This is a genomic window from Lactococcus hircilactis, from assembly GCF_009601015.1.
GTDB lineage: Bacteria > Bacillota > Bacilli > Lactobacillales > Streptococcaceae > Lactococcus > Lactococcus hircilactis.
The window spans coordinates 57,672-115,342 of record NZ_WITJ01000008.1; the positions used below are offsets into that span (position 1 = coordinate 57,672).

The 57,671-nt window shown below is 38.1% G+C and carries 52 protein-coding genes, 8 tRNA genes, 1 rRNA gene and 1 other RNA gene (2 of these 62 cut by a window edge); 18 read left to right on the forward strand and 44 right to left on the reverse strand.

Going from position 1 to position 57,671, the window contains the following annotated elements; all coding sequences use genetic code 11:
• Nucleotides 1–1,998 carry the 3' portion of a CoA-disulfide reductase gene (locus tag GHI93_RS06760; RefSeq protein ID WP_153496301.1) on the forward strand. Its footprint begins 477 nt before the window's first position, so only the last 1,998 of its 2,475 coding nucleotides appear in the window; its start codon lies off the left edge, out of view; the stop codon is at nt 1,996–1,998.
• Between the two features lie 90 nt (nt 1,999–2,088).
• Here the strand turns inward: GHI93_RS06760 and GHI93_RS06765 are convergent, their stop codons facing one another.
• The 5 genes from GHI93_RS06765 to folE form a co-directional block, all read right to left on the reverse strand.
• Nucleotides 2,089–2,799, reverse strand: coding sequence for a glucosamine-6-phosphate deaminase (locus tag GHI93_RS06765; protein ID WP_153496302.1), 711 nt, complete (start codon nt 2,797–2,799; stop codon nt 2,089–2,091).
• An 18-nt stretch (nt 2,800–2,817) separates the two neighbouring features.
• Complete coding sequence (locus GHI93_RS06770; RefSeq protein ID WP_153496303.1) at nt 2,818–4,674, reverse strand: glucose PTS transporter subunit IIA; 1,857 nt, start codon at nt 4,672–4,674, stop codon at nt 2,818–2,820.
• Nucleotides 4,675–4,948: 274 nt separating this feature from the next.
• Nucleotides 4,949–5,677: a MurR/RpiR family transcriptional regulator gene (locus tag GHI93_RS06775; protein ID WP_153496304.1), complete on the reverse strand. Its 729-nt coding sequence runs from the start codon at nt 5,675–5,677 to the stop codon at nt 4,949–4,951.
• A 22-nt stretch (nt 5,678–5,699) separates the two neighbouring features.
• On the reverse strand, nt 5,700–6,215 hold the full coding sequence (locus GHI93_RS06780; protein WP_153496305.1) for a dihydrofolate reductase family protein: 516 nt from the start codon (nt 6,213–6,215) through the stop codon (nt 5,700–5,702).
• An 11-nt stretch (nt 6,216–6,226) separates the two neighbouring features.
• Nucleotides 6,227–6,811, reverse strand: coding sequence for a GTP cyclohydrolase I FolE (gene folE, locus GHI93_RS06785; protein WP_153496306.1), 585 nt, complete (start codon nt 6,809–6,811; stop codon nt 6,227–6,229).
• 596 nt (nt 6,812–7,407) lie between these two features.
• Between folE and GHI93_RS06790 the strand changes: the two genes are divergently transcribed.
• From GHI93_RS06790 to plsX, 5 genes are all read left to right on the forward strand, one after another.
• Nucleotides 7,408–9,033: an ABC-F family ATP-binding cassette domain-containing protein gene (locus GHI93_RS06790; protein WP_153496307.1), complete on the forward strand. Its 1,626-nt coding sequence runs from the start codon at nt 7,408–7,410 to the stop codon at nt 9,031–9,033.
• 124 nt (nt 9,034–9,157) lie between these two features.
• Nucleotides 9,158–9,697 carry an NUDIX hydrolase gene (locus GHI93_RS06795; RefSeq protein WP_343030336.1) on the forward strand — a complete coding sequence of 180 codons (540 nt, stop codon included), beginning with the start codon at nt 9,158–9,160 and terminating at the stop codon, nt 9,695–9,697.
• Nucleotides 9,690–10,295 carry an HAD family hydrolase gene (locus GHI93_RS06800; RefSeq protein ID WP_153496308.1) on the forward strand — a complete coding sequence of 202 codons (606 nt, stop codon included), beginning with the start codon at nt 9,690–9,692 and terminating at the stop codon, nt 10,293–10,295. The genes GHI93_RS06795 and GHI93_RS06800 overlap by 8 nt, the downstream gene beginning before the upstream one ends.
• 99 nt (nt 10,296–10,394) lie before the next feature.
• The gene (locus GHI93_RS06805) at nt 10,395–11,474 is read left to right on the forward strand and encodes a Cof-type HAD-IIB family hydrolase (protein ID WP_170272410.1); all 1,080 of its coding nucleotides are present in this window, start codon (nt 10,395–10,397) and stop codon (nt 11,472–11,474) included.
• Between the two features lie 58 nt (nt 11,475–11,532).
• Complete coding sequence (gene plsX, locus GHI93_RS06810) at nt 11,533–12,531, forward strand: phosphate acyltransferase PlsX (protein ID WP_153496309.1); 999 nt, start codon at nt 11,533–11,535, stop codon at nt 12,529–12,531.
• Nucleotides 12,532–12,555: 24 nt separating this feature from the next.
• On the opposite strand, the gene mgtA is transcribed toward plsX, so the two are convergent.
• The 4 genes from mgtA to GHI93_RS06830 form a co-directional block, all read right to left on the reverse strand.
• Nucleotides 12,556–15,159 (reverse strand): magnesium-translocating P-type ATPase, encoded by a 2,604-nt coding sequence (mgtA, locus tag GHI93_RS06815; RefSeq protein WP_153496310.1) that lies wholly within the window; start codon nt 15,157–15,159, stop codon nt 12,556–12,558.
• A gap of 221 nt (nt 15,160–15,380) precedes the next feature.
• Complete coding sequence (locus tag GHI93_RS06820) at nt 15,381–16,640, reverse strand: APC family permease (protein WP_153496311.1); 1,260 nt, start codon at nt 16,638–16,640, stop codon at nt 15,381–15,383.
• A gap of 174 nt (nt 16,641–16,814) precedes the next feature.
• Nucleotides 16,815–17,186: a VOC family protein gene (locus tag GHI93_RS06825; RefSeq protein WP_153496312.1), complete on the reverse strand. Its 372-nt coding sequence runs from the start codon at nt 17,184–17,186 to the stop codon at nt 16,815–16,817.
• 159 nt (nt 17,187–17,345) lie between these two features.
• Nucleotides 17,346–17,786, reverse strand: a complete 441-nt coding sequence (locus GHI93_RS06830; protein WP_153496313.1) for an OsmC family protein — start codon at nt 17,784–17,786, stop codon at nt 17,346–17,348.
• 472 nt (nt 17,787–18,258) lie between these two features.
• Between GHI93_RS06830 and trpS the strand changes: the two genes are divergently transcribed.
• Nucleotides 18,259–19,284, forward strand: a complete 1,026-nt coding sequence (gene trpS, locus GHI93_RS06835; protein ID WP_153496314.1) for a tryptophan--tRNA ligase — start codon at nt 18,259–18,261, stop codon at nt 19,282–19,284.
• A gap of 43 nt (nt 19,285–19,327) precedes the next feature.
• On the opposite strand, the gene GHI93_RS06840 is transcribed toward trpS, so the two are convergent.
• Nucleotides 19,328–19,852 (reverse strand): TetR/AcrR family transcriptional regulator, encoded by a 525-nt coding sequence (locus GHI93_RS06840; protein WP_153496315.1) that lies wholly within the window; start codon nt 19,850–19,852, stop codon nt 19,328–19,330.
• Nucleotides 19,853–19,990: 138 nt separating this feature from the next.
• Here GHI93_RS06840 and GHI93_RS06845 point away from each other — a divergent pair, with 138 nt between their 5' ends.
• From GHI93_RS06845 to lpdA, 8 genes are all read left to right on the forward strand, one after another.
• On the forward strand, nt 19,991–21,043 hold the full coding sequence (locus GHI93_RS06845; protein WP_153496316.1) for an NAD-dependent epimerase/dehydratase family protein: 1,053 nt from the start codon (nt 19,991–19,993) through the stop codon (nt 21,041–21,043).
• Nucleotides 21,044–21,160: 117 nt separating this feature from the next.
• Entirely contained in the window at nt 21,161–21,832 is a 672-nt protein-coding gene (locus GHI93_RS06850; protein ID WP_153496317.1) for an HD domain-containing protein, read from the forward strand.
• Between the two features lie 11 nt (nt 21,833–21,843).
• Nucleotides 21,844–22,695, forward strand: coding sequence for a glycerophosphodiester phosphodiesterase (locus tag GHI93_RS06855; RefSeq protein WP_246177054.1), 852 nt, complete (start codon nt 21,844–21,846; stop codon nt 22,693–22,695).
• A gap of 250 nt (nt 22,696–22,945) precedes the next feature.
• Nucleotides 22,946–23,944: a lipoate--protein ligase gene (lplA, locus tag GHI93_RS06860; protein ID WP_343030337.1), complete on the forward strand. Its 999-nt coding sequence runs from the start codon at nt 22,946–22,948 to the stop codon at nt 23,942–23,944.
• Between the two features lie 73 nt (nt 23,945–24,017).
• Entirely contained in the window at nt 24,018–25,142 is a 1,125-nt protein-coding gene (locus tag GHI93_RS06865; protein ID WP_153496318.1) for a thiamine pyrophosphate-dependent dehydrogenase E1 component subunit alpha, read from the forward strand.
• Between the two features lie 2 nt (nt 25,143–25,144).
• Nucleotides 25,145–26,125: an alpha-ketoacid dehydrogenase subunit beta gene (locus tag GHI93_RS06870; RefSeq protein ID WP_153496319.1), complete on the forward strand. Its 981-nt coding sequence runs from the start codon at nt 25,145–25,147 to the stop codon at nt 26,123–26,125.
• Nucleotides 26,118–27,713, forward strand: a complete 1,596-nt coding sequence (locus tag GHI93_RS06875; RefSeq protein WP_153496320.1) for a 2-oxo acid dehydrogenase subunit E2 — start codon at nt 26,118–26,120, stop codon at nt 27,711–27,713. The genes GHI93_RS06870 and GHI93_RS06875 overlap by 8 nt, the downstream gene beginning before the upstream one ends.
• A 146-nt stretch (nt 27,714–27,859) precedes the next feature.
• Entirely contained in the window at nt 27,860–29,281 is a 1,422-nt protein-coding gene (lpdA, locus tag GHI93_RS06880; protein WP_153496321.1) for a dihydrolipoyl dehydrogenase, read from the forward strand.
• Between the two features lie 82 nt (nt 29,282–29,363).
• Here the strand turns inward: lpdA and GHI93_RS06885 are convergent, their stop codons facing one another.
• From GHI93_RS06885 to GHI93_RS06915, 7 genes are all read right to left on the reverse strand, one after another.
• A complete protein-coding gene (locus GHI93_RS06885; RefSeq protein WP_153496322.1) occupies nt 29,364–30,926 on the reverse strand; it encodes an ATP-binding cassette domain-containing protein in 1,563 nt (520 codons plus the stop codon).
• Between the two features lie 45 nt (nt 30,927–30,971).
• Nucleotides 30,972–32,276: an MFS transporter gene (locus tag GHI93_RS06890; protein ID WP_246177055.1), complete on the reverse strand. Its 1,305-nt coding sequence runs from the start codon at nt 32,274–32,276 to the stop codon at nt 30,972–30,974.
• A gap of 35 nt (nt 32,277–32,311) precedes the next feature.
• The gene (locus GHI93_RS06895) at nt 32,312–33,193 is read right to left on the reverse strand and encodes an Rgg/GadR/MutR family transcriptional regulator (protein WP_153496323.1); all 882 of its coding nucleotides are present in this window, start codon (nt 33,191–33,193) and stop codon (nt 32,312–32,314) included.
• 112 nt (nt 33,194–33,305) lie between these two features.
• Complete coding sequence (recO, locus tag GHI93_RS06900; RefSeq protein WP_153496324.1) at nt 33,306–34,067, reverse strand: DNA repair protein RecO; 762 nt, start codon at nt 34,065–34,067, stop codon at nt 33,306–33,308.
• 216 nt (nt 34,068–34,283) lie between these two features.
• Nucleotides 34,284–34,655: an HIT family protein gene (locus tag GHI93_RS06905; RefSeq protein ID WP_153496325.1), complete on the reverse strand. Its 372-nt coding sequence runs from the start codon at nt 34,653–34,655 to the stop codon at nt 34,284–34,286.
• Nucleotides 34,652–35,830 (reverse strand): pyridoxal phosphate-dependent aminotransferase, encoded by a 1,179-nt coding sequence (locus tag GHI93_RS06910; RefSeq protein WP_153496326.1) that lies wholly within the window; start codon nt 35,828–35,830, stop codon nt 34,652–34,654. Before GHI93_RS06910 ends, GHI93_RS06905 begins: the two co-directional genes overlap by 4 nt.
• 150 nt (nt 35,831–35,980) lie before the next feature.
• A tRNA-Lys gene (locus GHI93_RS06915) sits at nt 35,981–36,053 on the reverse strand.
• Nucleotides 36,054–36,197: 144 nt separating this feature from the next.
• Here GHI93_RS06915 and GHI93_RS06920 point away from each other — a divergent pair.
• Nucleotides 36,198–36,920 (forward strand): epoxyqueuosine reductase QueH, encoded by a 723-nt coding sequence (locus GHI93_RS06920; RefSeq protein ID WP_153496327.1) that lies wholly within the window; start codon nt 36,198–36,200, stop codon nt 36,918–36,920.
• Nucleotides 36,921–36,938: 18 nt separating this feature from the next.
• On the opposite strand, the gene GHI93_RS06925 is transcribed toward GHI93_RS06920, so the two are convergent.
• Both GHI93_RS06925 and GHI93_RS06930 read right to left on the reverse strand, forming a co-directional pair.
• Nucleotides 36,939–37,448, reverse strand: a complete 510-nt coding sequence (locus tag GHI93_RS06925; RefSeq protein WP_246177056.1) for a GNAT family N-acetyltransferase — start codon at nt 37,446–37,448, stop codon at nt 36,939–36,941.
• Nucleotides 37,449–37,482: 34 nt separating this feature from the next.
• A complete protein-coding gene (locus GHI93_RS06930) occupies nt 37,483–37,821 on the reverse strand; it encodes a helix-turn-helix domain-containing protein (RefSeq protein ID WP_153496329.1) in 339 nt (112 codons plus the stop codon).
• 119 nt (nt 37,822–37,940) lie between these two features.
• On the opposite strand from GHI93_RS06930, the gene GHI93_RS06935 reads away from it, so the two are divergent.
• A complete protein-coding gene (locus GHI93_RS06935; RefSeq protein WP_343030338.1) occupies nt 37,941–38,411 on the forward strand; it encodes a DedA family protein in 471 nt (156 codons plus the stop codon).
• Between the two features lie 65 nt (nt 38,412–38,476).
• Here GHI93_RS06935 and GHI93_RS06940 read toward each other — a convergent pair whose 3' ends face one another.
• Both GHI93_RS06940 and GHI93_RS06945 read right to left on the reverse strand, forming a co-directional pair.
• Nucleotides 38,477–38,656: a bacteriocin gene (locus GHI93_RS06940; protein ID WP_153496330.1), complete on the reverse strand. Its 180-nt coding sequence runs from the start codon at nt 38,654–38,656 to the stop codon at nt 38,477–38,479.
• A gap of 105 nt (nt 38,657–38,761) precedes the next feature.
• Nucleotides 38,762–39,226: a hypothetical protein gene (locus tag GHI93_RS06945; protein WP_153496331.1), complete on the reverse strand. Its 465-nt coding sequence runs from the start codon at nt 39,224–39,226 to the stop codon at nt 38,762–38,764.
• 545 nt (nt 39,227–39,771) lie between these two features.
• On the opposite strand from GHI93_RS06945, the gene GHI93_RS06950 reads away from it, so the two are divergent.
• Nucleotides 39,772–40,584 (forward strand): alpha/beta hydrolase, encoded by an 813-nt coding sequence (locus GHI93_RS06950; RefSeq protein WP_153496332.1) that lies wholly within the window; start codon nt 39,772–39,774, stop codon nt 40,582–40,584.
• Between the two features lie 179 nt (nt 40,585–40,763).
• Here GHI93_RS06950 and ssrS read toward each other — a convergent pair.
• The 23 genes from ssrS to mfd all read right to left on the reverse strand — a co-directional run.
• Nucleotides 40,764–40,954: non-coding RNA, 6S RNA (ssrS, locus tag GHI93_RS06955), on the reverse strand.
• A 117-nt stretch (nt 40,955–41,071) separates the two neighbouring features.
• On the reverse strand, nt 41,072–42,226 hold the full coding sequence (locus GHI93_RS06960; RefSeq protein WP_153496333.1) for a mannitol-1-phosphate 5-dehydrogenase: 1,155 nt from the start codon (nt 42,224–42,226) through the stop codon (nt 41,072–41,074).
• A gap of 102 nt (nt 42,227–42,328) precedes the next feature.
• Complete coding sequence (locus tag GHI93_RS06965; protein WP_153496334.1) at nt 42,329–42,760, reverse strand: PTS mannitol transporter subunit IIA; 432 nt, start codon at nt 42,758–42,760, stop codon at nt 42,329–42,331.
• Between the two features lies 1 nt (nt 42,761).
• Nucleotides 42,762–44,687: a BglG family transcription antiterminator gene (locus GHI93_RS06970; protein ID WP_153496335.1), complete on the reverse strand. Its 1,926-nt coding sequence runs from the start codon at nt 44,685–44,687 to the stop codon at nt 42,762–42,764.
• Between the two features lie 85 nt (nt 44,688–44,772).
• The gene (locus tag GHI93_RS06975; protein WP_153496336.1) at nt 44,773–46,602 is read right to left on the reverse strand and encodes a PTS mannitol transporter subunit IIBC; all 1,830 of its coding nucleotides are present in this window, start codon (nt 46,600–46,602) and stop codon (nt 44,773–44,775) included.
• A gap of 114 nt (nt 46,603–46,716) precedes the next feature.
• Nucleotides 46,717–47,679 (reverse strand): polysaccharide deacetylase family protein, encoded by a 963-nt coding sequence (locus tag GHI93_RS06980; protein ID WP_153496337.1) that lies wholly within the window; start codon nt 47,677–47,679, stop codon nt 46,717–46,719.
• 81 nt (nt 47,680–47,760) lie between these two features.
• Nucleotides 47,761–47,834, reverse strand: a tRNA-Asn gene (locus GHI93_RS06985).
• A 5-nt stretch (nt 47,835–47,839) separates the two neighbouring features.
• Nucleotides 47,840–47,955: ribosomal RNA gene (gene rrf, locus GHI93_RS06990) — 5S ribosomal RNA — on the reverse strand.
• A 2-nt stretch (nt 47,956–47,957) separates the two neighbouring features.
• Nucleotides 47,958–48,031: transfer RNA gene (locus GHI93_RS06995), tRNA-Ile, on the reverse strand.
• A gap of 14 nt (nt 48,032–48,045) precedes the next feature.
• Nucleotides 48,046–48,116, reverse strand: a tRNA-Gly gene (locus tag GHI93_RS07000).
• A 35-nt stretch (nt 48,117–48,151) separates the two neighbouring features.
• Nucleotides 48,152–48,224: transfer RNA gene (locus GHI93_RS07005), tRNA-Phe, on the reverse strand.
• Nucleotides 48,225–48,243: 19 nt separating this feature from the next.
• Nucleotides 48,244–48,317, reverse strand: a tRNA-Met gene (locus tag GHI93_RS07010).
• A gap of 12 nt (nt 48,318–48,329) precedes the next feature.
• Nucleotides 48,330–48,419: transfer RNA gene (locus tag GHI93_RS07015), tRNA-Ser, on the reverse strand.
• Between the two features lie 26 nt (nt 48,420–48,445).
• Nucleotides 48,446–48,517, reverse strand: a tRNA-Glu gene (locus tag GHI93_RS07020).
• Between the two features lie 146 nt (nt 48,518–48,663).
• Entirely contained in the window at nt 48,664–50,748 is a 2,085-nt protein-coding gene (gene ftsH / locus GHI93_RS07025) for an ATP-dependent zinc metalloprotease FtsH (protein ID WP_153496338.1), read from the reverse strand.
• A gap of 165 nt (nt 50,749–50,913) precedes the next feature.
• Nucleotides 50,914–51,453, reverse strand: coding sequence for a hypoxanthine phosphoribosyltransferase (hpt, locus tag GHI93_RS07030; RefSeq protein ID WP_153496339.1), 540 nt, complete (start codon nt 51,451–51,453; stop codon nt 50,914–50,916).
• 2 nt (nt 51,454–51,455) lie between these two features.
• On the reverse strand, nt 51,456–52,733 hold the full coding sequence (gene tilS, locus GHI93_RS07035) for a tRNA lysidine(34) synthetase TilS (protein WP_153496340.1): 1,278 nt from the start codon (nt 52,731–52,733) through the stop codon (nt 51,456–51,458).
• A complete protein-coding gene (locus GHI93_RS07040; RefSeq protein ID WP_153496341.1) occupies nt 52,730–54,040 on the reverse strand; it encodes a serine hydrolase in 1,311 nt (436 codons plus the stop codon). Before GHI93_RS07040 ends, tilS begins: the two co-directional genes overlap by 4 nt.
• Nucleotides 54,021–55,460 (reverse strand): 4-hydroxyphenylacetate 3-hydroxylase N-terminal domain-containing protein, encoded by a 1,440-nt coding sequence (locus GHI93_RS07045; protein WP_153496342.1) that lies wholly within the window; start codon nt 55,458–55,460, stop codon nt 54,021–54,023. Before GHI93_RS07045 ends, GHI93_RS07040 begins: the two co-directional genes overlap by 20 nt.
• A complete protein-coding gene (locus tag GHI93_RS07050) occupies nt 55,457–55,747 on the reverse strand; it encodes a S1 domain-containing protein (RefSeq protein WP_153496343.1) in 291 nt (96 codons plus the stop codon). The genes GHI93_RS07045 and GHI93_RS07050 overlap by 4 nt, the downstream gene beginning before the upstream one ends.
• Nucleotides 55,744–56,109 (reverse strand): septum formation initiator family protein, encoded by a 366-nt coding sequence (locus tag GHI93_RS07055; RefSeq protein WP_153496344.1) that lies wholly within the window; start codon nt 56,107–56,109, stop codon nt 55,744–55,746. The genes GHI93_RS07050 and GHI93_RS07055 overlap by 4 nt, the downstream gene beginning before the upstream one ends.
• Nucleotides 56,102–56,377, reverse strand: coding sequence for an RNA-binding S4 domain-containing protein (locus GHI93_RS07060; protein ID WP_153496345.1), 276 nt, complete (start codon nt 56,375–56,377; stop codon nt 56,102–56,104). Before GHI93_RS07060 ends, GHI93_RS07055 begins: the two co-directional genes overlap by 8 nt.
• A 110-nt stretch (nt 56,378–56,487) precedes the next feature.
• On the reverse strand, nt 56,488–57,671 hold the final stretch of the coding sequence (mfd, locus tag GHI93_RS07065) for a transcription-repair coupling factor (RefSeq protein ID WP_153496346.1). 2,314 nt of this gene lie beyond the right edge of the window; 1,184 of the gene's 3,498 nt are visible here — the last part of the coding sequence; its start codon lies beyond the right edge, outside the window; it ends in the stop codon at nt 56,488–56,490.

The following is a 57,671-nucleotide window of genomic DNA, read 5'->3' on the forward strand; positions in this document are numbered from 1 at the left end:
GGTGCTGGTTTTATTGGACTTGAAATGACGGAAAATCTCATTCATCTCGGAATTAATGTTCAATTGGTTGAAATGGCATCACAAGTGATGTCAACCGTGGATTTCGAACTCGCTCAAATGCTTCATGCACAAATAGAAATGCACAATGTAAAACTTGTTTTAGGAGAAGGTTTAAAAGCCTTTCAAAATGAAGGACATCAAATTTTATTATCAAGTGGTGCTAAACTGAGTACGGATATGACGATTTTAACCATCGGAGTAACGCCTGAGAGCACTTTGGCAAAGAAAGCTGGGATTGAAATCGGATTTAAAGGTGGGATAAAAGTAAATGAAAAACTAGAAACAAGCGCCCATGATATCTATGCTATTGGTGACGTCATTGCAACCACAGACACTATTTTAAATCACGAAACAAATATCCCACTTGCAAGTCCAGCTAATCGACAAGGCCGTCTTGTGGCCGATATCATTAATGGTTATCCCATCACATATCCTGGTATTCAAGGAACGGCTGTAGCAAAAATATTTGAACTAACAGTTGCAAGTACTGGTTTAAATACTCAACGATTAGATCGTTTGCAGATAGAATATAATGTCATTCATATCCACCCTAATTCTCATGCTGGTTACTATCCAGGAGCTTCACCCATTTCGATGAAATTGATCTTTGCTCCTAATGGAAAAATCTTAGGAGCGCAAGCTGTCGGATCTGATGGCGTAGAAAAGCGCATTGATGTCATTGCAACGGCGATGAAATTAGGTGCAAAAGCACAAGATCTTGCTGAGCTTGAACTTTCTTATGCTCCACCGTTTTCATCTGCTAAAGATCCTGTCAATCTACTGGGATACACAGCAGATAATATGATTACAGGAAAAGTCAAAACTTTCCAATATTATGAAGTCCAAACACTTAAAAAAAATAACGCTTTTTTCTTAGATGTCCGTGAAGATTTTGAACTTGCTACTGGAAAAATTGAAGGAAGCTTTCAAATTCCACTCCATCAACTTCGCAATCGCTTAAAAGAACTACCAAGGGATAAAACAATCTATGTGTACTGTCAAGTGGGCCAACGCGGATATAATGCAGCTCGAATATTGATGCAAGCTGGCTATAACGTTTATAATCTTGATGGTGGATTTAAAACATACAAAATAGCAAATTATCAATCGCGTGTCATTGAATTTAAGAGTAAATCACCCATTCCAACCGATTTTCAACAATTTCAAGAGTTTCAAACTGAAATTATTGAAGTAGATGCTTGTGGTTTACAGTGTCCTGGTCCAATTCTTAAAGTAAAAGAAAACATTGATAAAATGAAGAATGGACAAAAATTGAAAATTGAAGCAAGTGATTTCGGATTTAGCACGGATATTGAAGCTTGGTGCAAAAATACCGGTAATACTTTAGTTGATAATGAAATTAAAGATAATAAAGTGTTTGCAACCATCCTGAAAGGAAATGAGCAGTCAAATCCATCTTCCACGAGCATTCCGACCAATATCGAATATAAAGAAGGAGTCCTTCAAGAGACAAAAGACGGGACAACGATGGTGCTATTTTCGGGAGATTTCGATAAAGCAATTGCTTCTATGATTATCGCAACTGGAGCTGCTTCATTTGGTAAAAACGTCACTATATTTTGTACTTTCTGGGGATTAAACTTGTTAAAAAAGCAAAAGAAAGTTAAAAAACATGGAATAGCTAAAATGTTCGATTTAATGCTACCAAAAAGTGCAAATGCCATGCCACTCTCTAAAATGAATATGGGAGGTTTAGGAACTAAGATGATTCAATCCATCATGAAAGAAAAAAACGTAGATGCACTCCCACTCATGATTGAGCGAGCTCACGAAATGGGAGTAAATTTCATTGCTTGCACCATGAGCATGGATCTGATGGGAATTGAGAAAGATGAACTTTTTGATTGGGTTGAATTTGGTGGAGTAGCAAGCTTTATTGGGGCAAGTGAAAATGCAAATATGCAGCTCTTTATTTAAATTTAAAACATTTACGTTTTTACATAGAAAATCAGAAATTAGAAAAACCGGTCTCTTGATCGGTTTTTCTAAGTAATGCTACTATTTATTTCACAGTAAACTTGCCGCTTCTTCATCTAAGATTAACGTTAAATTTGGATGTAATTTCAAAACAGAAGCAGGAAATTCATTACGGATTGTACCTGTTAAAAACTCCTTGACTGCTGGAGCCTTGCGTTTTCCATTTGCGATAATCACGAGTTCTTTTGTTTCCATAACGGCTTTTGGCCCCATTGTGAGATAGAAATCAAAGAGTTGCTCAGGACGGTCTAAATTTTTGATGAGCCGTTTCTCCATATCGGGTGTTGCGTATGATGATACCGTCACAATCTCATCTTCAAAATGCGTTGCCCCAGGTAGATTTCCGCAATAATGTCCATCAAATCCTAATCCCAAAAGCATGAAATCCAGTCCACCGACTGAGCGAATCCGCTCCATTTGTGTCGTGTAAGTCTGCTCATTGAGCGGGACAATCCGCTCACGACTGATGGCTGCTGGGGTAAAGTACATCGTATTTAAATCACGCATGGTAATGCCAACTTTCTCACCTTTGACAGGAATTTCATCAAAATTATAATAATAAACGTTATCCAGATAAGATTTATCTTTAACCTGTGGCGCCATGATCTCATAAACGCGTTTTGGTGTCGAACCAGCAGTGATGCTGATGTTGACGCGACGATTTTGATACATCCGTGCGAGTGTGAGCGTTGCTGCTGTTTGGCTCATTGCTTCGTAGTCTTTTTCGATAATTAATTTCATAATTCTATTTTTCCTTTTCTATTTTACTGCAGTCATTAGTTTTTCACCTGCAAAGATTTTTCCTGTTGGATATTCGATGCCGACGGAAGTATAATCATTCGTATTTGTCACGATGGTAAGAATGGTTGGGTCATAACCTACATCTTTGACAGCCTCGATATCGACTTTGACAAGTGCTGTCCCAACTTTGACGGTATCACCGACATGAACCAACCCTGTAAAATGTTGTCCCTTGAGATTCACCGTGTCCAGTCCGATATGGATAAGCACTTCCGCTCCTTCGGCGGACAAGATACCAACCGCATGATGTGTTGGGAAAACAGCGGTAATCTTACCTGCAACAGGAGAAAGGACATTCCCATCTGAAGGTAAAATCGCAACAGATTCTCCCATGAGTTTTTTGGCGAACGTTTCATCTTTCAGCCCTTCAACAGGGACAACCTCCCCATTGACAGGACTGTAAAGTGTCGCATTCGCTGCTTTACTCGTTGGCACTACATTATTTTCCTCATCATTTTCAATAATCTTAAAGAAAGACTTACCAAGAAAAAGCGTACTTACAAAAGTCAATCCAATCGTGACAATCATCCCAATCAAAAGCGGAGCAAGTCCACCACGTGCAAATACAGGTGAGGTCAGAATACTTGGGAGGACAAAAGCTGAGGCTTTTCCTCCTAGAGTCAGGTAAATCATACTTCCAATCCCACCACCGATACTGACACCAATCATGGGGGCGCGATATTTCATGATAATCCCATAAAGCCCTGGCTCAGTCACACCAAGAAATCCTGAAACGGTTGATGAAATCGCAATTTGCTTTTGCTTAGGATCTTTCACTAAGAAATATGTTGCAAAGAAGCTTGTCGCTTGTGCAAGAACAGAGATAAAAGACACGCCAATCACGTAAGAATAGCCATAAGTCGAGATTTCTTGTAAGACAAGCGGCGTCAAGGCATAGTGCATTCCCGTGAACACGAGATAAGGCCTTGCAGCACCAAGAAGTAGTCCAGCAAGCCATGGTGAAGTCGTCATCAACCAATGAACAGCTTGAGCAATATAATCCCCAGCGTACCAGCCAAGAGGTGCGATGACAATAAGGACAATAGGAATCATAATAATCAAAGTCAATAATGGTGCAAAGACCACTGTAATCAATGCTGGCAATTTTTCTGAGAAAAATCGATAAACATAACTCAGAATCCAAACTGAGAGGATAATTGGAATGACGGAGGCCTTATAATTGATATAAGGGAGTTGTAGAAAACCAAATTGCATCGGTTTGAGAAGTTTTGTCGCACCATCTGTCAATGTAGGATAAAGCATTGCTCCAGCAAGTGCAAGTGCCATAAATTCATTGGTCTTAAATTTCTTGGCAGCACTGACCGCAATCAAGAAAGGTAGAAAATAAAACATACAGTCTGCAGCGATATTTGCCACTGTGATGAAATTACTTACAGGATTGACCAATTTATAATTGGTCAAGATAAAGACAAGCGCTTTGAGCATCCCACCGCCAATGATGGCAGGTAAAATAGGGACTAAAATGCTGCTGAGTGTATTGAGCAAGCGCTCAAACCAATTTCCTTTTTGGGGTGAGCCGTCCGTCACACTCCCAGCATCAGAATGAGCAAGTTCTGGAAATTGCTTGATGACTTCATTGTAAACTTGTCCAACAGCATTTCCGATAATGACTTGATATTGCCCCCCTTGCTGCTGAGTCCCTAAGACATCAAGTTTCTCAATTTCTGCTGTTTTGGCTTTACTGTTGTCTTTTAATGTGAAGCGCAAACGTGTGATACAGTGGGTAAGACTGCTAATATTTTCCAGCCCCCCCACATCAGTGATGATCTTTTGAACTAACTCTTTTTGGTCCATGATAACCTCCTTTTGGTTGATGATAAAGCGCTATTTTGCGATATGAAACTTTTTATTTTTCACTCCTTTCTTGCGTTTTATTGTTTACGCTTTCATCATATCATCAGGAAAATTGAAATACAATAGCTTTTGATAAGCTAGGAATTTGTCCCAAATTGAGGGACAAAAAAATTCTGTCAGTACTGACAGAATTTTTTATATCAACTCTAAAAACTAATTTTTTCACCTCATCAAAAACAAGAATAGTTTTTAAAAGTAACGTTTAAAAATCAGGTTAATTTTGAAGCAAATCAGTTTTGAGTGCTTTTGTTAAGTGTGCTAAATTTTCTAGTAGAGCAACGACGGGAAGTTGTGTCAAAGAGAGTTCATTTGGTAAATCATAGCAAAGACTAATATCCGAAAGCTGTGTGAGTGTACTTTCGGAATCGTTAGTAATTGAAATAATTGGCACTTTTTGTTGCTTAATTTTCATTACAGCATCAATCAAAGGAACCCGTCCTCCTGTAACAGATAAAATCAGAAAAACAGGACGTTCACCACCATCAATCACGAGAGGTTGATAAATATCTTCAATAGCATAAGCTTTAATTCCTAGGTTCCGGAAATATTTGACGCCATATTCTGCCAAAGTTCCTGAGGTTCCAATTCCCATAAAGATAAGACTTGATGCTTCTTTAATCTGCTCGGCGGCTTGCTGCAGCTTTTCTTGATAAGAGATAGAAGTCAGTGTATTCAAAAATAGAGAAAAAAGAGACAGACCATCATAGGAACTTTTCTCTATCAAATTTGGCATGTTTTGTGAAGTCATATAAAATTTTAACTCTGAAAATCCATCAAAGCCAAGCTTATTTGCCATGCGCAAAATAGTAGATTTTGACACAAAAGACTTACTTGCTAAATCACGAATTGTCAAACCTTTAACTTCATCAAGATGAGCGAGAATATAATTAATAGCAACCGTTTCAACATCATTAAGTTTTTTTACTTTTGTAGCGTCAAACATGGTGCAAATCCTCCAAAACCGATCATCCAATCGGTTTTTCAATTTTATATTTTAAAAGAAGTGTTCCTTGTGCGTTGAGTTGTTTTAGATCGAGCAGGCGGAGATTTTGTTCGATAGCTTCCTCAACGAGGTGCTTTCCTTTGCCAAATAATTTGGGCTCTAACGTTAATATGAGTTCATCAACGAGTTGTTCTTTTAAAAACAAACTGTTGATTTCTGGTCCTCCCAATAACAACACTTGTGTAAAATGTGCTTTTTCGAGCTGAAAAAGGAGCGATTTTGGCGCTGTTTGGACATAAAAAAGGTCGTGTGCCACATCTTCTGGTGTGGACGTTTGAGTCCTAGAAAAGATAAAATAAGGAACAGGAGCCATTTTTTTCGTGAATGATTTTCGTCCAGTAATGATCGCATCGCAAGCGTGTGCGAGTTCAAATAAATGGACTTGATCTTCTTTTGAAGTCCACATTTTGACACTTTCTTGTGCTTGTCGCGACACAACACCATCACTACTCGAAACCATAACCAGTGTTACTTTCAACCAGTACCTCCTTACTTTAAGTAGTCTAGCAAGTTTTGATCCCCTCGTACTGCAAATGTTTTCGTTGATGAACCGTGCGCCATTGCACCGCGTGCCGTCATGCAACTATGTGTTGCTTCGATTACAACAGCACACGCTTTTGGCTGAAGCACTTCATCAATCGCATCTGCCACTTGTGCGGTCAATCTTTCCTGAACTTGCAGCCGACGCGCATATCCATTAATCATCCGCGGAAATTTTGACAAGCCTGTGATTTTTCCACTTGGAAGATATGCGACGTGTGCCACACCATGAAAACGCGCTAAATGATGCTCACAAGCCGACTCAAAAGGAATGTCACGAACAACAACAACATCCTGAGCTTGTGATTCAAACTGTGTTTCTAAGTAAGTTTTGGGATCTATTTTGTAACCTTGTGTGTACTCCGCAAAAGCTTTTAAGAAACGGTAGGGGGTATCTATCAATCCCTCACGCGTTCCATCTTCACCGATGAGCTCAAGGAGTGCTTCAATCCCAGCGATTGCACTTTGGATTTTTGTTTCGTCTGAATCTGAGTATAATTCTTTGAGATGATTGTATTTTTCTTCTTGCATCATATTCTTTCCTTCATTGCTTATGTTCACATTTTATCATAGTTCTTTTTTTATGGCGTGAAAATAGTCTGAAATATAAATGAAATTCTGATAAGAAAGCATGATCATTTCTTTGATTTTTTTTAAAATTTATTTTTTATATTGGTCATAAAACATCAAACATTATTTATTTTTAATTTCTTTTTTAGTTAAGTTTCATTTTAGAATTTTGAGTTATAATGTTTCCATACTCCTAAATAAACTTTTTCATAAATTACTCCTAAAGTTCCGACGCTCCATCGGGACTTTTTTGTTGCTCATCAGTACTTATCTAAGACAAAAAAATCGACGGTTCAGGTCGATTTCTTTTGTTCACTAGGAGGTGATGAAAAATTATATTTTGGAGTGATTATAGAATAGCAAAATGAGCTTAATTCTTACTCAAATGAGACAAAAATGGAACTAAAATGAGAAATGAGTTTCTGTCAGTACTGACAGAAACTTTTGTCAGCGCTGACAAAGCAAAATGGGCTTTATTATGTTGACATTTTATGATAAAATTAAAATAACTATACTGATTTGATCAAGATTTTTCTTGGATCTTATAAAAAGGATGATAAATGCTTACTGTATCTGATATTTCACTTGTTTTTTCCGATCGCAAACTTTTTGACGATGTCAACATTAAATTCACACCAGGAAACTGTTATGGTTTGATTGGTGCTAATGGTGCTGGAAAATCGACATTTCTAAAGATCTTGGATGGTGAAATCCAACCCACCACAGGACACATTTCGCTCGGACCAAATGAACGAATGTCCGTTTTACGTCAAAATCACTTTGACTATGAAGATCAAACGCCACTTGATGTGGTCATGAGCGGAAACGAAAAACTTCATGCCATTGCTGAAGAAAAAAACGCCATTTACATGAATCCTGATGCGACAGATGATGACTTCATGAAAGCTGCCGAACTTGAAGCAGAATTTGGTGAGATGGGCGGTTATGAAGCAGAATCTGAAGCGGCACGATTGTTGCAAAATCTCGGCATCAAAGTAGAGCAGCACATGGATTTAATGGCCAATCTAACTTCTGGTGAACACGTGAAAGTTCTTCTTGCTAAAGCCCTTTTTGGTAAACCTGACGTGCTTCTTCTTGACGAACCAACCAATGGCCTTGATATTCAAGCGATTGCTTGGCTTGAAGAGTTTTTGATAAATTTTGAAAATACTGTGATCGTCGTTTCCCATGACCGTCACTTTTTGAACAATGTGTGTACTTATATGGCAGACCTTGACTACGGTAAAATCAAACTTTACCCAGGAAACTACGATTTCTGGAAAGAATCTTCTGAGCTTGCGCTTCGTTTACAAGGTGATCAAAATCGCAAAGCTGAAGAAAAAATTGCTGAATTGAAAGAATTTATCGCACGCTTTTCTGCTAATGCGTCCAAATCAAAACAAGCGACATCACGTAAAAAAATGCTTGATAAAATTGAAGTTGAAGCATTCGTTCCTTCATCACGCAAATATCCATTTGTCGGTTTTGAACAAGAACGTGAAATCGGAAATGATTTGCTCCGTGTGGATGATCTGTCTGTCGAAATTGACGGTGAAAAAGTACTTGATCATATCTCATTTATCCTTGCACCAGGAGATAAAACAGCTTTTATTGGACAAAACGACATCCAACAAACTGCACTATTGCGTGCTTTGATGGGCGACATTAACTACACTGGAGAAATCAAGTGGGGCATTACAACTTCTCGGTCCTATCTTCCAAAAGATAATACCCGTGATTTTGATAGCCAAGAGAGTATCCTCGATTGGCTTCGTCAGTTTGTCTTGACTAAAGAAGAGGACGATAATACTTATTTACGTGGTTTTCTTGGACGGATGCTTTTCAAAGGCGAAGAATCTTTAAAACAAGTGAAGGTTCTTTCTGGAGGGGAAAAAGTGCGTGTCATGCTTTCTAAGATGATGTTGCAACGGGCTAATGTTTTGGTATTAGATGACCCAACGAATCACTTGGATTTGGAGTCCATTTCGGCACTCAATGATGGGCTAAAAGCGTTCAAAGGTTCCATTCTTTTTAGCTCACATGACCATGAATTTCTCAATACAATTGCCAATCACATCGTTGTCCTCTCCAAAAATGGGGTGGTCGATCGTATCGGCGAAACCTATGATGAGTTCTTAGAAAATGATGAAGTGCAAGCAAAAGTAAAAGCACTTTGGGCTAAATAATTTGATTTGATCAAGCTGTCAGTAATAAAAAATTACTGGCAAATTTTTTATCTGCCGGTTCAATGCTTACTGAACCAGTAACACTGCTGACCGCTCTGTCAGCACTGACACCCTTAGCGAAAGTGTGATTATTACGGAAAATTTTGATATTTATAATGCGCAAAAACTAAAGACAGGAAAAATCGGAACACGTGGAATTCCTCTAGGGAGCGGTCAATTTCGCTTTGTTGTTCGTGTTATTATTTTTAATCAAACTGGGGATAAAGTGCTGATTCAACAACGCCAAGGTACAAAGTCAATTTTTCCTCACTTCTGGGATTTTACGGCTAGCGGTGGAGTACAGGCTGGGGAGCTTCTCCACGAAGCCGCTACTCGAGAACTTCTGGAAGAAACTGGATTGTTAGACGACTTTTCAAATATGCCAAGTCGTCTAACAATCCAATTCTATGAAGGTTGGAGTGAAGTTTTTGTCATTCAAAAAAATATACCGCTCAAAGATTTAACCCTTCAAAAATCAGAAGTTTCTGCGATGCGGTGGGTATCCGAAGATGAATTAAATGCATTGGTCGATGAAGGAATTTTCATTCCTTTTCACTATGCAAAACACATTTTTGATTATATTAGATTTAATGGTGAAATAAATTTAGGAGGTCGTGATGATTAAATCGATAATTTTTGATCTTGGTCAAGTCATTCTGGACTGTGATTGGAAAAAAACAGTACAAGCATTTGCTGATTTGGGGATTGATATTGAGCCACTGGTTTTTTCTGCGGATTTTTGGGAACAATTAGGAAAAAATGATACTTATTCTCCGGAATCATTTTCTGATTTGATCCGTAAAAGATCGGGATCACGCCTCTCAAATCATGACATCGTATCTGCTTGGAACAGGCAACTGTGTCCCTTCACACCAGCGCGCATGACTTTGCTTGAGCGCTTTACACAGGATTATCATTTATATCTCCTTTCAAATACAGATGAGATTCTCATAGAAGCATTTGAATCCCAATGTTTAAAACAATTTGGAAAACCATTATCCAGCTACTTCACAGCCACATATTACTCCTCAAGAATCGGTCTAAGAAAGCCTGATCCTCAAATTTTTCAAGAATTTTTACATCTGTCAGCACTGACAGCAAATGAATGTCTATTCATTGATGACAAAATTGAAAATGTCACTGCTGCCAAAGCAATGGGCTTTAAAACCATTCATTTAACAGGCGATCTCCTTGATGTGAATTTTGAAAAAGTCCTCAAATAAATGGATTTCACACCGCTCACGCGCAAATCTGGCAAGATATTAAGGAAATCCCTTGGCAGAAAAATGAATCCCGTAATCGCTTTTAGGAAAAATAAAAAAATGAAAAAAGAATTAAAATTATTTGCAACAGACATGGACGGCACATTTTTACGTTCTGATCGAACCTTTAACCACGAAAAATTAAAAACAATCCTTGACGCATTTGATCAACAAGGCCTTGTTTTTTGCGCTTCCTCAGGACGTCAACTTTTAGCGCTTGAGGAGATGATTTTTCACGATTTCCGTGATCAAATCGCTTTTGTCGCTGAAAACGGTGGTGTCGTCTCTTACAAAGGAGAAACGATTTTCGCTCAAACACTCTCCACCGAGCAAATCAAAGCGATTGTTGATTTGCTTGCGCGCATGACAGATTCTCCTAAACACGACTTTTTAATTTCTGGAATCAAGGGATCTTATTGCTTACCGGATGTTTCTGATTGGTTTTATGCAAAAGCTCAAATTTATTATGCGAATGTCCAAAAAGTATCTGAGATTGATGCCATTGACGATCAAATGATTAAAGTCACGACGAATTTCCCAGAAGATAAAACAGCCGAATGTGAGCGATACATTACTGACACTCTTGCATTTGCACGTGCTACAACAACTGGATTTACAAGCATTGACATTGGATCAAAAGGCATCAGTAAAGCTTCAGGACTAGCTCATCTCTTGGCTCATTTTAAGTGGCATCCTGAGCAACTTGCAGCATTCGGAGATCAAATGAACGATTTTGAAATGCTTGAGTATGCAGGAACTGCCTACGCAGTCAGCAATGCGTGTCCTGAAATTTTGAACTGCGCAGACGAGATTATTTTAAGTAATGATGACGATGCTGTTTTGGTCCAAATTGAAAAACTAATGCAAGAAAAAAATGAAAATGAAAAACTAATCCACCGCTTTTTCACTTCTGAATCACCGCTAATTTTGAAAAATTTTCCTGCAAAAACATCAAAAAAATTAATCGTTTTACAGCGCATTGCTCAAGAATTTTCACAAGATAAACACTATAGCGCCGTCGAAATTGATCAGCGGTTAAAAACGATTTCTCCTGATTTTGCAACTTTAAGAAGAGCATTGGTTGATTATCAGTTCATGGAACGCACGGATGATGGGCGAGATTATTGGCTAAAAAAATGACGACACTCCACTTTTTTGCTATAATGAACTAAGAAAATAATGAGAAAGAAGAGAAATCATGAAAATAGCGATTGATGCAATGGGAGGCGATTTTGCACCCGAAAATATTGTCAAAGGGGTCAATGAAGCAAAAAAAAATTATCCCGATCTTGAATTTATGCTTTTTGGCGATGGTAAAAAAATCCGTCAGTACTTACAAGATGAAAATCAAGTGGAAATTATTGAAACCACTGAAATCATTGATTTCCATGATGATCCAGTCACTGCGATCAAAACGAAAAAAGACAGTTCTCTTGTCCGTGCCATTTCTGCTGTAAAAAATGGCGAAGCGGATGCTGTTTTATCTGCAGGATCGACCGGTGCACTCTTGACAGGCGGTTTGATGTTGATTAAACGCATCAAACAAGTCAGTCGTCCAGCACTGATGAGTACGCTCCCAAGCGCTGATGGTGCTGGATTTGACATGCTTGATCTAGGAGCAAACACTGAAAACACAGCGCAACACTTGGTAGATTTTGCAATTTTAGGAGCTTATTATGCTGAGCAGGTCCGGGGGATCAAAAATCCAAGAGTCGCACTTTTATCCAACGGAGCAGAAGAATCCAAAGGCTCTCCAGTGACAAAAGAAGCTCATGGACTTTTGTCAGCACTGACAGATATTAATTTTATTGGAAATATTGAATCCCGAGATATTTTATCAGGCGGGGCAGATGTGGTCGTCGCTGATGGTTTCACGGGGAACGCTGTGCTAAAAGCGATCGAAGGGACGGCAAGCCTTTTGATGAAACAAATCAAATCTGCCATCATGAACGGCGGTTTTTCTGCAAAAATCGGCGGTGCTTTGATTAAAAAACCATTATCGAGCTTAAAAGATTTACTCAGTACCGATGGCGCTGGAGGCGCTGCATTTGTTGGTTTAAAAGCCCCAGTAGTAAAGGCACACGGAAATTCTAGCGCCCAAGCTATTGCAACTGCGATTGGACAAATCCACCGCATGCTTGCTTCTGATATGACTGGAAAATTAGTGGAACATTTTGAAAAACGCGATCAACACTAAAAAAAACTTCCGTGAGAAGTTTTTTTAGTGTCTTTTTTTGTAATACTGAATTTTTCCAATTTGTAAAACGATAACATAAGTAACAACAATGATCATCCACCAGAACCAAAATTGAGGTTCAACAGGACGCAGTGAGATGGCTTGTCCAATAGAAGTCTCCAAAAACAAAATTCCTACAATAAATGCGCCAAGCGTTGAAAAAATAACACCGCGCGCAGCGCGACTCTTAAGAAATGGCACGTGACGCGTTCTTAGAATGTGAAACGCCAAAGCTTGTGTTGCAAGGGATTCGATGAACCATCCTGCTTGAAAAAACGGCGCTAAATGTTGGCTTTGATAGCCTAAAATAAACCACAGTACTCCAAAAGTAGCAATGTCAAAAATAGAAGATAAAGGACCAATCATCACCGCAAATTTTGCCAATCCACGTGTCCCCCATTGGACTGGTTTTTCGATTTCTTCTGAATCGACATTATCCCACGGAATGGTCAACTGTGAAATATCATAAATTAAATTCAGCGTCAAAAGTTGCACGGAAAGCATCGGCAAAAAAGGAAGAAAAGCAGATGCAACAAGGACCGAAAAAACATTTCCAAAGTTGGAAGATAGGGTAATTCGGATATATTTCATCATGTTTGAAAATACTTTACGTCCCTCAATGACGCCTGTTTCTAGGACTTCAAGAGATTTTTCAAGTAAAATAATTGAAGAAGCCTCTTTTGTAATATCTGCTGCTGTATCCACAGATATTCCAATGTCTGCTGCTCTCAATGCTGGAGCATCATTAATTCCATCTCCCATAAATCCAACCGTATGTGATTTTCTCAATACTTCAATGATTCTCGACTTTTGAAGCGGGGAGAGTTTTGCAAATAAATGAGTGTTGCGTGCTGCTTCATAAAGCACTTCATCTGACATGTCATCAATCTGGGTCCCAAGATAATAATGAGCTGCTGAAATTCCAACATCTTCACACACTTTTTTAGCGACAATGGCATTATCTCCAGTCAATACTTTGACAGATACGCCATGTTCATGCAAACTTGTGACAGCATTTTTTGAGCTTGCCTTTGCTGGATCAAGAAATCCAATAAATCCAAGCAAGGTCATCTCTTTTTCACTTGATTGATCAAAATTTTCTAATTCATCATCCGTCAAAATCCGCTGCCCAACAGTCAATACACGCATGCCTTGAAGATTCATCTCCAAATTGACTTTTCTAATGGCATCAAGTTTTTCTGCTGTAATCGGAACGGCAATCCCATTTTCCATGACATGAGTACAGATGTCATCCATTTCTTCAACAGCACCTTTTGTAACCATAAGATGTCGTCCATGATCATTGACCACCACCGAAAGTAAACGTCTGGAAAAATCAAATGGAATTTCATCTACTTTTTCCATCTGTTCGTGATCTAAATTTCTCACTCCTTTTTCAAAATACTGAATCACTGCGATATCCATCAAATTCTTCCAGCCTGTTTGAAAATACGCATTAATGAATGCTGCATTAAGAACATCTTCTTGTTTTTTCCCCTTAGCATCCACATAAGTCATCATCACAACACGATCTTCTGTAAGTGTACCTGTCTTATCGGTGCAAAGAATATCCATCGCGCCCAAATTTTGAATGGCTGCAAGTTCTTTTACAATCACTTTCTTTTTAGAAAGTGCAACAGCACCTTTTGCTAAATTCGTATTCACAATCATCGGCAACATTTCAGGCGTCAGCCCAACTGCAACAGCGATGGCAAAAAAGAACGCATCAAATGCCGAGCCTTTTGTGAACCAATTGATAAAAAAAACAATCGGAAAAAGAGTCGCTACCATCATCAACATGAGCCGCGAGATCTGATTAATTCCCTTATCAAATGACGATTGTATTTTTGCTGCTGATGAGGATTGTTTTGCAATATCTCCAAACATCGTTGCTTTTCCTGTTTTGATGATGACAATCTCACCACTTCCAGACAGCACATCTGTCCCCATAAATAGTACATTAGGGATATCCATTACAGAGCGTTGGTCCCATTTTTGGGCTATAGTTTCATTTTTTTCAGGAACTTTTTTTTCTACTGGAAAAGATTCTCCTGTGAGAGACGCTTGATTAATAAATAAATCCTTTGACTGTAGCAAAATCGCATCGGCTGGAATCATATCTCCTGTTTGGAGTTTAATGATGTCCCCTGGAACGATTTCATCCATCGGAATTTCATGATATTCATTTTCTCGTTTGACATAAGTTGTATTTTCGATCATCTCACGGAGTGCATCTGAAGCTTTTTGACTCTTATATTCTTGAATAAAGCTCACTGCTGCTGACACAATGATCATCAAGCAGATGTAAAGAGCGGGTTCATATTCAGCTGTCAATACGGACACCACCGCAAGAAAGGCTAAGACCAATGAAAAAGGATTACGAAAAGCATGCCATAAAATCACATACCACGCTGTGAGTTGATGATTCTCGATGATGTTAGGACCATAATCCTCCAATCTTCTTGTCGCTTCTTCTCGTCTTAACCCTGCAGTACTTGTCTTTAATTGATCAAGCAGCGCAGCAGAGTCAAGTTTTGCAAACGCTTTAAGATCAGACTTCTTACTCGTCCGCTTTGTCATTTTTTGCATCTGGCTTTACCTCCTCTTTCAATAATCGTAATATTTCAATTACCTATTTATTGTAACATATCTTAAAGATTAAACCAATTCTAATCCTTTTGGAAAAGAAAAAAACGTAGAGCTACGTTTTAGACGATTGTAAAAACTCATTTTCTCCTAAATTTGAACAACACGACACAGGCGAAAATAGCCTGTTGGATGACTAAATCAGGGTTTTAATTTTTCATTTTTTATGTGTTTTCATGCGCGTTTTTTTTCAGTCCTTGATCTTTTTTGATGAGCCAATAAATCAGGGCTAACACAATCAAAATACTAAATCCCAAGATTAAAATAGGTCCTGTAAAAGACGTCAATAGCACCAAAGAAAACACAACAGATCCTGCTCCAATGAGGAAAAATTTCTTTTTGATGTTTGCTAATCCCGTGGATAAATATTGAACAAAACTCATAAAAACAGTTAATCCACTCAAAAAAACATAGTTTCCACTCAAAAATAGTAAAATCGCTCCTGCCGTTGTCAAAACAACAGCAACGGTTGGTGTTCCAAAGCGATTATTTTTTGCCACAAATAATGGGACATCTTCATGTGCAATCGCTAAACTCGCTAATATCGTTGGTGTATTGAATGTTGTCGCTACAATCACACCAAAAATTGAAATGCAAATTCCGACAATAAATAATGGAATTCCAATTGATCCGACCACTTGACTAAAAATCGTCGCTGCTGGAACGATCGTCTTTGGCAAATGATTTCCCAAAATACCTATCGTAAGCCCTTGAATAATCAAATAAACCGTAATACAGGTGACCATCACAAGACTCATCATTTTTGGTAAATTTCGCGCTGGATTTTTCATCTTCTCAGCGTTGACAGGCAAGAAAGAAAATCCTGTAAAAAAGAAGAAAACCGTCCCGTAAGCGGACAGAAATCCATGAAAATGGATCGTTTTTTCTGTCAGTACTGACGGAAATTCAAAATGTCTGCCACTGATTAACACAACACCTACCACAATAAAAATAAAGACAATCACAATCTTTACAAAGGATGTGACATTGTCCAAACCAGAAATCAATGATGAGCCAAAATAAGAAACAACCCCCAATAATAGAATCAATGCAATGCCAATCACCTTGACTTCTAAATGAGGAAAAATCATTTTCAAAGCTGTCAATAATGCCGAAACCTCCGTGGCCAACGTGACTGTACCCAAAATCCATGTGACCATCCCCACAATAAAACCTGGAAAACGGCCAAAAAGTGCTTTGGCATATACAAATGCACCGCCATTTTCAGCATAAAGCTTACTCATATTTGCATAAGAAAAGGCGATCACAAAAATCGAAAGTCCTGCAAACAAAATGGCCAGTAAACTCCAAACGCCAGCTTCCTGATAAATCTTCCCCGCCAGCAAAAAAATCCCAGAACCAATGATTGAATTAATGCCCAGTAAATAAACAGCCATCGGAGAAAGTAATTTTTGATCTTTCATACGCACCTCTTTTCAAAGACTCATCTCCTCTCATTATATCAAGATATTTGCACAAATGCGGGAAAAGTGTCAAAAAAAAACGATTTTTTGGTTATATGTAATCGGTCCAAAACATTTTATTTGAACAGATTCAATTAGATAAAAAAAAGCGCAGTGCTACGCTTTTATCGTCGTTTAAATTTGCATAAACGCAAAGTAAGTGCCACTTGGACTTTCAAAGTTAAAGGTTAAATTTTCGCCTCTTTTCGTGATTGTACTGGTTGTAAGTCCTTGCGTGAGCACTTTTGTCCGCATCGCTTCAATGCCATCAGTGATTGTAAATAAAATTGAAGGCTTGCTATCAGCGACTTCTGGACTCATTTGACGGATCAATTCGATTGGCCAAACTTGCAAACGCGCATTTCCTTTACGGGTCGGTGCAAGCAAAATTGTTTCTGCTCCCCCCACTTTTTGACGCGAAACGACATAAAAACCAATCGCCTCAAAAAAATCCGCTTCTGCTTTGACATCTTCAACATAAAGATTCGTACACATATTAAAACTCATGATGGTTCTCCTTTGATTGTTCACTCATTATAGCATAAAACATCAAAAAAATTCTGTCAGTACTGATAGAATCAAAATAAAATCAAATCCTCACTCTTTTTTAAAGAATTTTTTTATCTTCAGTTTTGTGAGGGCTGTCAGCACTGACAGCATTACATGTTAATTCAATGTCGCGTCAAGTGTGATTTTTTCAACACCTGAAAGTGCTTTTGAAACTGGACAACTGGCTTTTACGGTCTGTGCAACTGCATCAAATTCCGCTTGTGAAATACCGTCAATGACCGAATGATTGGTCAAATGAATCGCTGTAATCGCAGGGCCATCAGCAGTTACAGCAAAGGTCACATCAGCAGTGGTGTCAATGCTCTTTGCGACAAATCCTTTTTCTTCCAAAACCATCGAAAATGCCATTGAAAAACAAGCTGCGTGCGCTGCTCCAAGCAGCTCCTCAGGTGTTGTAATCGATACAGAATGTTCTGCACGTGCTTTAAAATTGTAAGGAACTTCTGTAAAAAGTTGTGATGATTCAGCACTGATTGTGCCAAAGCCGTCTTCTAATGAATCTTCCCAATGTGCGGATGCTGTAGATACATTTGCCATCGTTTTTTCCTTTTCTAATGAGCGCACTCACTAGCCTCTCTGTCAGATCTGTCCAATCTTTTATACATTTTCAGTATAAAACTTTCTTTCATTTTTTTCAAAGGATTTGCTCACGATCGTCATTTTTTTATTACCTAAAATTTATTTGACATTTTCGATCATTCGCGTTAAAATTTGACTAAGTAGAAAAGTAATTTTGTAAGAAATGAAAATAGAAAGTCTGTGGCTGATGAAAACAGAACGTTTCTCAAAATGAATGGGCTACTTTGAAAACGACTATGATTTGAAGACATAAAAATCACGTGGCTGACGTTACCCAGCACTCATTACTTGATGAGCTTAAGGGAATTTTATTCCGAAATTACGGTGGTACCGTGCATTTGCGCCCGTAGAACAAAATGTTCTGTGGCGTTTTTTTATTTTCAAAATCATCACATCTCTTCTATTTTTCAAAAGAAAGCGAGTTAAACTCATGACAAAACCCATCATCCTCACTGGAGATCGCCCTACTGGAAAACTCCATATTGGACATTACGTCGGCTCACTCAAACGCCGTGTCCAAATGCAAAACGAAGGAAAATACGACACCTTCGTCATGATGGCTGATCAACAAGCCCTTACTGATCACGCCAAAGATCCTCAAAAAATTATTGCCTCTGTCTCAAATGTCGCGCTTGATTATCTAGCATGTGGGCTTGATCCTGAAAAATCAACGATTTTCATCCAAAGTCAAATCCCAGAACTTGGCGAACTCATGATGTATTATCTCAATTTGACCAGTCTCAATCGTGTTTTGCGCAATCCCACTGTCAAATCTGAGATTGAACAAAAAAACTTTGGTGAAGGCGTTCCTGCTGGATTTGCCATGTATCCTGTCAGTCAAGCTGCTGATATTACAGCATTTAAAGCCACCCACGTCCCTGTTGGAAATGATCAAGCGCCAATGATTGAACAAACGCGCGAAATCGTACGCTCATTTAATCATGCCTACAACAAGGAGGTTTTAGTTGAACCTAAAGGCATTTATCCTGAAAACGAAGCCGCAGGACGTCTTCCTGGACTTGATGGCAATGCCAAAATGTCAAAATCGCTCAATAACGGCATTTATCTCGCAGACGATGCAGATACCCTAAAGAAAAAGGTGATGTCCATGTACACAGATCCTAGTCACGTCAATGTCTCAGATCCAGGACATATCACAGGAAATATGGTTTTTCACTACTTGGATGTTTTTGGACAAGCACAAGATCAAGCAACGATTGAAGAAATGAAAGCCCACTATCAAGCAGGTGGACTTGGCGATGTGAAAACCAAACGCTATTTATTGGAAGTACTTGAGCGTGAACTTTCTCCCATCCGCGCACGCCGTCTTGACTTTTCAAAAAATATGGATTATGTTTATGAGATGCTCAAAAAAGGCTCCGAAAAGGCCGAAGCTGTCGCAGCCAATACACTTGATGAAGTAAAATCTGCAATGGGAATCAATTATTTTAAATAAAAACAGTTCATTTTTGAACTGTTTTTTTGTCCACTCAAACGTTTCAATCCACCGGTAAACTTTTAGAGAATCCTTTGATAAGCTGATGAATCTCAGAAATCGGACGTTTTTTCCCCTCAACCAACCACTCCTCCCAAAGCGCATAAACTCCATTTGCCATAAAAGTGACCCAGGCGTGATCATGTGTCAATGGTGCATAAAACTTCTTAATTTCTTCAATAACAATCGTTTTTATGATGGGTTCAATTCCTTTTTCTTTTGCAGCAATAAAATCTGGTCCGTAACGATCAAAAAACAAAATTTGATCCTTGATTTTCTCAGATCGAAGTGAGCTTTTTTTGAGTGTTTCAAATGCGTTTGAAATTTTGGGAGAATAATACTCATAAATCACCTCATCCAAACTTTTAAAATTTCGATAAAAGGCCATTCGACTCAATCCAGCACGTTGACAAACTTTCGCAATCGACAGATCAGAAAATGTGTGATGCTCAAGCAATTGCAAAAGTGCGAGGGCTAAAAATGTTTTGGTTTCTTTTTTGGTTTGATGAGCAAGTTGTGTTGCGGCCATTTTCTCATTTTGCTTGCGTTACACATCTCCTTCACCTGTAACGCAAGCGCCTTTCTTTCTTGTTTTTTCTTATTTTTCATTATATACTAAAGGCATTAAAGTTACAAATGTAACGTTAGCTGAAATCGAGGAAAAATTATGGAAAAGACTCACAACATCGTACTGATCACAGGCGGAACAGGATTTATCGCTGTTCATACCATTGTCAAATGTCTTACTGCGGGCTATCTCGTGCGCACTTCTTTGCGAAATATGACGCGCCAAGATGAGGTAAAAAAGATGGTCCTTCAAGCAGGTGTTCCCGAAAACTTACTCACTCACCTCACTTTTGTCAAAGGAGATTTGACTGTCGCAAAAGATTGGGAGATTGCCTTAAAAAATGTCACGTATGTCATCCACATCGCCTCTCCCACTCCCACCACGCGTCCCAAAGATGGTCACGCAATGGTTAAAATGGCTATAGATGGAGTTTGGAATGTTTTTTCTGCTGCAAAAAAAGCGCACGTGAAACGAATTGTGATGACCTCAGCTTCCGGCGCTGTCCTTTCAGGTCACAAAAATCATCCTGAAAAATTTACAGAGCAGGAATGGACGAATTTAGACGGGGCTATTGATGCGTATCAGCGATCAAAAACCCGTGCCGAACAAGAAGCGTTTAAATTTGCTTTAGATAATGACATGGAACTTGTGACCATCCTTCCAACGACAGTCATGGGACCCATCCTCGGACCAGATTTTTCACATTCTCAAATGATCATAAAAAACATTTTGGAAGGAAAATCAAAGCACTTGATCAAACTTAGTTTTGATATCGTTGATGTGCGAGATGTAGCGCAGGCCCATGTTCTTGCACTCACACAAGAAAATATTGCTGGAGAGCGTTTTTTGATTACGAGTGGCGATCATTTAAGTTTCAAGCAGGTTGCTCATCTTTTAAAAGATGAATTCAAAGCTCAAGCACCCTACATTTCCACAAAAGAAGTTCCTGATTGGATTGCCATCATGGCCAGTTGGTTTATTGTGCAACTGAGGATGCCTGTCAAACTTTTAGGACAAAATACGGCTTGTAGCAATGAAAAAGCACGAAAAATGCTTGGTTTAACTCCCTTATCTGCCAAAACAGCACTCCTTGCGACTGCACACTCAATGTTTGATCTCAATATCATTCAAAATAACCAATCAAAAGGATGAAATCGTCCTTTTTTAAATTCTAAATTTCCTATCATAATTTTTTCTTATTTTATTTTAAATAGTTTATAATGAAAAGAGAACAGAAATTTCACATAGTTCTTTAAGAAAGTGAACGATATGCCAGATTTAGAAGATACTTATTTACAAAAGATTGCACGTTTTGCTCATGAGATTCACTGTGAAAATCAGGATGGACATGGTTTTGATCACATCGAACGTGTCGTCAGTTTAGCACAAAAGATTTTACTGACAGAACCTACTGCCAACAAAAAGATTGTGTTGAGTGCTGCTTATTTACATGATACTTATGATGAAAAAATCACAAAAAATCAAGCAGAACAAAAAGAAAAAGTCAGAAAATTTCTGTCAGCACTGACAGAAACTCAAACGGTTGATGAAATCCTTTTTATCATCGATCACATGAGTTTTTCATCAAATTTACACGAGAAGATTTCGCTCAATCTGAATGGACAGATTGTCCAAGATGCTGACAGACTTGATGCGATGGGGGCTTTTGGTATTGCAAGGACTTTACAATATGGATTTAAAAAAAAACGAGAACTCTACAATCCCAAAATCAAACCGATGACTTACGCTTCAAAAGCAGCGTATCATCAGCAAGAAAAAAACACGACAATCAATCATTTTTACGAAAAACTTTTCTTATTAAAAGGACTGCTCAACACTGACAAAGCTAAAGCGATGGCGGTCAGTCGTGACAAGATCATGCACGATTTTGTCACTGCAATCGAACGCGAAGAAAATGAAAACAAGAGAGATGAAAATTAAGGAGAAAAGTTATGATTGTAGGATGGAAAAAAATAATGAATCGGATCACACAGATAAGAGCGAAAAGAAAAGCTGTCAGCGCTGAGCGTTGGATTCAACTTCATCACCCCACCACTCACAAGATTCAAACACTCGTTTTTGCACATCGCGGATCAAAATGCAATCGTCCTGAAAATACCTTATCCGCATTTCGCGAAGCCGTTCGTGTGGGTGCTGACGGAATTGAACTCGATGTGCATTTAACTGCCGATGAAGAACTTGTGGTCATTCACGATGAAAAAATCGATCGAACGACAAATGCAAAAGGAGCGATCCAAAACTTGACCCTCGAACAGCTCAAACAGTACGATGCGGGCAGTTGGTTTGCTCCAGAATTCTCCACAGCACGCATTCCTACACTTTCAGAAGTTCTGTCATTACTGACAGCACTTGATTTTAAAGGCGTTTTAAATATTGAAATCAAAACTGATCAGTATCATTATCCTAACATCGAAAAAATTCTGTCAGCGCTGATGACAAAAAATCATTGGGGATTTGATTATCTTTATAGCAGTTTCAATCTGGATTCACTAAAGATTTTAAGCCAACTCGAACCCCAAACAGAACTGAGTTTTCTAACAGAAAATCGCCTCAAAAAAATCAAAATCGGACTTCTTGAACCCTATATCACGAGCATTCATCCTAAAAAAACCTATGCCTTCAAGCATCCAGTGCTTGTACGCCACTCTACAAAACCCATCCGCATTTGGACGGTCAATAGTGATAAAGAAATGCGCCTGGCATTTCAAGAAAACATTGCTGGTTTAATCACCGACTATCCTGAAAAAGCACTCCAAGTGAGAGCTGAAATGCAAAACAGTTGAAACGTCCTTTTGAACGTTTTTAATTTTCAGAAAAATTCAATTTTCACACGCCAAAAAACTACATTTAAACTACATTATAATACTAATTATTTCACAAACTTTACCAATTAAATGCGATTAAATCATAAAATGAAAACGCAAACGAAATTTCTTTACATATTATTCACAAATGTTATAATAGAAATGAAAGGCTTTAAAAGGTAAAACACTTTTTACGTTTTTCTAAGCTAAAAAAGAAGGGGTTCTAATCGTGCAATTTATTAATTATCTTGGGCAAGATGCTTACACAAACATCGCAATGGACAGTTGGTTACTTTACAATTTAAAACCAACCGAACCTGTTTTTGCCCTCTGGCAAAACAAACGTGCTGTAATCGTGGGGCGCAACCAAAACACATTCGCTGAAATCAATCAAGATTACATCGATCATCATGACGTTCAAGTTGTTCGCCGAGTTTCTGGTGGTGGTGCCGTTTATCATGATGAAGGAAATATCTGCTTTACGTTCTTTGTCCCTGTTGCAAGCTCTGCTAGTGTGAACTTTCATCAATTCGTAAAACCGATGTATGACGCACTTCACGCTGTCGGAATTAATGCCGAAATTACTGGTCGAAATGATCTCGAAGTTGACGGCAAAAAAGTTTCTGGAAACGCGCAGCGTTACGCTGGTGGTTTTCTCATGCACCACGGTACCCTCCTTTGGGATACCGATGTCGAAGCGATGATTCGTGCACTTAATGTTTCAGATGAAAAATTCGTCAGCAAAGCAGCTAAATCTGTCCGCGCACGTGTTGGAAATATCAAAGATTTCGCACCCAATCTTGATTTAGATACCTTTATTGAGCAATTAAAATATTATCTCACCGATGAAGGAAAAGACGGAGAACTTATTCTCACAAAAGAGCAGCGCTCAGGAATCAAAGATTGGCGTGATCACCAATTTTCAACCTGGGATTGGAATTACGGTGAATCTCCTCAATTTGAATTTAGTAATCACGCTAAATTTACTGGTGGTGGGATTGATGTCCAAGTCAATGTCGCTCACGGAAAAATAACCGAGATTAATTTCCTTGGCGATTTCCTTGGTGTCCGCGATTGGCGTGACATTAAGTCACAATTTATCGGAGTTGAATTTAGTCCTGAAGCCGTTTTTGAAGTCCTTGATAAAAATAAAGACGGTCAATATTTTGGAAGTATTGATAACCATGAACTCGCTCAAATGTTCAAAGCTGATCCATTGAATCAATAAACACACACTTTCCGATTTCACCCAAAACTAAGACACTCCTTACACATTTTCAAAAAAAGAAAGGAAATCTATTATGTCAAATTCACAACAAATCTTAGATTTCAAAGCACAATTAGAATTGCAAGATCGCGCTTTTCCCATGCTCCAAATCCTCAACGAAGAAGGAAAAATCGTTGATGAAGACGGGCTCAAACGCGCATCACTCTCAGATGATCAACTCATTGAACTCTTTAAACACATGCTTTTTGCACGTCAAGTGGACATCCGCTGTATGAAACTTGCAAAACAAGGACGGATGGGGTTCTTTGGTCCTCACGCAGGTCAAGAAGCTTCTCAAATGGCCTCTGCTTTCGCGTTCACTGACGAAGACTGGCTTTTTCCTGGCTACCGTGATTTACCACAAATCTACTCCAAAGGCTGGCCAATCTGGAAAGGGTTGCTTTGGTCTCGTGGTCATCAACTTGGAAATGAATACACCACTGACGACGGTAAACCTGTCAACTCATGGTTTCCACAAATCATCATCGGAGCACAATGCGTTGAAGCCGCTGGTGTCGCACTTGGACTTAAAAAACGTCAAAAAGATGCTGTCGCTTTTGTTTACACAGGTGATGGAGGATCCTCACAAGGGGATACTTATGAAGGCATTAATTTTGCATCTGCCTATAAAGCTCCCTTAGTTGCTTTTATCCAAAATAATGGCTATGCCATTTCTACACCACGAAGTTTACAAACAGCTGCACCTCATCTGGCTGCAAAAGGATGGGCTGCAGGTGCTCCATCTATTGTTGTCGATGGAATGGACGCAATTGCCATGTATCTTGCTTCCAAAGAAGCACGTGCTTGGGCAGTAGCAGGCAACGGTCCTGTCGTCATTGAAGCAGTCACAAACCGCCTAGAGCCCCATTCAACAGCTGGGGATGATCCTCTGCGCTATCGGACAAAAGAAGAACTCGATGCCTGGTGGAAAAAAGAACCCCTCATTAGAATGCGTAAATACTTGACAGACAAAGGCATTTGGAATGAAAAACAAGAAGAAGCCTACGTTGCCGAACTTGATGCACGCATTGATGCGGATGTTAAAAAAGCAAATGGCGTTGAAAAACAAAAGATTTCAAGTTTCATCAAAAATACGCTTGAAGTGCCAAGCCAAGTAATGACTGAACAAATTGCGCGCTTTGAGAAAGAAGGGAAATAATAATGGCTAAAAAGACTTATATTGCTGCTATTACAGAAGCGCTAGATCTGGCGCTCGAAAAAGATAAAGACACCTTAGTTTTTGGTGAAGACGTCGGTCAAAATGGTGGTGTTTTCCGTGCGACTGACGGACTTCAAGCTAAGTACGGCGAAGCACGCGTTTTCAACACTCCTCTTGCTGAGTCAGGTATTGGTGGGCTTGCAATTGGATTAGCTACACAAGGATTCAAGCCCATCATGGAAATTCAATTTGGAACATTTATTTTTGAAGCATTTGATTCCGTCGCAGGTCAGATGAGTCGGACGCGTTATCGCTTCAACGGCACACGATCCAATAACATTGTCCTACGAACTCCTTATGGTATCGGAACAAAAACGCCTGAAATGCACGCAGATTCCATTGAAGGATTACTCTCCCAAATTCCTGGATTACGCGTTGTCATGCCATCAAATCCAGCAGATGCCAAAGGACTTTTACTTGCATCTATTGAAAATAATGACCCTGTCATGTTTCTTGAAAATCTCCGCCTTTACCGCTCAATGAAAGGCGAAGTTCCTGAAGGATATTACATTACTCCTCTTGATCAAGCAGCGGTAGCAAAAGAAGGAACAGACGTATCTATCATCGCTTATGGTGGCACCGTTCCTCTTGCACTTAAAGCAGCTGAAACCCTTGAAAAAGAGGGAATTCACGCAGAAGTGCTTGACTTACGAACCGTTGCTCCACTTGATGTTGAGGCTATCGGTGCAACGGTTAAAAAAACAGGGCGAGTTGTGGTCGTTCAAGAAGCACAACGCACTGCAGGAATTGCCGCCAACGTCATGGCTGAAATCGGAGAACGTTTTGTTCTTGATCTTGAAGCTCCTATCGGACGTGTTTCTGGTCCAGATTCCATTTTTCCATTTTCACAAGCTGAGAATGACTGGATGATCAAAGATTCTGATATTGTTGCAAAAGTTAAAGAGGTGGTAAATTATGACTGAGATTTTTAAAATGCCCGACATCGGCGAAGGAATGGCTGAAGGAGACATCGCAAACTGGCTCGTTAAAGTCGGAGATGTTGTTAAAGAAGACGATCCTGTTGCAGAGGTTCAAAATGATAAACTCATGCAAGAAATTTTATCTCCATATTCTGGAAAAGTCACAAAACTTTTCGTCGAAGCAGGAACAACCGTTGCAGTGGGTGAACCTTTGATTGAATATGATGGTGATGGATCAGCTCATTTAGCACAAACGCCAAACGAATCAAGCACAGCAAATTCAACACAAGAATCAGCTGAGGCTCAGATTTTTACGATGCCTGATATTGGTGAAGGCATGCACGAGGGAGATATCGCAAACTGGCTTGTTAAAGTTGGAGATGATGTCAAAGAAGACGATCCTGTTGCAGAGGTTCAAAATGATAAACTCATGCAAGAAATTCTTTCTCCATATTCTGGAAAAATCACGAAACTTTTCGTTGAAGCAGGAACAACCGTTGAAGTTGGTGCTCCTTTGATTGAATACAATGGAAATGGGGCGGCCACAGCAAGTGCAACACCTGCCACACAAGTAGCTGCCGTACAAGTCGCAAGCCCAGCTCACACTGAAAATGGGGACACTGCTGCTGTCCAATTGACGAAAACTGGTGCTGCAGGACGTGTTCTTGCGATGCCATCTGTTCGTCACTATGCGCGTAAAGCCGGCATTGATTTAACTCAAGTCCCTGCAACTGGACGTCATGGTCATACAACATTAGCTGATGTTAAAGCTTTTGAATCTGGTAGTGTTGCACCAATTGCCAAAGTTACTCCAGAAGTAGCTCCTGCTGCATCTGCACCTAAAGCTGATAAAGCCGTAGAAAAAGTACCCGCTGTTAAAGTAGGAGCTGGAGATCGTCGTGAAGCAATGAATCCAACGCGTAAAGTGGTTTCAAAAGTCATGACGGCACAACACACACATATCCCACCAGTCACTAACTTTGACCAAGTTGAAGTTTCTAAACTCGTGAAACATCGTGCTGTCTTTAAAGAAATTGCTGCAAAACAAGACATCAAATTGACTTATCTTGCTTATGTTGCAAAAGCTTTAGCAACGACTGCTCATAAATTCCCAGAGATTAACGCTTCTGTTGATTATGATAAGCAAGAAATTGTTTATCACGAACACGTCAATGTTGGAATTGCAGTGAATGCACCAACAGGACTTTACGTTCCAGTCATCCATGAAGCTGAAAATAAATCTATTCTTGAAATTGCCAAAGAAATTGCTGAATTGGCTCGTGCAACGCGTGAAGGAACGCTGAAACCTCAACAAATGCAAGGTTCAACCATCACGATTTCAAACATTGGATCTGCTCGTGGTTCTTGGTTTACACCAATCATTAACGGTTCTGATGTCGTGATTCTAGGTCTTGGTTCAATTGTAAAAGAACCAATTGTTAATGCTGAAGGCGAAATTGTCGTCGGACAAAACATGAAATTGTCTATGACTTATGATCATCGTTTGATTGACGGAATGTTAGGTCAAAGTTCACTTAACTACTTGAAGTCATTACTTGCTGATCCAGAATTCATGCTGATGGAAATCTAATACGATATAATGACTAGTGCTAAAGCACTGATCCATTACACGCGAATCCCCAATGGGCACTCGCTAATCGTTTTATCAAGAAAACTAGTTTACAACGTTGTAAACTTAAGTTGACACTAATGTTTACAAGAAAAGAGGAATAAAAAATGGTTGTTGGTGCTCAAGCCACAGATGTGGATTTAGTGGTTATTGGTTCAGGCCCTGGCGGATATGTTGCCGCTATTCGTGCAGCTGAACTTGGTAAAAAAGTGACAATTATTGAAAAAGATAATATTGGTGGGGTTTGTTTGAATATTGGATGTATTCCTTCAAAAGCTCTGATTAATATAGGGCATCATTATACAGATGCGATGGAAGAATCTGAACAGAAAAATCCTTTTGGTCTTTCTGTTGACAATGTCAAGCTTGACTGGAATGCTGCACAATCCTGGAAACAAGATAAAGTGGTCAATCAATTGACAGGTGGCGTAAAAATGTTGCTTAAAAAGCATAAAATTGATGTCATCAAAGGAGCAGCCGAATTCGTTGATAATGAAACACTCAATGTTGAACAAGAAGATGGTTTCCAACTTCTTCACTTTAATGACGTGATTATCGCAACAGGATCTCGTCCAATTGAGATTCCAGCCTTTGCTTTTGGAGGACGCATTGTAGATTCGACTGGTGCTTTATCTCTTCCTGAGGTTCCAAAACATTTGATTATTGTTGGAGGAGGTGTGATTGGTTCTGAGCTTGGTGGCGCTTATCGGATGCTTGGCTCTAAGATTACGATTGTTGAGGGACTGGATCACATCTTAAACGGATTTGATAAAGAAATGTCAGATATTATCGCAAAACGTGTAAAATCTGCTGGTTCTGAAATCTATACTTCTGCTATGGCAAAATCAGCAACTCAAACTGATAAAGATGTGACTTTGACTTTTGAAGTGGATGGAAAAGAACAATCTGTCACTGGAGATTATCTCCTTGTTTCAGTTGGACGTCGTCCAAACACGGATTTACTCGGATTAAACAATACGGATGTTAAAATGACAGAGCGTGGTTTGATTGAAGTGACAGATTCTTATGAAACAAATGTCCCTCACATTTACGCAATTGGTGATGTGGTCCCTGGTCCAATGCTCGCACATAAAGCTTCCTTCCAAGCGAAAGTTGCCGCTGCTGCAGTAGCTGGAGCTGAGGATGCTGTTGACCTTCATATCGCTCTTCCTGCTGTTGCTTACACAACGACAGAACTCGCAACTGTTGGTGAAACGCCTGATACAGTTAAAGATCGCATGGATACAGTCAAAATTTCTAAGTTCCCATTTGCTGCAAACGGCCGTGCGATTTCAATGAATGATACCACTGGTTTCTTACGTTTGATTACTGAAACCAAAGAAGGAGCAATCATAGGTGCACAAATCGTAGGTCCCGGTGCTTCTGACTTAATCTCTGGTTTGTCACTTGCGATTGAAAATGGGTTGACTTCTAAAGATATCTCATTGACCATCCAACCTCACCCAACACTTGGTGAAGCGATTATGGATACAGCTGAATTGGCTGATGGCTTACCAATTCACGTTTAATAAAATTATAAACCACTGACAGATTTGTCAGTGGTTTTTTGTGTGAAAAATTTACTGACAGAAATATTCTGTCAGTAAATTTTTATAATTCTATGATTTCATCAAAGTATGAACGAGTTTCACCATGAAAATGATGAGTAATCATAAGCACCGTCAACCTTGGATTTTGCAAGATATTTCTCTCAACAGCTAGAGCTGTTAACTTGTCAAGGCTAGCTGTACTTTCATCCATAATCAAAATTGGTTTTTCCCCCAATAATTCTCGAGCAATAGACACTCTTTGCTGTTGTCCTCCTGATAAATTATTATCAAATTTATTGGTCAGCTTGTCTTTTAAAAAGTCCTCTGCTTTGACTTCTTTCAACACTTTTTCTAATTTTTCATCAGTAATTTTTCGATTCATTTTTAAATTTTCTTCTAGGCTGTCATTAAAAAGATAGGGAAATTGACTAATTGTTGCAACGACTGTTTGTAGATTACCCTTATCTATAATTTTGTAATCCAAATCATCCAACTTAATAATCCCCTGATAATCTTCTAAATCTCCATTTAGCAATTGAATTAATGTTGTTTTTCCTGACCCACTCTCGCCAACTATCGCGTACTTTTTACCTTTTTTAATTTCAAAATTTGGATAAGTAATTTTTTTATCTCCTAATTTAATCGAAACATTTTCAAAAGACAATCTCGTCTCAAAAGTGCTGACAGGATTGCTTTCTCTTTGATTTGATACTTTCGGATATTTTGTCAGTAATTTATCAGTTCCTAAAGCAATAGTGAAGCAATCAGCAATGGTATTCAGTCCATTAAAAATATTTCCAGCAAAATTTCCTGAAACTAATAATGTCCCTAAAAGGACAATATGCTGAAAAGCCAAAAGTGCATTGACCCCTAAAATCGCTGACTGTGAAAGAAAACTCAGTCCAACTGTACACATCGTCGCCACAGAAACCAATCTGGCTTTACTTATTTTGACCGCTTTTAGTTGCTCATAAACTTGAAGCAAGCGAGAAGTAAAAAAATCAAACTGCTGATTGTGATAAATTACCTCGTAACCTTTGAGTTTGTCATTACTTTCTTTTAATGCTTTTTCGGCACTATTTGACACCTCTTGGGTCGCTTTGACCATTTTCTTTTGAAAAATTTTAGGAAGAACCAGCAAAATAAGGGCTAAAAAAACCGTCGTCACAAAAAGAATCCAATGAAAAGTAAACAGAGCAAAACTTGAAAAAAGCACCAGAAAAATATTTTCTATCATAAAATAAATTTCTTTATAACCGTCTGTGTCTAAGAGCATTGCGTCATTATTCAACCATGAATTATATTGGTCTTTGCTCTCTTTGGAAAATTCCTGATAAGTAAGTGACGTCAAATTTTCTAAAATATCTTTACGTATTAAATTTAACTGGGTTTGTGTTGTTTTTTCTGTCTGAACCACTTCTATTTTTCTAATAATCATCATGATTAGAAAAATAACTAGACTAAAAATAAACCAAAAGATTGCTTTTGAAACATTCGATTTCATCAAAGCATTGACCAAGTTGACTTTCAGATAATTTCCATAGACATAAAGTCCCATATCAGCGACAATGATGGCAAGTAGAATGATGTTTTGAAATTTGTTTTTTTTAATGTAAGTGAGCATATTTTAAACCTCAATTCCAATCTCATAGGTAATCAAGTTTTGCTTTTATAGTGATTTTTTTTTGAATAAATTTATAAAAGTAGGACCAATTAAAGCAAGAAAACAGATGAAAGCAATGATATAAAAAGTTAAACTAAGACCAGTAAGATTGGCCAAGGCCACAAATACTAAAACTCCCATCGAACTTGCTGTTGCAAAAAATGTTGAAATTCCTCCCCGAATGGTCGCCAAATCTTCTTTTGGAATAATCTGAAAGATAATACTTGTAAGTTTCGGGTTAACTTTAGCAAAACAATATCCGATAGCGAAAAATAGTGCAATAGACACGAGCCCAAAAGACATAAGGAATAAAGAAAACAAGATAAGCAGTCCCAAAACTAATTTCAATATAAAGCTTAAGTTCTTTTTTTGAAAAAAATCGTGCATAAAAAACGATGAGATGAAGACACCTAAAGAAAATGAAAGGCTAAATACAGTAACAGCCAAGCCAAAGTTATGACCAAATGGATTGTGGTGTACCATTGCTAGGTCAATCAATGGTAAAATTCCATTAATTGAAAAATTAATAATCAGTATGATAATAATGAGAGAAATTGCTGACGTCGTCCCCTCAACTTTGAACACTTTTATAATTTGCAAGAGTGTTTCCTTGAGTGAAAAATGAAATTTTCCTCCGTCAGGTTTTTTTGTAACTTCTATGTCCAGATATTTTCTACTCTCGAATAAGACTATTCCTGATATAAAGTACAAACCGGCATTCACCAGAGCCAACATGGAAAAAGAATTTCCTAAAATAGCCAAAAGTGCTAAACCAACTGGTTTTCCGACAATTCCAATCAAAGAACTTGCGCCCTGTATTAATCCATAAGCAGGTTGAATATCATCTGATGATACCCGACTTTGCATAATCGGTAATTCCAAGCCGTCTTTATACATAGCAAGGAGTTCATCTACCAAATTGACCAGAATACAGAACAAAAAAACAAAAAATGAATGCTGCTCAATGGCAAAAGCGACACCGATAAACAAAATTGTCTGAATCCAAGACGTCATAAATAGCGCACGCTTTTTATCCTTAGTGCGGTCTGCCAAATAACCCATATAAGCATTAAAAAACGTGGGAATTACCATAAATAAGGCCACAAGAGAAATATAGAACTTACTATTAGGATAAGTCGAAGCATAAATAAGAAAAGCGAGAGCAAATAAATTACTCCCTGTCGTATTAAATACACCGCACAGAAAAAGCGAGCGAAAGGCCGAATTTTTAGTAATAAGTCGCATATCAAATTCCTCCAATCCATAAGTAATCAAATTTTTATAACCAAAAAAGAGGTTATCTAAAATCATTTTACCACTCCATTTTCAAAATCAAAAAACGTCACTTATTTGTGACGCTTTTCTTTCATATAACTTGCCGCTTTGTCATAACCTAACTTTTCATACATAATGGCTAAATCTTCAAAAATCTGATTTCCTTTTTCAATATCGCCAATTAAAAATTGGTAATTTCCCTTGATAGAGAGATATTCTTTGCGATTATAAACATCAATAATCGGACTTTCAATCAATTTTTCATAACTTTTTAGTAGTATTTCCGCTTGCTCCACCTGAGATTTTTCAATAAAATAATTGGTACAATCTCGAATAACGAGGGTGACTTGAGTTTTATTTTCTGGTATTTTTCGATAAAACTTTGTCCGTTTAATCAGCTCTTTTGAAAACTCAAAAACGAGAGTTTCTGGTAAAAAATAAATAAATTCACTGAATAAAAAGAGTTCCGCCTCGCCCCATTCCAACATAGAAAATAGGTCATCACTAACTTCTTGGATTTCCTTTTCGCTTATCTGATAGGATTTATAATTTTTTTGCGCCAAAAATGATTTGTATTCTAAAGCGTTCCAATAATCGGTTTGTTTTTGAGTTTCCGCAAATCTGCCTTCTAGTTCTTGATAAATTTTTTCAATTTCAGGCAAATTACCAAGCTCTTGCAATCGACCAAGTGCTTCAAAAAGTGCTCGTCCACTCGGAAGTTCATAATTTCTGACATGATAAAGATATTCTTCAAAGGAAAGTCCCATATTTTCAACCAAATCATAAATTTTTGTGAGCGTGATGTCAGAAATTCCAAGCTCAAAACGTGACACTTGTTGTTTTGAAGTGATAAAATTCGGCGAATTTTCATAATCTCCTGCAACTTTGGCTAATGATAAATTTTTCATTTCGCGGATTTCACGAAAAACTCTTCCCCATGATTTTGCGTCCATAAATTTCCCCCATCATTACTGACAGAACTCTTTTACTTTCTGTCAGTAGATTTTTTACTTTTTCCACTGTGGCTAACGATTAAAAAATCTCATCAGTAACTTATCCACAAGTTTATTTCATAATATCTGCCCAAGAGCCGGGTTGCATACTGTCTAAAAATTTCTTAGATTTGAGATGTAATCCCACATATTCATCGTAAAGACCATCAATAAATTGGCGGAGTTTTTGTTTCATTTCTGGTTTGATTGAGATTTTTTTTAGTTCGTCCAATGAAATTTCTTGAAACAAGTTGCAAAGAAAAATGACGTTAGGATCCAGATGCGTGCGGCGCAGATCTTCATCAAAATGCTTTTTGCAAAGACAGGCATTAAATTTATATGAATAATCAAAAGGGCCAGTTGTGGTATGGCAAAAGGCACATTCTGCAAAATTAATGGAAATTCCGAAACGTCCTAAGATTTGTAGCTCAAAAATATTGGTAATGATTTCCATATCAAATTTTTGATCTAAAAGCTCCAAACTTCGCTTTAGAAACGCGTAAAGTGCTGGGTCATATTGATTATCAGAAATCGCCGCATCAGCTAAACTTATGATATAAGAAGCATACGCATTGATGAAAATATCTGCATTAATATTTTTATAAACGGTCACTTCACTGACATCTTCGATAAAAGAAAATCCGCTGTCATTAATCGTTGCGGTCAATTTTCCGTCAGTAAAAGCTTGTAAGGAACTGGCAAAAGGGGATTTTCCAAAATTCTTAATAAAAAACATCCGCTTGCCAAAAGACGCTGTAAAAATCTTGACCAATTTGTCTTTTTCTTTGTAATTACGACTGTAAAGCACCAAGCCTTGTGTTTCGGCATCCCGCATGATTTTCCCCTTTCGCTATTTTATTTCATTATATCAAAAAAATTACTGACAAGCCTATCAGTAATTTTTCAAATCAATTATTTTACTGACAGTTGGTGTAGTAATTTTCTGAATGTTTTCAACTCCGATATTCCTGCTGATGCAGATAAATTATTCGCCATCTGTGAGTCGTTAATTGGAATCCCTACTTTGTATTTCTGTCAGTACTGACAGAAATTATTTTGACTGATAATGTTGTTTTTGAGGAATCACGCCTCTGACACCGCCTATGGGATTTTCAACATCATTGGTATAGCGCGGAATCAAATGGACATGACAATGAAAAACGGTCTGTCCAGCTGCTTTTCCGACGTTGATGCCAACATTATAAGCATCGGGATGCTCGTGTTCATCAAGATATGTTTTAGAGTGCTCTAAAAGTTCGTCCATGTCGTGTTTTTCTTGGCTGCTGAGTTCAAAAAAGTTGGCTTCGTGTCGTTTTGGAACAATCAACAGATGCCCTTTTGAAACAGGATAGTGATCAAAAAAACATTTTGCAGTATCATTTTCAAATAAAACATCATGCGTTTCACAAAATATACAAGTCATGCGTTTCGTCTTCCTGTGACATAAGCATTGAGTCGGCTCATCGCTTGCTCAATCGTCTCCATCGAGGCGGCATACGACAATCTAACATAGCCTTCGCCATATTGTCCAAAACTTACACCTGGAATAATTGCAACCGCTTGTTCTTTTGCAAAATCCACACAAAAATCAAATGAATTTTGAATCAAATCTGCTGGAATTTTTGCAAAAATGTAAAATGCACCATCTGGTTTGATGATTTCAAAACCAAGTTGACTCATCTGTGCAATGATGTAATCGCGGCGCTTTAGATATTCTTTTTTCATCGGAAATGCGTCGTCTTGCCCTTTTTGGAGTGCTTCGATCGCTGCAAATTGTGATTGAGTTGACGCTGAGGTCACCAAATATTGATGGGTCTTTATAATCTGTGCTGTCAGTACTGACGGAGCAAAAATTAATCCAATACGCCACCCTGTCATTGCGTGTGATTTTGACAAACCGTTCAATAGAATCGTTTGATCGGGTGCAAATTCAGCAATAGAAGCGTGTGCTTCGTTGGTGTAATTCAACTCACTATAAACTTCGTCAGCAATGACAAAAATCTCATGGCGCTTCACAACCTCTGCCAACGCTTGAATTTGCGCGCGGCTGTATGTGACACCTGTTGGATTTGCGGGGTAATTCAAAATAACCGCTTTTACTTTTTTAGCATGTGCCAAAAGCGCAGAATCAAGCATCTCAGGCGTTAAAACAAATTGATTACTTGTTGTGTCAATTTCGACTAAAGTTCCACCAGCGAGCGTAATGAGTGGCTCATAGCCAGGATAAGCTGGTGCAGGAATCAAAACTTCATCTCCAGGCACCAAAATTGACAATAACGTCGCAGAAATGGCCTCTGTCACACCCACCGTCACTAAAATTTCTTGTGCTGCGTCGTAATGCAAATCGTACTTTTTCGCCAGAAAATCACTTGCTGCCTCGCGCAATTTGGGCAATCCTGCCATCCCAGTGTAATGGCTCTCATTGGCATTAATCGCTGCAATTCCTGCTTGTTTTACATGCTCTGGCGTATAAAAATCTGGCTCCCCCAAGGTCAACTTAATAATTCCAGGAATACTTGAAACCTGTTGATCAAATTGACGAATCATTGATACTGCAATTTTATCGAGATTTGGGTTAAATTTTTTTGTTAAATCCATAATGCCTCCAATTAAAATCTATTTGCGTTCTATTATATCCTTTTTTCTGATTATTTTCACGATTCTAACAGCTTATTTTAATAAAAAAAACTAACCTTAGTAGATTAGCTTTTTTGAGTGAGTCTGAAAATACAAACTCAAGAAAGGTGATGGCTCGGCAGGGGCTCGAACCCTGGACCCATAGATTAAGAGTCTACTGCTCTACCAACTGAGCTACCGGGCCATTTTTCGTTCAAAGAACGTACTCATCTATTTTACCATTTTTGGAATAAAATGCAAGTATTTTTTCATGTCAAGACGTGAAATTTTTCTTTTTCTTTTCTAAATTTTGTTATAATTTAGATACATCATTTAAGAAAGGTCCATCATGAAAGATAGTTTAGACATCCTCAATCGGATGAATCCTGCCCAGAAAGTCAATTATGATAAAGTTTTTCAAAAAGTTAAAGAAAATTGGCAAGAAGAAAACATTCGTCCAAAAATTTTACTTCACAGCTGCTGTGCGCCTTGTAGTACTTATGCTTTAGAGTATTTAACACAGTATGCTGAGGTGACGATTTATTTTGCCAACTCAAACATTCATCCCGCAAGTGAGTATGAGCGCCGCAAATTTGTTCAAGCGCAATTTATTTCAGAGTTTAATCAAAAAACAAACCAAAACGTCCAATTTATCGCAGCTCCGTACACCCCCAATCTTTTTGTGAAAATGGTTCGAGAAAATCATTTTGAAAATGAAAAAGAAGGTGGGAAACGATGTGCTTCATGTTTTCAAATGCGACTTGATCTTGTCGCCCAAAAAGCAAAAGCACTCGATTTTGACTACTTTGGAAGTGCACTCACAATTTCTCCAATGAAAAATAGCCAACTCATCAATGAAATCGGGTTGGACATTCAGAAAATTTATAATGTCCATTATTTACCCAGTGACTTCAAGAAAAACAATGGCTATAAACGCTCTGTCGAGATGTGTAAAGACTACGCTATTTATCGGCAATGTTACTGTGGTTGTATCTATGCTGCCAAGCAACAAAGCATTGATTTAAAGGCTCAAAATCGCGATGCGATTGCTTTTTTAAAATCTTCAAAATAAAAAGACGTCCTGTCTTTTTTAATTTGATTTTTGATGGATATAATCTTCTTTTAAAATTCCCATAAAATAAGAGTCATGGTATTTTCCGCCTGCAAAAAACTGTTGCTTAATTGTTCCTTCAATACTGAAGCCCAATTTATTGTAGATATGAACGGCTTTTTTATTATCTACATCTACCCATAAATACACTTTATACATGTTCAACGTATGAAAAGCATAATCCACTCCTTTTTTCAGTGCTTGCTGTGCATATCCTAATCCGGAGTACTTGTCAGTAATGATGATTTGAATCTCACAATTGCGGTGAATATAATCGATACTTACTAGTTCTACAATTCCAGCAAAAACACCTTCCAAATCAATGACAAAGCGGCGCTCATGCGTATCATGAATATGTTTATCATATAAACTTGTTAATTCATCCAAAGACTCATACGGTTCTTCAAACCACAAGCGCATCGTTTCAGCTTTATTATCAATGATATGAATATTTTTTAAGTCTGTTCGTTCTAATGCTCTAATTCTCATTTCTTTTGTTTCTCCATTTTTCATTGCTTATGGTTTATTGATTTTCAACCATGAATGCTGCGAGTTGTTTTAAGATGGTTTGATTATTTTGGGTCAGATGACGATAATGATAAATCAATTGATTTTCTTCTGTGGATTCAACAAACTCTGTCAAAGACATGATCCTCCGCTCGTTTTGACTCCCTAAAAGATACCCCATATCGACTTCTAAAAATTCAGCCAAACGTGCAATGGTTTCAAGCTTTGGGGTATTTACCCCTTTTTCCCACTTTGAAATTGTGCCTTTATTCACTTGCAATAAGTTTCCTAATTCTTGAAGAGTAAGTCCGATATCTTTGCGAGATTGTTTGATGCGTTCTGATGTGAGTGACATTTTTTTCCTCCTTTTTATGAGTGAAGAAGCGTTGATGTTTCTTCTTTTCAGATGAAGTGCTTTATTAATGCTTCGGATTTATGTTATGATGAATACATGAATAAAAGGAGTAAACGCACGTGGAAAATACTTTGACTTGGATTGCTCAACTCCCTTTGTGGTTGGCTACATTATTTTTATTTTTTGTGGTTTTTTGTAGAGCGCAAGCTACATTTTGGATTGGAAAATTCATCCATAAAGGCATTTTGAAAACGACTTTTGGTCAAAAACTAGATCAAAAGAATCAAGTGGGCATTCTGATGCTCAAAAAATATGGCTGGCCGATCATTTCACTCAGTTTTTTAACGATTGGATTACAATCGGTCATTCAAATTGGTGCTGGTCTAATGGACTTAAACTGGTACAAATATACACTTGCTGCACTTCCAGGCTATTTGATTTGGGCATTCATCTATGCTTTTGGTGGGCTGTCTCTTTTTAAAGCGCTCATCAACGGCGCTTTGGGGCTTTGGATCACTGTTTTCATCGTGGTGATCTTGGTTTGGTTTTTAGGAGCACTTGTGGCCAAAAGATATAAAGTAGATGACTAAATGAGAAGCTTTCCATGAGAAACGCCAATGCGATGGACGGTTTTATCACACTGATTCATTTTTATTTATTTCAAATCAAATCCATGCGGGAGTGAAAGCATAAGTGCGAGGGATTTTTTATCAACCACTCTCACATCATGATTTTCTAGTTCTACAACATAAATATGATTGTATTTTTTTGGATCGACAACAACGGTTGCGTTTTGTCCATTTTCTAATACAATCAATTCCCCTTTTTTTACCATCTTATTCTCCTTTTTGTCAATTCACGTCTGTGACGTGAGTCTTTTTTAAAAGCAGGTCAATGAAATTGGCTTGGATTTATTTGTGAAAGTCAGTCAATTCAGACTTCATTTTTTATGACGAAATGTTTTAAAAATCAGAAAAATACTGATATAACTGCCCAAAAATACCAGGAAAAACCATTTTCTTAGCGCATCGTGGTCTGATTGGACGAATTCCCATGTGGTAGAAACCGCGACAAGCCAGCCCCCAAGTGAAACACCAGCCCAACCATTTGCTTTGAGTGATAAGCGATGAAGCGCTTCTTTTGTTTCCTCTGAAAGCTGATGATTGGTCATTTTCTTAATCTGACGCAGTTTCTTTTTTTCTAGCGCAATCTTGATTGGAGGAAAAAGCCACCACCAAAAAGAGACTTTTTTTATCGCCTGATCGGTGTGATTCTGATTGATGACAGTGACTAATTTTTCTCTTTTTTCAAGTTCTTCGTATAATTCCGTAACAGATTGGAACAAGGGTGCACCAAAAAGAATCCACGCTCCAATAAGTTCTAAAAGTGTGATTAATTTCTCCAAAACATCCCTCATCTTATCACTTCTGTGTTGCTTTGTCAGTTGCCACGAAAAAAATCTAAATTTTGTTTTCTTCTGCTTTCATTTTACACTATCGTAAGCTAAATCTCAATCGTTAAATTCTGATATTTTAAAATAAATCTCATTTTATCAAAAAAGCCCAGCGGTGACTGAGCTTTTTCTACAAGAATAAGTGAATAATAGATGCTGCAAGATTAATTATAACAAAGTTTTTTGAAAAGAACCGTGACAAAAATGAACAACAAATGATACAATTTTTTGTCAGTGCTGACAAGTCTATGCTGTCAGTGCTGACAGTTTTTTTCATAAAAAAGAACAACCTTATCAAAGCTTTAGTTTCTATTGAGAGATGATTTTTTTCTGTTTTTATGATCAACTGAGCAATGACAGCGATCCAATTTTCAAGCAAATCACTCGGTAAGATAACAAATGGTGCAGGTGCAATATCACGATGAGAATAATCATAAGAATAGAAACTTACATAAAAAAAGAGTATGATAAATGTAAATGAAAAAAAAGGAGAAGAAATGAAGCATAAAAAAATGATAATTGTTGTCGTGACAATGCTATTTATTTTATCACTGATACTATCCTATGATGCTATAAAATATCGAGCTGAACAAAGAGAAGATCAAAAACAAGTTCCTTTTATACTCATCCCTGGCACCGATGCAGATGGGGATCGCTTCGATACTTTTATGAATGATTTAATGAAAAAAACTGGACAGAGAGGAATTTTAAAAATCAATGTTAACACGGATGGCACGACACAATGCACCTCTTCTTTGACTAAAAATTCCAGTCATCCTTTTATTGTGATTAGTTTCTCAGATAGTTCTGAAAACGGAGTGGTTGAACAAGCAAAATGGACCGAAATCGCGATGAAAAAGGCCCATCAACTCTATTCTTTTAAATCATACAATGCGCTAGGTCATTCCAATGGAGGACTGGTTTGGACACTTTTTTTAGAAAATGAAGCACAAACATCAGATTCGCAAATGCAAAACCTCATTACAATCGCAACACCTTATAATTATCTTGATGAAAATGCAAATCCTTATCCGAATAGAGCTGCATTAATTGAAACAGACCAGCTAAAGCAAATGATTCGTAAAAAATCAAAAATTCCGCATCACTTAAGAATGTTCTCGATTGCTGGAAATGATGAAAATGACAGTGATGGTGTCGTCCCTTTGACTAGCGCACTTGCAAGTCGTAAAATATACAAAAATGAAGTGGGCAGCTATACTGAAAAGATCTTCGATGGAAGCGATGCTCAACACAATCAACTCACAGAAAACCAAGAAGTGATTGATTATATTTTCCATACATTATATTAATCCCTCAATAAATAGTTTTGGAGTCGCACATGTATCGGCCTCATTTTGTATCAAAAAAGCTGTCTATCAATGATATACAGCCTAAAATTTTATGCTGTCAGTACTGACAGTTTTTTTCGTCCCTTTAATAGATCTAAGAGGGGATGCTATCGGATTTTATTTCTCTTTTTGCGACAATAAAAAACACTGATTGAATGCCGTTTACTCACTCACGTATTGAACCCGCTCAAAAGCCAGGTGGGTGTTCTCGCTTCTGTATAGGCTACTCCCTTAAAAAGGTATGCATGCCTCAGAATGTCTCATGAACCCCTATGCAATACAAAAAATAGTCGGTCAATTAAAAGAGTAAGCTCGCACATTCCAGTGCTTTTCTATACTTCTATAGTACCATGATTTCTTTTTTTTTTCAACTGTAAACGGTTTTTTTAATTTTTTATCATGGATAAATGCGTGTAAAAAAACCGTTTTTTCAAACGGAATTTTTTATTTATTTTGCATATTTTTTAACAACGGATTTAATTTCCTCAATCAATGTTTCATCTGTCACTCCTGTGACTTCTTTAATCACATCTGTCAGTGCTGACGAAGTTAATTTTTCTTGTAATTCAACTGATTGTGGATCTTCTTTATCATCGTAAGCAAAGATTTTTCCAACAACATCCAAGTGAGCAGCGTAACCTAAACCACGCTCTTTAAGTTCACGAATCGGGCGAATAAAGCGTTCATCATAGCCGAGTTTACGAATTGGTGTACGGCCAACGCGCGTGACATCATCAACGATTTCTGGATTTGCAAAGCGAGAAATGATCACATCGTGATACTCAACGAGACTTTCAGCGGTAAAATATTTTCCCCATTTTGCAAGCAAAAGAGCGCGCGTTTCTGATTGAACGGCTTTGAGGGCCGCAAGAATTTCTTCATGTTGCAATCCTTCAAGAATCGTTTTATAGCCTTTATATGCTGAATTATAAGCCACTGTCGCATGTCCAGAATTGACTGAGAACAATTTACGTTCGATAAAGGGTTCAAGATCTGTCGCATAATGAACTCCCTCAAGACGAAGCTCTGATTTCATTTGACTTTCATCAATAACCCATTCGTGGAAAGGTTCGACCTCAACATATAATGGATCTTCGTGATGTTGACCAGGAACAATGCGATCAACCGCAGCATTAGGAAATCCGATGTAGCGCTCAACAAAAGCTTGATCCTCAGCGGTGAGGTATTCAGAAACTTTTTCAAATAAGAACGCTGTCCCACCAATCATATTTTCACACGCTGCAAAATCAAGAGCTGCAGTATTTCCTGCACTACGACGGGCTTGAATTCCTTTTGCACATAACTCAGCGATAAAAGGTAAGATATTTGGACCAATCGCTGTGGTGACCATGTCTGCTGCTGCAATTGCTTCAACCACAGCTTCTGGATTTTCTTTATTATTGATTCCTGAAACATTTGAAATCGCAATTTTTTCGTGTTCTGGACTCGCAATTCCAATTTCGTAAGCATGACGCGCATTAAGTGCATCAATCACGGTACTGTTAACATCTACAAATGTCACTTCAAATCCGTTTTGGTTCAAAATTTCACCAATAAATCCACGTCCAATATTTCCTGCACCAAAGTGTACTGCTTTTTTCATGATTTTTATCCTCTTTTTATTTTCTATACTCTCATTGTAAGCCTTTTCTGATGGACTGTAAATAAAAAACTTGACACAAAAGTTTGTGCCAAGATTTACAAATTAATCTGCAAAATAGCTTGCGATTTCATCAACAGATTGTGCATCTGCGATTTTAACAACATTATCCACATCCGAGCAGAAAATCGAGATTTTCTGAATCAAATCCAGATGCTCATTTCCAACCCCTGCAATCCCAAAGAGCACAGTCGCTACTTTTGGATCTTCTTCTGTGCCAAAATCAATGCCACGAGGCACTTGAACAATCGCAATCCCTGTTTTCAGAACTTCTTTTTTTGCTGCATCCGTTCCGTGAGGAATGGCGATAAAATTCCCCATATAAACCGAGAGTTCTTTGTCACGCTCAATCATTGCAGGAATATATTCTGGGTTCACATATCCTCCATCGACGAGTAATTGCCCACAAAAAGTGATGGCTTCTTCTTTCGTATTAAAATGTTGATTAAGTTGAATCAAATTTTTTTGAATTTCCATGTTATTCTCCGTATTTTCTGATCGCTTCAGTCATGATTTGCCGCAATAATTCTTTGACCACTGCCTCATTTCCTGAATCGTAAATCGTTGTATAAAGTTTATTTTCAATAATCGAACTTGAAATTTTTCCGAGCAGATAAGTTGCGTAAGTACTGACAGACGGCGGTGATAAGAGTAAAAGCACGCGCTTGATCTTCATTTTTTTTCGATTCATCCCGATGACTTCAACCTCTTGGTTTAGATCATAAATCTTAAAAAGCGGTGTTTCAATCGACTCGTGTACTGCGTGAAATAGTCCAATCTTAGTTTCAGGAATCGCCAAATGCGTTTCTTCAAATCGTTTTTCCAAAAGTTTTCTAAGCGCAGCTTTGTCAGTGCTTTGTGTCATACTCACAACACTTCTGATCGTTTCTGTCAGTACTGACAGATTATCAAGCGTGTCAATACTAAATGAATTGATGAGCGTTGTGCTAATCGTGAACAATTGATTCAGATTGACAATGTTTTTTTGATTATCGTCAGCTCTGACAGAAGTATTTTGTTGAATCATTCGCAATTGATGGCGAATTTCATCAAGATTTTTTTGCTCTAAATTTCGATTGACGTAAATATAATCCAGTTCTTTTTCTGTTGTAAATACAGCATCGTAGTAACTTTTATCAAAGTCTTGTGTCGTTTGAATCAGATCAATTTTTCTTAAAAATGGGAAATTTTTCTTTAAATTACTCATTAAAAATTCACATGAAATGAATCCTCGACTGGTCACCAATGCCGCACGCAGCGGCATGACTAAATCGCTTCGCTCTAATGTAGCCAAAAAATGTAAGGCGACAAAAGCAACTTCTCGCATCGAAAAATTTTTTCCAAAAACTTGAGTGAGGTGAGTTTTGACCGCCGCGATGATGTTGGGATTATTTTCCTCCACACTTGTGATGAACTCGTCTTGTTTGACTTCAAATAAGGTCGGTAAAATATCCGTATCCTTCAGATGGGCATAAAGTAAACCATACAAATGATCATCTTTTCCAAAAGGCAACCCTGTTTGTTCAGATACTCCTACAATTAACTGACGGATTTTATAAGAAAAATCAGTGTCAAACTTTTCAATAAACAGTACATCACGTCCAAAGCCAAAGTATAAAGTATCGTACACCATAGCCAAATAAGTAATTTCTGAGATACTGAAAATCATCGGCAACAAGCGTGCCAGTCCTTGAACAAACGTTAAAGCTTGTTTACTTGGACGGCGCTTATTATTACTATCGATCGTCTGATTTTGCTGCAACCGAAGCAAACTCACCGCCAAAAAGCATTGCATCAATGTTAACGCCTTATCTGTAATTTCAGGTAAATCAATGCGATCAAAAATCGCACGCGCTTGTTCAATTTGACTCAGATCAATCAACTTCAAAATTTTATTCGATTGAAATTGATTTTTTAAAATCTCCGCAATAGAAGTCGATTGATAGAGTGCCGAGGTCATGATGGAACGGATTTTTTCTTCACTTCCGCTTACCCTCAATCCATGCTCACGCTCTAATAACAGCTCGTTTTCTAAAAGCATTTTTTCAATCATCCGCAAATCTGCCGTAGCAGTAGGTTGTGAAATCCCAAATTCATCACTGATGGAAATAATAGAGGCTCTATTTGTAAATAACAGCAACAATTCGCCATATAATCGCTCTTGCGCTGTAAATTCAACTAATTCATGCATTTGTGTCAGTACTGACAGCTCTCCTGCAAGAAAATAACCTTCGTCAGAAGTCTGCAAACTAACGTCTGCAGGCAGTGACTGTTGTAATCGCTCTAAATCACGATAAAGTGTTCGCCGACTTGTTCCTGTCAACTCAAGCATTTCTGAAATGGTCAAATTTCCATTTTTCAAAAACGCGTGAATGAGCTTTTGCTCCCGACTCGTTACTAACATACCGATTCTCCTGAAAATGTCTTCCCTTTTATTTTAACATTTTTAAAAGTTGTCAGTGCTGACAGAACTATTTTTTACACCTGACTTATTTGTTGAGCCGGGCGACCATTTTGTCATATTCTGGCGTTGTAATTAGGCTCTCCACTGACAAATGTTGTGCGTTAGGAGCTTTAGAACGCGCACTTTCAGTATATTCTGGTGTCGTCACAATCATGATATTTTCATTATTAAATGCGCCAAGACCAATACACTCAACTTCAGAAACAGGAATTTTCACATCGTGATTACGGAAAATGGCACGCACTGTTTCAACACCCATCGTAGCAGAACCCATGTGTTCGGGCTGATGAGCAAAAATGACTTCATCAATTTGATTCAAATCGATTTCAGAATCGATTTTCAACGCTTCTTCTTCAGAAACTGGTTTTACTTCTTGTGTTGAAGCACCTGTCAATGCTGCAATGACTTGATCATAAACAGGAGAACTCATGAAGTTATCTACTTGATAACGAACAGCATCTGGTGCTTTTTGTTCTGCCCGCGCAGCCAATTCTTTTTGCGTGACCACAATCGTATCAGCTCCAGCACTCAAATTCGCAATCGCAACATTTGTGACATCTTGAGGTAATCCAGATTTTTTAGCTTTATTACGTAAGATTGAAGCACCCATCGCAGAAGATCCCATCCCAGCATCACACGCAAAAATGATATGCTTGATTGCTGAAAAATCAGAAGGGCCTTGTGCAGATGAAACGGTTTGTCCTTTAGAAACTGCTTTGTCAGCAGCCACATCCGCTTGTGCATTTGCAAAAGCAGTATCATCAACTAGAGATTTATCATGACGTAAAATAATAGCAGCCACAACAAATGACACGGCAGCAGCAACTGCAACTGCAATCAAAATCTTAACAAAGTTCATGATGCCGCCAGCCTCTGGAGAAGAACCTTGCGCAAAAATTGCAATAATTGATCCAGGCGCTGCAGGAGCAACCAACCCAGTATTCAAGATATTATTCATGAATGTTCCTGACACACCACCAGCCATAACAGCAAGGAAAAGTGCAGGTTTCATCATGACATATGGGAAGTAAATTTCGTGAATCCCACCGATAAATTCAATAATAATCGCACCAGGTGCAGTAGATTTTGCTGACCCTTTACCAAACAACCAAAATGCAAGCAAGATACCAAGACCAGGTCCAGGATTTGCTTCCAAAAGGAAGAGAATCGATTTACCTGCTGATTTGGCTTGCTCAAGTCCAAGAGGTGTCAAGATTCCATGATTGATTGCATTATTTAAGAACAAAATTTTTGCAGGTTCAATAAATAAATTTGCCAATGGAATCAAATGAGCATTAATCAAAACTGAAACACCATCGTGAGCAAGATTTGTAAAAGTATTAACAAATGGTTCTACCACTTTATAAGAAATAACCGCAAGGAACAACCCAATAAAACCAGCTGAAAAGTTATTCACTAACATTTCAAGTCCTGTTTTGATATGAGGTTGAACCCAGTTATCAAATTTCTTTTGTACCCAACCTCCAAGAGGTCCTACAATCATGGCTCCTAAAATCATAGGAATCCCAGGACCTATTTCAGCAGCAACAAAACAACCAAAAGCACCAATCGCACCAACAACACCGCCACGTTGATCACCATAAACATTTTTACCACCCGTATAAGCAATCAGCATCGGAATCATATAGCCGAGCATTGGGCCAATGACGTTTGCAATTTCTTTAGTGAATCCCACCGAGTGTGGAAAAATAGAAACAATCCAGCCCCCAGGTGTCAAAAATAGGGAAGTAATAAATCCCCAAGCAATTAATGCCGGAATATTAGGCATTACCATCATTGATAAGAAAGTACCAAAACGCTGTACTTTCACTTTCAAACTAACTTTTTCAGCCATTTGAATCTCCTTTTTTTATAAATCATTACTATAATCCCATTATAAGCGTTTTCATTTAGACTGTAAATAAAAACCTTGGCACAAAATAGTGTGTCAAAGTTTTTTTCTTTCGCTTTATTTTGTGTGAGCCTCATTGTAGCGCGTCGCATCTTCCAAATAAGGGAACAGCGCATCTGGACCTGTCGTACTTGCCATTCGAAAACGTGGAAGTGTCAATAAACCATCCGATAACGTCGCCTCTTTTGCAACAGCCCCATTACGTCCTGGATCCAACAATCCATACTTATATCCAAGTGACTTAGCAATATCAAGCGTTGCCGCATTATAGCCCCCAGCGGGATAGACGATAATGTCTGTCTTTTGATTCAATTGTTGATCCAACTCTTTTTTTGATTGCTCCAATTGCTCTGTTGCTTGTGCTTGATCCAAAGTTCCCAAATCTAAATGACTCACCGTATGACTTACAAAATCTACCAACCCGCTTGCTTTCATCTCTTTGATTTGATCCCAAGTCAAAATCCCCGACTGCCCCTTATCGACAAAGCCTGTAATAATTGCACCTGTTGCATGCATGTGATATTTTTTTAATAAAGGAAAAACATCCCGATACAATGTAAGTGAACCATCATCAAAAGTCAACCAAACCATTTTACTGCTGGGTTTCGTATGTGTTGTCATGACTTGTACGGCTTGACGCGCTGTAAGCGTTGTATAACCTTGCTTTTGCAAAAGCGCAAGATCCGCCTCTAATGTTGCATCTGGCATCCAATTGCTCCCACCAGCCAAATCAGCAGCTTGTGAGGAAGCATAGTGAAACATCAAAATCGGCAATTGATTGTCTGCTGTTGATTGCAACCATTTTGAAGTATCCGATGGAGTCTTGCTTTGTCGAGGTGAGCTTGAACGCGTCAGCTGATGCAGCGTAGAAGACGGCGTTGACTCCTGCTTATGCTTAGCATTACCTAAAAGCCAATATGCAAAAACACCTGCCACGATCAATAACAAAATAATCAACACAGAGACTACCATTTTCCCTCTATGATTGATTTTTTTCTTTCTCCGACTTCTTCTATCCATTAATTTCTCCAATCCCTAATGAGCAGATTATATCATAAGTTTAAAATGAAATAAAAAAATCAGCCTTAGCTGATTCACTTACTGCGGTTGTCAGACTCGAACTGACGACATCATGATTAACAGTCATGCGCTACTACCAACTGAGCTAAACCGCAATCTAACTTGGCAACGATCTTATCTCGCAGAGGGCGACCCTCAACTACTTCCGACCCGATAGGACTTAACTACTGTGTTCGGCATGGGAACAGGTGTATCTCCTATGGCATAATTACCAAATATGGGAAACTCAGGATTCGAACCTGAGACCCCTGCGTTATCAACACAGTGCTCTAACCAACTGAGCTAGTCTCCCAAATATTTAATTGAAGCGGATGACGAGAATCGAACTCGCGTAGCCAGCTTGGAAGGCTGGGGTTCTACCATTAAACTACATCCGCATTTTTTAAACAAGATAACAACACTGTGTTATCAATGGCGCGGGACGGAATCGAACCGCCGACACATAGAGCTTCAATCTATTGCTCTACCAACTGAGCTACCGAGCCAAAACAAATTAAATTGTAATTGCGGGAATAGGATTTGAACCTATGACCTTCGGGTTATGAGCCCGACGAGCTACCTAACTGCTCCATCCCGCGATAAAATAAAAAAGGAGGATGTGGGATTCGAACCCACGCACGGTTTTACCCGCCTGACGGTTTTCAAGACCGTTCCCTTCAGCCGGACTTGGGTAATCCTCCATGGCTGATATAGTTATTTATACCAATAGTCGGTACGGGAATCGAACCCGTGTTACCGCCGTGAAAAGGCGGTGTCTTAACCCCTTGACCAACCGACCTCGTTGATCCGTACCCCTCAAAACAGTACTTCTCTATTATATACTATTTTGAACATAAGTCAAGAAAAAACTCCGTTTTTTTCATATTTTTTTTTGGTTCATTCGGATTGAGCTTTCAACTCCTCTGAAAATAAAGAAAAAACAGCTTATTGAGCTGTTTCGTCTTCTTTATTTTCATTCTCATCTTTGGGGTTTTTTTCTTCTGCTGCTTTAGAATCTGCGTCAAAAATATGAACTTCTAAATCATTAGCATGATTTTTATCTGCAATGATTTCTTCAAAAGATTTTGGTTCTTCTGGCTTTTCAAGTGCTTCTACCATTTTATTTGGCATCTCGCCTGTTTCAAAGAGCGATTTAATTTGATTAGCATCGAGTGTTTCGTATTTGAGCAACGCTTCTGCGATCGCTTTATGTTGTTCACGATGACTTTCAATCGCAACTTTTGCACGATCATAAGCTTCTGATAAGATACTTCGAACCTCATCATCAATCATGACCGCAGTAGCTTCAGAATAGGTCTTTGTTTGTCCATAATCACGTCCAATAAAGACTTGATGATCTCCTTCGTAAGAAACCATCCCAAGCTTTTTAGACATCCCATACTCTGTTACCATCGAGCGTGCAATATGCGTGGCTTTTTCGATATCATTAGAAGCCCCTGGTGTCGCAACACCAAAGACGATTTCTTCTCCAAGACGTCCACCCATCAGACTCGCTAATTGGTCTTTAAGATGGAAATTCGTTGGTTGCATAATTTCTTCATCCGGTAGTGCCAACATATACCCGCCGATACGACCGCGAGGTACAATCGTCACTTTACGTACCGTTGATCCGTTTTCAAGCACTAAGCCAACAATCGCGTGTCCTGCTTCGTGATAGGCTACAATTGCACGTTCACGAACAGATTGGAGACGTTCTTTCTTAGCTGGACCAGCCATCGCACGATCCATTCCTTCATCAATATCTGATGCATCAATCACTTTTTTATCTTGACGCGCTGCAACAAGTGCTGCTTCATTCAAGACATTTTCCAAATCAGCACCGACATAACCAGGGGTCTGTTGTGCAACAATTTTCAAATCAACATCGGGTGCAAATTTCTTATTCCGAGAGTGAACTTTAAGCACAGCTTCCCGTCCTTTAACATCCGGTGCACCAACTAAAACTTTACGGTCAAAACGTCCTGGACGAAGTAAAGCAGGGTCCAATACGTCTGATCGGTTTGTTGCAGCAATGACAATGATAGATTCTCCAGTATCTTGGAAACCATCCATTTCGACCAGCAGCTGATTGAGGGTTTGTTCACGTTCATCGTTCCCCCCCCCCATACCAGCGCCACGCTGACGTCCTACAGCATCAATTTCATCGATGAAAATAATCGCTGGTGCTGTTTTTTTGGCACTCTCAAAGAGGTCACGGACACGTGAGGCACCGACACCGACAAACATTTCTACAAAATCAGAACCTGAAATGCTATAAAATGGCACACCAGCTTCTCCAGCAACCGCTTTTGCAAGCAACGTTTTACCTGTCCCTGGAGGGCCTTCAAGGAGGACCCCTGCAGGAATACGCGCTCCCAAATCATGATATTTCTTTGGGTTTTTCAAGAAATCGACCACTTCGACAAGCTCTTGCTTTTCTTCTTCTGAACCAGCAACGTCAGCAAAACGAACTTTTGTTGTCTTACCGTCTTGTTGTTTCGCACGAGATTTACCAAATGACATCGGATTTCCAGCGCCACCACCGCCGCGGTTGCCCATTCCACCCATCATCAGCCAGAAAATTCCGACCATAAGGATAACGGTCAGTAATGGTGAAAGCAGTGATAACCAGATTCCACTTGATGATGCTTGAATCACATTTACAGAAACATCATGTGTACTTGAAAGGGTTTGAATATCCTTAACGACACTATCTGTCGGAATAATATAAGCTTGGAAATTATTAACTTTTGAGGTTGTTGATCCCAATAACGGGGTACGCGTTTCAACTTCTTTTGCTTCTTTATATTCTCCTGTTACAGTCAATAAGCTATCAGAAGGTTGCATCGTTACAGATTTGATGTCATTAGCCTTAAGCTTTGTCATCAGCTGTGAATAGCTGATTTTATCAACATTGGAATGATTATTGCTAAAGAAATAGTTGATACCGACAACAACAACGATGACTAAGAGCACCCATAAAAAAGTATTTTTGATGAATCCTCCATTTTTTTGGTTGTTATTATTCATATGTTCCTTATCTTAATTTTATTTAGCACTGTGAATCGTAGTACTATTTTGTATAGTTATATCATAATTCTTAACGAATTTCTATTAGTAAGTATTGGTCAAACTATTTTTCATACTTTAGTCTGATTTTTGATGAAAAAGCTAATTCTGTCAGTACTGACAGAATTATTTGCTGTAAACTTCTTCTTTGAGAACTCCGACATAGGGAAGATTACGATAATTATTGTCATAATCCAAACCAAAGCCAACAACAAATTCATTCGGGATTGTAAATCCAGTCCATTGCGCATCAATATCAACAATGCGTCCTTCTGGTTTATCTAAGAGTGTGACAATTTTAACCTTTGCCCCGCGGTGTTCAAGCAGCTCTTTCAAATATTTCAATGTCCGCCCCGTATCAATAATATCTTCAACAATTAAAATATCTCGTCCACGAATCGCTGTATCTACATCCATGATTAATTTCACTTCGCCAGAAGATTTTGTCCCACCGTGATAACTTGATACGGTCATAAAGTCCATCTCCATATGACAATCAATGTGTTTAATCAATTCAGCCATGAATGGGACAGATCCTCTTAAAATCCCAAGAACCAAAGGATTTTTACCTTCGTATTCTGCCGTTAGTATTTCCCCAAGTTCCGTCGAACGAACGCGAATTTGTTCTTCTGATACCAGCACTTTTTCAATATCTTTTTCAAGCATTTTTAATTATCCTCTCCTAGAATGGGCTTAACCCATAATATCCTTTTCATTTTATCATTTTTAGCAACTTTACTCAAATCAGAACACGCCAAATCGACAATTGCATAAATTTTTTGATCAACCAAAATGAGATAATTATTTCTTTTTTCTAATGGAACATGTTTTTCAATGAAAAATTTACGTAACTTTTTATGATTTCCATTAATCAAAATCTCATCATGTGGTAATCTTCTTCTTATTTCTATTGCTCCATTTTGAGGAATAGAAACTTCTAAATAGCTCGTATCCTTCGGATCTTCATATAAAATCTCAATTTCTTCTTCCCAGTTATTTGAAGCAAGATGTCCTTTTTTTTCAAGATAAAAATAGTGAGGATTTTTTATAAAAAGATAATCTTTATTTAATTCAGCATGATATTGTTGCTCACGTCTCAAAATATGCAATAACTCAGCAACTTTTGCTTTGGTCAGCTGTAATTCTGGAAAGCAGGTCAAATATTCTTGCAAAATAAAATACTGTAACCCTTCGGATTGATCCAAAAAAATCGCCAAATCAACTTTTTTAGTGTTGTCAGTAATGACGCAAAGGTGTTGAATGCTGTCAGTAATGACAGAAAATGCTAAACGAATTTCGTCCGATAAATCAGCAATTCCAGCTGAAAATTGAGGATTTTCATGGCTTAATTCTTCAATGTATTGATTTCGAATTCGATTTCTAAAGTAGTGATTGTCCTGATTTGTACGATCTTCAAAAAAAAGAGGCGCATCAAATTCATTTTTTGTAAAAGATAGAAGTGGACGAATCAACTCTCCTCCAGCAAAATCACGCTTTTCTTTAATTCCTTGTAAACTTCTCAAGTTTCGTCCCGTGATTTCACGCATCAAAACTGTTTCAACCAAATCGCCCTGATGGTGTGCTGTAACTAAGGCGGTATATCCCTCTTCTTTCATGATCTTTTCAAAAAAATGATAACGAAAATCACGCGCAGTCTTCTCTGTAAACTTCCCTGTAAACCTCCCAACAAAAAAAGGAACATTTTTTTGAACAGCAATGTGATGCAGTGCTTCTTCTTCAGCATCCGATTCTTTTCGTACCCCATGATTAATGTGTGCCATCCCAAGTTCTATATGTAATTCTTTTTGAGCATCATATAGCCAATTGAACAGGGTCATTGAGTCCAATCCACCAGAGATTGCAATTAAAACACGGTGATGCTGATCGAAGTATTTTTTTTCTCTGACAATTTTTAAAAATTTTTTCTGAGCTCGTGATTCTTTCATTTCAACTCCTCGTAAACCTCTTGTGAAATCTGTTGAATTTGTTCATCAGAAGCGCCGTCTGTTTCAACCACTAAAATATAAGGCTGCGCTGTAAATACAATTGCTGCATCGTGATTATCATCGCCAGCATCTCCAATTTTATGCGCCACAGGAATCTGTGCTGGTACTCCTTTTCTGATTTTTACTGAATCAAATGACGTATGAAGTAAGGCATCAAAAGATGCGCCTCCCTCATCATAAAGCGCTTCAAGTACACGTCCAACCATTGCTGCGGAAGCCTCTCTTGTCTTTGGATTCCAAGGTTGACCCGCTATTTTTGAAATCGCGTTTTGATATTCCATACTAAACTGACCTGTTTCATAATAAGAAAGTAAGTTACTCCCTACATTATCTGATAACTTTGCCGTCCGATCAATCACATCTTGTAAACTGTAACCCTTGTTGTCAGCAACCTTAGGAAGATCTCCCGTCCCATCTGGATTATAACTTCCATAAAAACTATTGATTTGAGCAGAGTACACTAGTGAATCTGATAAACTCGCCTCTCCTTCATTTATCCGCTTTTGTGTCCAATACAAAATTGGAAGCTTCGATAAACTTGCTGAATACAATGTTTTGTTTTGGTTTACACCGATTGTAAACTTATGCTTAAGTTCTTTCACATAAATCGAATAATTTTTCTGTTGATATTTCTGTTGGAGTAGCTTTTGAAGTTGAACCATCTTTGGATTTTCAAAACTCGTTTGACTTGCGTCAATCCATCCTTTTTCACCACTTGGTAAAATCACCTCATCATAATTTCCAAAATGCGTTTTAGCTTTCTTATCTATTTGGAGTACTTGATTTGCTGAAATGGACGTTAAAACTTCTGGATTAAATGTTGTATATGGACTATAATAAACCGAAATTTTTTGTGTGGCATATACGGTTTTTGTTGTTTTTTTGATTCCCCATGCTAGATCAGAAACCACTTGATTTTTTTTAGAAGAAATGTACTTTCCATTACTTAATTTAAAAGCATCACCATTGATTTCAACGATAGATAACTTTGTTTTTGAAGCAATCACACCCACTTTTTGAGATAAATTCGAATCATTAAAAGTATCAAGTTTAGACCATGCAATTGGTCTTTTGGGAAGACTTGTCCAGTAGGCGTTTCTTGTTTTTACAGGTCTTATTTTCGTAGCATGATGTACGTGATTCATTTGATGATTTGATTTAATCACTAACGTAAAAAAGCTTGGGATGATCATCAAAATCATCGCCAAGCCCACACCAAAGTTAAATTTATTGCTCAGCTTTTGCATGTTCTAAAACCTTATCCAACATTTGATTTCCAGCAGTCAAATCTTCTGTTAACCAATGCATATTTTTAATCCACATCGGATTTCCTCCATGAAGAAATTCGTATGTTCGTTGTCTTTGCCCGAAAGCTTCACCTGTAATGTCCCAAGCGAGATTTAGTAGCAAAGCCCTATCTTCAGCAGAAATGAGCTCACTAGATAAACTTTCTTTTAGAATTTCTGCGATTTCTCGATTTTCAAATGCTCTAAAATCAGGGACTCCCACAATTGAACCACTTGAAAATTCAGCAATCGCTCGAAGTGCTTCATCATAATACCCTGTTAAACTTGCACGAACAGCAAGTAAAATTTGCATGTTAGGGGTTAAAATTCCATTTTCGAGATGTGCTGTGGCCTCACTCGCTAAAACGCTTGATTTGATGAGTTCAAGATGAACGGTTAATTGACCCAATATTTCTTGGACGCGCATAAAATGAGTCAATCCGAGTTTCTCAGCAACGCGTACAGCAAGTGCTGTTACGAATTCTAATTTGACATACCCTCTTACCTCATCTTGATGCGCTGTATGAACGAAAAATCCAGATTCAGGGAAAAAGGCATTAGATTTTTCTACTGATCCACAAACAAACAAATTTTCATTTGGAACGAAAACATCATCTAAAATAATAAAGGCATCCATTTCATCAAATTGAGCGGATAATGGATAATCTTTAAGTGAAAACTCTCTTTTCATCGTCGGTTTACGACAAATCATCTTGACCCCTTTTGTCGCCAAAGGTAGTGAAAATGCAAGTGCAAAGCGCTCATCTTCGGCAGTCAAGCCAGGTAAATTAAAAATTAATAACTCATCCGCTAAAGGAGCGAGAGTATTCACTTGTTTTGCGCCTCTCACAATGACGCCATCTTCACGTTCTTCTTTAATCCAAACTCCTGCAAATTCACGCCCGTCTGATAAAAGCTGAGCGAGCGTTTTTTGTCGATTAACTTGAGGATTTTGAATGGCATGAGAGACAAATAAATCTTGTTCTTTTACTCGTTTTGCCCAATTTCTAGCATTTTCAGCATAATCACAGCGAGAATCTTTTCCTAAAATTGCTGCATAATAGCTTAAAATCGCCACTCCCGTATCAATAAAATCTGGTGTTCTTCCTAAAAAGCCATAAGATTCACGAGCAATTTGTTCATAAACTTTTCGTTTACGCGCGAGATCATCCATCGTAAGCGTCGGCATAAAAAGAATCGAATAAGACTGATTGTTTTCCTTGTAAAGGAATTTTTCTGGTTCTTCTTTTTGAAGTTCGTAGTAGCGTTGAACAAATTTTAATGTTTTTGAAAAAACAGGTTCTTGAGATAAATCTTCATTTTTCTTTCCATCAAAGTAAACCTCTCGTCCATCATTTAAATGCCCATCTTTTGTACTCATTTTATTTCCTCATTTAATTTATGAATGGTTTCCAACTGATCTTTTAAGCTTTTTAAAAAAGTTCCGTAAGTACTCGTGAATTCTTTTTCAGCATAATTTAAGTCCATCTTTCCATCTTCATGGATTTTTGTGATTTCAAATCCAATCCAATCTCCAATTTGAAATGAAGGTAAATTTTTAGCAATCGTGGACCAACGCATCAAACCAATCCTCTTTTTTTCTGAGGAAGGCTCAGTAAAACTGATAAAAAGACCAAATGGAGTGATATTTGAGATTTTTCCAATCATTGATTTTCTTTATTCTGCATTCCCGGAACCTCAAAAACTTTTTCATTGCCTTGAGAATAACCTTGTGTCCGTGCAAATTTAGCTAAAAAATCTGGATCTTTCAATTTTTGAATTTCTTGACTTTTTGTTTGATTATCTTGAGCTAAATTTGCGTGTGTCTTAACAGCTACTTGTTCCAATTTTAATTGTTTTTGAAGATTTTGATAAGCATGAACTAAACTTAAACTGGCAAGGCTAAACGCAACCATCGCAAAAATAAGGATAAGCCCCAAATGTCTTCTTTTTGGCGGCATGCTCTGATTTTTTTCTTTCAATTTGGCATTCGTATAGTCATTGTTTAAACGAATCACTTGTTTATCCATCGCTTTGCTCCTCTTTAACTCTTGTTTCAGAAATTAATTCAAACATTTTTTGCGCGTCTTCTTTTCGGGTAAATTCCTTGGTTTCAAGCACTTTTACCTCAACAACTTTATTGCCAAAACGAATTTCTAAAACATCATTAAATTTCACATCACTCGATGACTTTGACAATTTTCCGTTAATTTTGACTCGCCCCTTATCGGTAACTTCTTTTGCAACGGTGCGACGTTTGATCAAACGCGACACTTTTAAAAACTTATCTAATCTCATGTGTTGATTATAACATAATTTTTTTTTTTTGAAAAATGGACAAGCTATAAAAAAACAGTGAAAACTCTTTTTTTCACTGTTTTGTCGTTTTTAAATGGGATATGGCCACTTTATGCCTTATTTTTCTTCGTTTCATGCTTATCTCTCAAATCTGAGAGCGCTGCCGTGAAGTTCATTAGCTCGCTTAGGATTGCGACCATTTTTTTATTCTCTATTTTAAATTTAAAATTCATCCGCCCTCGAATTTCTCCTACACTTGCCTTTAAATTTGTTTTTGAGAGTGCTTCGAAATATTCTTGAGGATCATAAATAGAATGCGCTGCTTTTTCCATGTCAATACTAATTTCAAATTTTAATTTGTCGATTTTTTCAATCAGTGCATTGTCACAAAAAGATTTGAGTAAACCAATTTCAAGAAGGTATGCAACTTCGTCTGGATATTCACCAAACCGATCCACCATTTCTTCTTGTAGTGCTTCGTAATCCTTTCTGCCGTCAATTTGGCGAATGCGTTTATAAATTTCGATTTTTTGGCGCTCATCTGAGATGTAATATCCTGGAATAAATGCATCCAAACCTAATGAAATTTCTGCATTGGATTTGCGCTTGATATCCGATTGTCCGAGACGTTTTTGAACGGCTTCTTCCAAAAGTTGAGCATACAAATCGAATCCCACACTATCAATGAAACCTGACTGCTCTGCTCCAAGGAGATTTCCTGCACCGCGAATAGATAAATCACGCATGGCAATTTTAAACCCTGACCCTAGTTCTGTGAATCCTTTGATTGCTTCTAGTCGTTTTTCTGAAATTTCTGAAAGAATTTTTTCAGGTCGATACATAAAGTAAGCATAAGCAACACGATTGGTTCTTCCTACACGTCCGCGGAGTTGATAAAGTTGAGAAAGTCCCATCATATCAGCATTTTCAATGAAAAGTATATTTGCGTTAGGAATATCAACACCGGTCTCGATAATCGTTGTTGCAACGAGGACGTCATAATCTCCTGCAATAAAATCAAGAAGTGTATTTTCAAGTTGTACTTCGCCCATCTGACCATGAATAAAAGCAATTCTTGCCTCAGGGATTAATGCTTCAAGTTGTGAGACTTTTTGCTCGATGCTATCAACACGATTATGGACATAAAATACTTGTCCTCCTCTTGAAATTTCTCGAAGGACAGCATCTCTAATAACGCCCTCATTATTTTCCATCACATACGTTTGAACAGGATAGCGATTGGTTGGAGGGGTTTCAATGACAGAAAGATCACGAATCCCAAGCATGGACATGT

Excerpts from the sequence above, each read along its gene's own strand:
- GHI93_RS06765 (WP_153496302.1), bottom strand. The coding sequence starts at position 2,799 with ATGAAATTAATTATCGAAAAAGACTACGAAGCAATGAGCCAAACAGCA.
- GHI93_RS06770 (WP_153496303.1), bottom strand. The coding sequence starts at position 4,674 with ATGGACCAAAAAGAGTTAGTTCAAAAGATCATCACTGATGTGGGGGGG.
- GHI93_RS06775 (WP_153496304.1), bottom strand. The coding sequence starts at position 5,677 with ATGTTTGACGCTACAAAAGTAAAAAAACTTAATGATGTTGAAACGGTT.
- folE (WP_153496306.1), bottom strand. The coding sequence starts at position 6,811 with ATGATGCAAGAAGAAAAATACAATCATCTCAAAGAATTATACTCAGAT.
- GHI93_RS06790 (WP_153496307.1), top strand. The coding sequence starts at position 7,408 with ATGCTTACTGTATCTGATATTTCACTTGTTTTTTCCGATCGCAAACTT.
- GHI93_RS06800 (WP_153496308.1), top strand. The coding sequence starts at position 9,690 with ATGATTAAATCGATAATTTTTGATCTTGGTCAAGTCATTCTGGACTGT.
- GHI93_RS06805 (WP_170272410.1), top strand. The coding sequence starts at position 10,395 with ATGAAAAAAGAATTAAAATTATTTGCAACAGACATGGACGGCACATTT.
- plsX (WP_153496309.1), top strand. The coding sequence starts at position 11,533 with ATGAAAATAGCGATTGATGCAATGGGAGGCGATTTTGCACCCGAAAAT.
- mgtA (WP_153496310.1), bottom strand. The coding sequence starts at position 15,159 with ATGCAAAAAATGACAAAGCGGACGAGTAAGAAGTCTGATCTTAAAGCG.
- GHI93_RS06820 (WP_153496311.1), bottom strand. The coding sequence starts at position 16,640 with ATGAAAGATCAAAAATTACTTTCTCCGATGGCTGTTTATTTACTGGGC.
- GHI93_RS06825 (WP_153496312.1), bottom strand. The coding sequence starts at position 17,186 with ATGAGTTTTAATATGTGTACGAATCTTTATGTTGAAGATGTCAAAGCA.
- GHI93_RS06830 (WP_153496313.1), bottom strand. The coding sequence starts at position 17,786 with ATGGCAAATGTATCTACAGCATCCGCACATTGGGAAGATTCATTAGAA.
- trpS (WP_153496314.1), top strand. The coding sequence starts at position 18,259 with ATGACAAAACCCATCATCCTCACTGGAGATCGCCCTACTGGAAAACTC.
- GHI93_RS06840 (WP_153496315.1), bottom strand. The coding sequence starts at position 19,852 with ATGGCCGCAACACAACTTGCTCATCAAACCAAAAAAGAAACCAAAACA.
- GHI93_RS06845 (WP_153496316.1), top strand. The coding sequence starts at position 19,991 with ATGGAAAAGACTCACAACATCGTACTGATCACAGGCGGAACAGGATTT.
- GHI93_RS06850 (WP_153496317.1), top strand. The coding sequence starts at position 21,161 with ATGCCAGATTTAGAAGATACTTATTTACAAAAGATTGCACGTTTTGCT.
- GHI93_RS06855 (WP_246177054.1), top strand. The coding sequence starts at position 21,844 with ATGATTGTAGGATGGAAAAAAATAATGAATCGGATCACACAGATAAGA.
- GHI93_RS06865 (WP_153496318.1), top strand. The coding sequence starts at position 24,018 with ATGTCAAATTCACAACAAATCTTAGATTTCAAAGCACAATTAGAATTG.
- GHI93_RS06870 (WP_153496319.1), top strand. The coding sequence starts at position 25,145 with ATGGCTAAAAAGACTTATATTGCTGCTATTACAGAAGCGCTAGATCTG.
- GHI93_RS06875 (WP_153496320.1), top strand. The coding sequence starts at position 26,118 with ATGACTGAGATTTTTAAAATGCCCGACATCGGCGAAGGAATGGCTGAA.
- lpdA (WP_153496321.1), top strand. The coding sequence starts at position 27,860 with ATGGTTGTTGGTGCTCAAGCCACAGATGTGGATTTAGTGGTTATTGGT.
- GHI93_RS06885 (WP_153496322.1), bottom strand. The coding sequence starts at position 30,926 with ATGCTCACTTACATTAAAAAAAACAAATTTCAAAACATCATTCTACTT.
- GHI93_RS06890 (WP_246177055.1), bottom strand. The coding sequence starts at position 32,276 with ATGATTTTAGATAACCTCTTTTTTGGTTATAAAAATTTGATTACTTAT.
- GHI93_RS06895 (WP_153496323.1), bottom strand. The coding sequence starts at position 33,193 with ATGGACGCAAAATCATGGGGAAGAGTTTTTCGTGAAATCCGCGAAATG.
- recO (WP_153496324.1), bottom strand. The coding sequence starts at position 34,067 with ATGCGGGATGCCGAAACACAAGGCTTGGTGCTTTACAGTCGTAATTAC.
- GHI93_RS06905 (WP_153496325.1), bottom strand. The coding sequence starts at position 34,655 with ATGACTTGTATATTTTGTGAAACGCATGATGTTTTATTTGAAAATGAT.
- GHI93_RS06910 (WP_153496326.1), bottom strand. The coding sequence starts at position 35,830 with ATGGATTTAACAAAAAAATTTAACCCAAATCTCGATAAAATTGCAGTA.
- GHI93_RS06920 (WP_153496327.1), top strand. The coding sequence starts at position 36,198 with ATGAAAGATAGTTTAGACATCCTCAATCGGATGAATCCTGCCCAGAAA.
- GHI93_RS06925 (WP_246177056.1), bottom strand. The coding sequence starts at position 37,448 with ATGAGAATTAGAGCATTAGAACGAACAGACTTAAAAAATATTCATATC.
- GHI93_RS06930 (WP_153496329.1), bottom strand. The coding sequence starts at position 37,821 with ATGTCACTCACATCAGAACGCATCAAACAATCTCGCAAAGATATCGGA.
- GHI93_RS06940 (WP_153496330.1), bottom strand. The coding sequence starts at position 38,656 with ATGGTAAAAAAAGGGGAATTGATTGTATTAGAAAATGGACAAAACGCA.
- GHI93_RS06950 (WP_153496332.1), top strand. The coding sequence starts at position 39,772 with ATGAAGCATAAAAAAATGATAATTGTTGTCGTGACAATGCTATTTATT.
- GHI93_RS06960 (WP_153496333.1), bottom strand. The coding sequence starts at position 42,226 with ATGAAAAAAGCAGTACACTTTGGTGCAGGAAATATTGGACGTGGATTT.
- GHI93_RS06965 (WP_153496334.1), bottom strand. The coding sequence starts at position 42,760 with ATGGAAATTCAAAAAAATTTGATTCAACTTAATCAACATTTTAATACG.
- GHI93_RS06970 (WP_153496335.1), bottom strand. The coding sequence starts at position 44,687 with ATGTTAGTAACGAGTCGGGAGCAAAAGCTCATTCACGCGTTTTTGAAA.
- GHI93_RS06975 (WP_153496336.1), bottom strand. The coding sequence starts at position 46,602 with ATGGCTGAAAAAGTTAGTTTGAAAGTGAAAGTACAGCGTTTTGGTACT.
- GHI93_RS06980 (WP_153496337.1), bottom strand. The coding sequence starts at position 47,679 with ATGGATAGAAGAAGTCGGAGAAAGAAAAAAATCAATCATAGAGGGAAA.
- ftsH (WP_153496338.1), bottom strand. The coding sequence starts at position 50,748 with ATGAATAATAACAACCAAAAAAATGGAGGATTCATCAAAAATACTTTT.
- hpt (WP_153496339.1), bottom strand. The coding sequence starts at position 51,453 with ATGCTTGAAAAAGATATTGAAAAAGTGCTGGTATCAGAAGAACAAATT.
- tilS (WP_153496340.1), bottom strand. The coding sequence starts at position 52,733 with ATGAAAGAATCACGAGCTCAGAAAAAATTTTTAAAAATTGTCAGAGAA.
- GHI93_RS07040 (WP_153496341.1), bottom strand. The coding sequence starts at position 54,040 with ATGCAAAAGCTGAGCAATAAATTTAACTTTGGTGTGGGCTTGGCGATG.
- GHI93_RS07045 (WP_153496342.1), bottom strand. The coding sequence starts at position 55,460 with ATGAGTACAAAAGATGGGCATTTAAATGATGGACGAGAGGTTTACTTT.
- GHI93_RS07050 (WP_153496343.1), bottom strand. The coding sequence starts at position 55,747 with ATGATTGGAAAAATCTCAAATATCACTCCATTTGGTCTTTTTATCAGT.
- GHI93_RS07055 (WP_153496344.1), bottom strand. The coding sequence starts at position 56,109 with ATGGATAAACAAGTGATTCGTTTAAACAATGACTATACGAATGCCAAA.
- GHI93_RS07060 (WP_153496345.1), bottom strand. The coding sequence starts at position 56,377 with ATGAGATTAGATAAGTTTTTAAAAGTGTCGCGTTTGATCAAACGTCGC.